This is a genomic window from Acinetobacter sp. YH01007 (genome assembly GCF_013420425.1).
Taxonomy (GTDB): Bacteria; Pseudomonadota; Gammaproteobacteria; order Pseudomonadales; family Moraxellaceae; genus Acinetobacter; species Acinetobacter towneri.
Map to the genome: position 1 here is coordinate 57,356 of NZ_VOYC01000011.1, position 57,671 is coordinate 115,026.

Below are 57,671 nucleotides of genomic sequence, written 5' to 3' on the forward strand. Positions count from 1 at the left end.
CGACTCGGCAATACGGTCTTTGTTGCGTGGAATAATTTCGGTGTGATCACGTAAGAATTTAGGAATTAGCATTTTGCCAAAAGGATTGCGAAACAGCACCGTAATCGCATACCAGTCTGCTAGCCCACCCACCACGCCTGCTTCGGCAGACAGCATTAGAATGTGAATCAACCACGTATATTCAGGCAGTAATTTTGCGGTCAGCATTAATGCCAGCCATGCCACCACGGCAATCACTAAAGCAATGGTGGCAAAGCGTTTACTGCGTTGCAGGCTCGGAGAGCTATGCTGCGAGCTGCTCGCTAAAGTGTGGTCAGACGCTGTATTCATGCAGGCATCCTTATCTCATTAGGGCGCGGCAGGGGCAGAGGTTGGTGGGGGTAATGGTTGTCCTGTGGGACTTAAACCATATTTTGCCCCCAGTGATTGTAAAATTAGGCTCGCATCAAAGGCATCTTCAGGTGCAGATTTTTGATCTTTAAAACACTGAATGGTGTAAGACACTTGAGTCGGATCGAGGGTCACCACTTGCGGCATATCATAGAATGGGTCAGGCCAGAATGGTGCGCGACGATGATAATATCCATACGGCGAATAGCTATACGGATAGTAACTTGGTGCAGGGTAAACCACGGCTTGTCTAGGTGGTTTCTGGCTACGGTTACTCGGATCATCTAAAACTTTAAAAAAGCGAAAACCGTGTTGCAGCGTGGTTTGTGCTGCTTTCACCAAAGTAATTTCTTCTGCAGTGCCAAAACTCATGTTATGACCCGCTAAAAAACTAATCCGATAGGTTTGCGCATTCAGTGGTGTGGTGCTGTATTGCCCCAACTGCTCAAAGCTGAGAGGTTTAGAGGATGTCGTGGCACAGCCTGTAAACAGCAAACTGCTGGCAAGGGCAAGACCGAGTAGGGAATATTTCATGTGAAAGCTCCTGTACACATCAACCAGCCAAGACAAGCTCGCCAGTTAGAAACTGCTATTGGGTTGGGTTAAAAACTCAAGTTCTTCTGTACTCGAAGGACGTCCCAACACCTGATTCCGATGTGGATAACGTCCAAAACGGTCAATAATCACTTTATGTTTCAGTTCATAGCCCAACACGGTGGGGTCATTCAAACTTTCAAACAACGTTAATGCGACTTCGTGAATACGTTTGGATTCACTGTGCATAAACGGCATATATAGAAAACGACGTTCGGTTGGGTTTAAGTCCTGATCCAATTTTAAGTGAATCATTTCTTGTGCCAACACCAAGGCCATTCCATCTTGGGCAAAGGCACGCGGGTCATTACGGTATAAATTACGTGATAATTGATCTAAAATAATGATTTCAGCCAAACGACCTGCAGGTGTTTCGCGCCATGTCCATAATTCTCCTTGTGCCGCTTGTTGCAGTACATCGGTAAATTTTTCTGCGAGCAGGGCATCAAATTCTGCGCTTTTGACAAACCAATTCGGTTCTGCAGCAGGAGAAAACCAAAAATCTAAAAAATCTTGATAATTCATACGCTTTATTATTTACCTCTGTTCTTTTGATTATAAAATCACAAATTTAGCATGTCTTATAGTGCAACTTTGTGATAAAAAATTGCCAAATTAAAATTTATTGACGTTGACCACTTTATAAAATGTCAGCATGCCCCAAAATCATCATTTTGTTAGAAAAAACAGCCCAAGCGCATGTGCTGATGCCAAATCAAGTTATACTTGAACGGTAGCAATTTCATCTCAGATCATCTGCATGATAGAGAAAATTGCCACCGACCCAAAATCAGCCTGTGGTTTATGTCGTATTTGTAGTGTATTGGATTAAGCGAGAGTGTAATGAGTCAACCCGAACCAAATGCGCAAGATGTTCTACCAACATGGGTAGACGCTGCGTTGCTTCAAGGGATGTTGCGCGGGATTGAACGCGAAAGTCTGCGTATGCAAAGCGATGGCTTCTTGTCGCAGCAAGCACATCCTCAAGCCTTGGGTTCGGCACTCACACATCCGCATATTACTACGGACTATTCCGAAGCGTTGATGGAGTTCATTACTCCACCGCAAAGCAGCATTCAACACGCGCTTGATTATTTGCGAGATATTCATAGCGTGGTGCATCAGCACTTAGGCGAAGGTGAAAAACTTTGGCCGCTGTCGATGCCATGTATGCTTGATGAAACCGATGACGGTATTCCACTGGCGCAATATGGCAGCTCCAATATTGGGCGCTTTAAAACTTTGTATCGCCGTGGTTTAGGTGTGCGCTATGGTCGCCGTATGCAGACCATTTCAGGGGTGCATTATAATTTATCCTTCCCTGAACATTTATTTGCCGCCTTGCAACAACATGAAAGTGATGAGCAGCTCAAAGCACTGAGTTTGCAAGATTATCGTAGTCATCGTTATTTAGGTTTAATTCGTAACTTTATTCGTTTAACACCATTGGTGATGTTTTTAGTCGGTGCAAGTCCATCGGTTTGTCAGTGTTCTATGACGGGGCGTGAACATCATTTGCTGCCGTTGTTAAGAGGCACGTTGTATTTACCGTATGCGACTGCATTGCGTATGGGTAACTTTGGCTATCAAAACTCGGCGCAGAAAAAACTTGGTATTCATTACAATGATTTAACGGGTTATTTGGATGGTTTGCAAAAAGCCGTAAAAACCCCGTACTTGCCATTTAGCCGCTTAGGTTTAGATGATGCCACGGGTGAGCCTATTCAAATTAATGACCATGTGCTGCAAATTGAAAATGAGTACTATAGTTTAGTGCGCCCAAAACAAGTGCCACAAGAGGGTGAAACCCCATCTCAAGCACTTGCCAATCGTGGTATTGGTTATGTCGAATTACGCGCGGTAGATGTTAATCCGTATAGCCCAATTGGGATAGATGAACATACCGCAGGCTTTTTGGAAGTCTTAGCATTGTATTGTTTGTTGCAAGACAGCCCAGCCTTGTTAGATGCGGAACAAAGCATCATCGAAAAAAATCAGGCCGAAGTGGTCAATCGTGGGCGTGCGCCAAATGCGCACATTCAAGAGAGCGATGTTAAAACCTCAATTGAAGCGTGGGGACAGCAGTATGTCACCGCCATGCAACCTTTGGCTGCTTTACTCGACCAAAGTTATGCGACGCAGCTGTATTCTCAAGCTTTAGAACGCATGATGGTGCGTTTGCATGAAGTCGATGAAACTCTGTCGGCACACATGATTGCCGATACTATTCGTCATGGTGGTACGTGGGGCTTTGGCAGTTATATGGCACAGCAACATGCACATGCGTATGAACAACATACGCTTCGTCCTGAAACACAAACATATTTTGATGAAATTGCAGTGCAATCTATTCAGCAACAACAACAACTTGAACAAGCACAAGGTCTGAGTTTTGCAGACTATGTCGCACAATATAGATAACAGTTCAGGGATTTAAACATGCAATTGAGTTATCGTCTGCTAAGTGGTGTTTTATTTTTAGCCAGTGTCATTGGGATGACATTTGCATTGTATTTGGAGCATGTGCAAGGTTTAGCGCCGTGTCCACTGTGCGTTTTTCAGCGGGTGGGCCTAATTGCATTGGGCTTGGTTTCACTGATTGCCTTTGTGCATAACCCTAAATCTAACGTGGTTAAGCGTATTTATACGCTGTTCGGCAGTATTGGAATTTTATGGTCGGTGGGTGTGGCAGCACGTCATGTTTGGCTGCAAAACTTACCGCCCGATCAAGTGCCAAGCTGCGGTCCAGGGCTAGATTATTTGGTAGATGCCTTACCCATGAAAGCCGTATTGCAACAAGTACTGTCGGGTTCAGGTGAATGTGCTGTGATTGACTGGACGTTCTTAGGGCAGTCTTTACCTGTGTGGTCATTGCTGTTCTTTAGCGTGTTGGCGATCATTAGTTTATGGCAATTGCTGCGTAACTATCCTTTTGTGGCATCGACTACATTTGGCAAAGTGAAGAAAAAATAAATTCCGGGAGCCTACCCACTGAATTGATAAAAATGCGTCATCCATAAAATTGCGATGGCGCATTTTTTTTGTGTATCTGTTGATAATCTATCTACCAATCATCGTGTTGTAGGGTATTTTGAACTGCTTGGACTGTGTTAGGTGAGCGCAATGCCTTCTAAACTTGACCAATCGCCAATAAATTCATGAATTTGCTGCTCTGGTACTTCTTCATGCGCAGGATAAAACCATTTCACCAATTGCTCTGCCACACTTGGATGATATTGTAACTGAAAGTGGTTCAGACCATAGAACACAGCTTTGTGCGATTCAGGCAGTTTTAATTGAAAACGTGGGTTAGGATGTTCCCCCAAAGCACTTTTTATACTGACTAAATAATCGCCAATGACTTTGCGGGTCAGGTTCTGCTTTTTCTCAAACTCAATGCTGCCTGCCACGAAATAAGCATTAATATGGGTCGGCAAAGGTGCGGGTTTGCGGTTGTCATCGACCTGTCCAATTCGTGCCTGATTATGTTCCCAGTCATCATCTCGCACACTGCCATAGCGCAAATCTAAAATGCCGTTGCTGCGAATATTGACCAGATGCCCGACAATTTTCACAATGGGAAAGCGACCTAATTTTTCCTGTAAATGGAAACCAAAACGCTCCAACACTGCTCCGTGATGTGGTGAGCCTAAACAGACCAGATTTTCGACCAAGTGAATCCAGTGCTGCAAATTTTGCTTGCCGTAAAACAGCGCACTGCGCGACACCAAGCCACCCATGCTGTGCCCAATTAAATCAATACTGGTAATTTTAGGATGACGCTGAATTAAATCATCTAAGGTATTGGCAAGACTGCGGCCATTGGCAGAAATGCGACGCCCTGTATTGTAATTCAGATATAACATGGTGTTATGGTCACGTTGTGCCAGTAATTTTTCACCAAAACCACCAAATTGGTGTGTAGTCCAATCGAGGTGATTGCGGCATAAACCGTGCACAAAAATTACCACACGTCCAGACAAATCGCCTTGTTGGACTTCGCCATAATGGTCATAGAGCACCATAGGTAAGGCGAGCGGATTTTGCTGTTCGAGTAGATAATCTCCCAGTACGCCATTCAGTACACCGACTAAAAAATGCAGGCTTGGCGTGAGTGCTTTGTCATGTAAGTTGGGAAATTGCGCAATGATTTGACGTAAACCTGGTGCAACAAAGTGATAGCCGTATTGTTGTAAGCTGTGGAAGGCAAACTTATACAACTTTTGAAAAGTTGCGGTTTTTTGAAACTTTTGCGAGCGTTGTTCGCTCATGCCAAATACGCTGAGCAAAACTTCACGCTGAATGGTTTGAATCACTTCGCTCATCACGGCATTCAGGCGCGTGCTGACCAACTGTGCCAAGCCTTCTAAGATATCGGCCTGACTTGGAGGTGTACGATCCCATCTACAATACGTTTCATGCAGCGGTGTTAAACTTGGCATACTGTGTTGCCCCTTGTGTTCCCATATACCGAACGCTTTATTTTTACTTGGGTTCGCGGTATAAACTCAAGGGTCTGCTGGCATTTCATGAATTTACAGAACTGCAAATTTTTAGATGAATTGTCACCAAACCCGATACTTTTATTTTATCGTGTTCATCTTGAACTACTTGTAAAATACCGATGACTGCCAAGATGTTCGCATCTTTTTGTCTAACAATTGCATTTTTCCATGAAAATTAAATTAAAAACGCAAAATAAGTGCTGTATCAGCCAAAAATTGAATGGTGTTACTAAGAAATGTCGCGCATGAATTTAATTTATTTACATGGTTTTCAAAGTAGTCCTTTGTCTATGAAAGGGCAGCTATTGTATGCCTATGTGCAGCAGCATCGCCCTGGTATTCAGATGCATTTGCCCGATTTAAATGCTCCACCTTTAGAGGTTTTGGCAAACGTATCGGCATTGATTCGACGTTTGCCCAATGTGGCATTGGTGGGCAGCAGTCTAGGCGGCTTTTATGCGACACAACTGGTCGCACAGCATCATGTGCCTGCTGTTGTGATTAACCCTGCTATGCGACCATGGCAATTGTTTCAGGACTTGTTTGGCGATGTGCTGCCCTATGTGGTACATCCGAACTGGAGCTTAACTGCAGCGCAATTGGATGACTTAGCAGACATTGCGTTGCCAGTTGCGCAAGATGCAGACAAAATATTGGTGTTATTGCAACAAGGCGATGAAGTTTTGGATTATCGTGAAGCGCAGCGTTATTATAGTGCTGCCTCACCTTCGGCCATGATCATGACTGAAGCGCACGGCAATCATGCCATGGATGATTTTGCAGACAAAATTCCGATGTTACTGCAATTTTTATCGGATTCCCTAGCTTAAGGAAACAGTACAACGTGTCTCAATATACCGCTCAATCTCTTGAAGTTTTATCTGGTTTAGATCCAGTACGTCGTCGCCCGGGCATGTATACCGACACCACACGTCCGAACCATTTGGCGCAAGAAGTTATTGATAATGCGGTGGATGAAGCACTTGCAGGGCATGCCAATAAAATTACCGTAAAAGTCTATAAAGATGGCTCTTTGTCGGTAGAAGACAATGGCCGTGGTATGCCTGTCGATATTCACCCAGAATACGGGCAAAGCGGGATTGAAATTATTCTGACCAAGCTGCATGCAGGCGGTAAGTTCAGCACCGACAACTACCAATTTTCGGGTGGTTTGCACGGGGTCGGTATTTCTGTAGTGAATGCCTTGTCCAGTCGGGTTGAAGTGACCGTACAGCGTCAGGGCAACCTGTATAAAATGGCTTTTGATCAGGGCGAAGCTGCTGCACCTTTAGAAGTCTTGGAAGGCAAAGCCCCAAAACGTGCTTCGGGTACGTTGGTACATTTCTGGCCTGAAGCTAAATATTTCGATTCACCTAAATTTGCGCTAAAAGCCTTAAAACACAATTTAAAAGCCAAAGCGGTACTAGCTGCAGGTTTAGAAATTCATTACATTGATGAAATTAACGATGAAAAAATTGTCTGGCAGTTTGAAAATGGTCTAGTCGACTATTTGATGGATGAGCTGGAAGATCGAGAGATTGTACCTGCCCCTGCTTTTGTGGCGACAGGTGAGGCAGAGCGTGCCAGTGCAGAGTTTGCAATTTGCTGGAATGTAGAAGGCGGCGAGCAAATTCAAGAAAGTTATGTCAACTTGATTCCGACTGCGCAAGGCGGTACGCATGTCAATGGACTACGTTCTGGTGTGACCGATGCGTTACGTGAATTCTGTGAATTACGCAATTTATTGCCGCGTAATTTAAAGCTATCTGCCGAAGATGTTTGGGATGGGGTCAACTACATTTTATCGTTAAAGTTCCAAGAACCGCAGTTTTCAGGGCAGACCAAAGAGCGTTTATCGAGCCGTGAAGCGGCAAGCATTATGCAGAATATTGCCAAAGATGCCTTTGCCTTGTGGTTAAACCAAAACTCTGACATTGCCATGCAGCTGGCAGAAATGGCAATTTCCAAAGCAGGTCGTCGTTTAAAAGCAGCGAAAAAAGTAGAACGTAAAAAAATTGTTTCAGGCCCAGCCTTGCCGGGTAAATTGGCAGATTGCGTGGGACAAACCCGTGAAGAATCGGAACTGTTTATTGTCGAAGGTGATTCCGCAGGTGGTTCTGCCAAACAAGCACGTGATAAAAACTTTCAGGCGATCATGCCAATTCGCGGAAAAATTTTAAATACGTGGGAAGTATCTTCGGACGAGGTTTTGGGTTCGCAGGAAGTACACGATATTGCAATTGCGATTGGGGTTGACCCGGGCAGTGATGATTTATCTGAATTGCGTTATGGTAAGGTTTGTATTTTGGCCGATGCCGACTCAGATGGTTTACACATTGCCACTTTGCTGTGTGCTTTATTCGTGAAACATTTCCCAAGTTTGGTGGAAGATGGGCATTTATACGTCGCCATGCCGCCGTTATTCCGTATTGATGACGGTAAAGATGTGCATTATGCGCTAGATGAAGATGAGCTAGAAAATACGCTGAAAAAAGCCAAAACCAAAAATCCGCAAATTACCCGATTTAAAGGTTTGGGTGAGATGAATGCCAGTCAGTTACGTGAAACCACGATGGATCCAAATACACGCCGTTTGGTGCAATTGGATTTGGATGATAGTCATTTTACCGCGGGTTTATTGGATAAATTGCTGGCTAAAAAACGCTCTGCAGACCGTAAAGTGTGGTTAGAGCAAAAAGGTAATTTAGCCGATTTGGCGGTTTAAGCTGATTTAATTTAGAAAAAGCATCCATTATTTCAAAAAAGTAATGGATGCTTTTTATTGTAATTTTGATTGGTGTTTATAATTCAATATTTTCAGGCCATAAAAAATATCCACCATATTGACTGGTTTTAAATTCTGCACCTACGTCTTTGCCTTGTTGAGTGAGTGACTTTCGCTGAACAGGCCTTAAAACTTTTTTAAAAGTGCATCTTGCAAGATGTCTGACTTTAGCCGCTCATCAGCATACATGCGTTTTAAACGGGCATTTTCAGCCTCAAGTTCTTTAAGCCGCGTCATCATTGAAAGATCCATGCCGCCATATTTGGACTTCCACTTGTAGAATGTAGCAGAGCTCATACCATGTTCGCGGCACAAGTTCGGTATGGGTGTTCCTGCTTCAGCTTGCTTCAAGATACTCATGATCAAGCTGTCTGAATACTTAGATGTTTTCATAGAAAATCTCCTTAAATCAAGGTTATTCGATTTTCTACTTTTAAACTCAATTATTTTTAGGGGGGATTACCATACATTCAGATTCATTGAGATAGCATTTAGCATGTAAGTTTTTACAAAAACTGAGCCGAACAAAATCAAGTTTTTGCATCCATTTTATTTCATCAGGATGTAAATCGCTTTTTCCATAAACGATTCGAATATCAATTTTGAGTCGATCTTTATCTTCAAGTAATTCTTTAATACGGTCATTTAAACGTAAATATGGGCTAATTAAAATTAACCTTTCTTTGGCATTTTTTATCAGTTCTTCTAAGAAAAAATTGGTCGCGCTCGTATTTAAAAACTTAGCCATTTAACCCTCCTCATCGTGTCTAAATTATTATGTTTCGAGTATAGCGAATTTATTTAGGTAATGATTTGATGATTAAAAATATTCTAAAATTGAGGCGAAAAAAAAGGAGCATCTTGTGCTCCATTTTTTATTGATCCTTAACTAAAGAACCAATATACAAATAATGAAATAATAAATACGCACATGACGTTCAACACCATGCCCACACTCATCATTTCACTTTGTTTAATTTGACCTGTACCAAATACAATCGCATTTGGTGGCGTTGCCACAGGTAACATAAAGGCACACGATGCACCAATACCAATAATCACCACTAAAATTTCTTTTGGAATACCCATTTGGTCTGCAATTGCAGCAAATACAGGAACCAATAACGCAGCAGACGCTGTATTACTGGTAAATTCAGTTAAGAAAATAATGAAGATGGTCACCGCAAAAATCACTACCAATGGCGAAGTATCACCAAAGGTATTGGCAAGGGTTTGACCCAATACCAAAGATGCGCCTGAATCTTTTAAGATCGCACTGAGGGTTAAACCACCACCGAACAGTAATAACACGCCCCAATCGGTATTTTCAGCCACTTGCTTCCAAGACGCAGTACCTAGCATAACCACTAAACATGCAGCAGTTAATGCAGTCCATGTATCGGGTTGGCTAATACCAAAGGTTTCGCTAAGTTTCTTGCCGAAAATCCACGCCACTGCAGTACATACGAATAAAATCATCGTTGCAACACGGGTTTTGGTCCAAGGAATTACTTCAGTTTCAAAATGAATTTTTTGATTTAAATTTGGACGCAATACCAAATATAAGCTGACCAACATTGCTGGTAGCAAAATCAGCATCATTGGTAAACCAATTTTCATCCAGTCAGCAAAGTCATAGTCTAACGCTTTGGCTGCAATAGCGTTTGGTGGCGAACCTACCAACGTACCCAAACCACCTAAACTGGCAGAGTAGGCAATCCCCAATAAAATGAAAACGAAGGTTTTACGCTCTTTAGTGGCATCGAGGTGTGATAACAAACCCAGCGCCAACGGTAACATCATCGCCGCCGTGGCTGTGTTGGAAATCCACATCGACAACGCAGCAGTGACAATAAAAATAGATAAAACCGAAATCCCCAAGTGACCGCCCGACATGGAAATAATCCACATCGCAATTTTACGATCCAGTTTCTGAATGTGCAGTGCAGTCGCTAAAGCAAAACCACCAAAGAACAGGAAAATAACAGGATCGGCAAAAGTCGCCAATGCCTTGCTGGTGCTAATTGGCTCAAGCACTTTGCTGGCATTTTCAACAGGCATGCCCAAAATTACGGCAAGCACCGGCACCAAAAGCGCGGTAATGGTAATGTGTACAGCTTCGGTGAGCCATAAAATACCAATAAAAAGCAACAGACTTAGACCCTTATTTGCATTTTCATCATAGGGCAAGACATTGTATAAACCGAAAGAGAGCAGGGCTGCAATTGCAACAATCACCCAGGTCTTGATCAGTTCTTTTCGCTTAATATTGGCTGGCACTTCTATATGGTTATTTTCCATAGAAGTTCACTCCGTCAAAAGGAATTAAAAGAAAAGAGGGAAGATTGGTCGATGCAAACGACCGAAGCAGTCTGAATAGACTGTTTTTTAAGCTGGTCTTAATTATAGGTGTAAATAATTATTTAAGCCAAAAAAAATCTAAATAATTTTCCATTTGTTATGTTTATTGGTCTGATTTATATCAATAAAGCAGGTGATTTTTGGATGATGAATGCTCCCTGAGCAATCGCATAAAGTGCCATAAAACCCAATAATGTAAATACAATCTGCTTAAATAATGTCTGGGAAATTTGTTTACGAATCAGACTGCCGATATACACCATCAGCACAGAGATGATGCAAATCAGGGCTAAAACTTGTAATTGAGTGTGGTTAAACTGTTGAATTACTGGATATAAAACTGCCAATTGAATGAGTTTGGAAATAATAAAGTTTAAGTTGCTAATCACCACAATATCGGTTTTGCTGTGTTGAGTGCTGAGTAAATACATCATTAGAAATGGTGCCATGGCATTGGTCGCACCACCAATCACACCTGCCAGCAAACCAAAAATCAGCATATTTTTGAGTGAGGCAGAAATTTGCAAAGGACGTTGTCGAAATTGATCGGCCACGTACAATAAAATCAGTACGCCCATTGCCAATTTTAAATAACCTTCGTTCAGAATGAGCAGCAAACTGACGCCCAAATAGCTGCCAATCAGCGCACTGAAGATTAAACCCCAATATTTTTTGCAGTAGCCATATAAACTGCTGAATATAGATTGTGTGGCATCGCCCCGCAGCATGTAGATATTGAGAAGCAAACAGGGAATCAGAACCAAAGCAACCGCAGTACTGAGTGGATATAACATCGCCACCGCAGCCGTACTGAGCATAGGAAAACCAAAACCGCTCATGCCATGCAAAATTGCAGCAATCGCACAAAACAGCAGAATAATGAAATCGGTTTTTTGCATGTGGGCTTCACAGTGCTTTTTATTTGAAATTTAACTCAATGTAGCGGAGTTTTGCGCTAAGTACAAATGGGTTGCATGGTTATGAGCAAAGCATATTTATTGGAAACTATTTTAATGACCAATAAAAAAGCAAGACCGAAGTCTTGCTTTTTTGAACAGAGAAAAATACAGCTTAGAAATGGTATTTGACCAATGCGCTGACATCGTTTTGATCTACGCCTTTAATACCAAACTTGTTGTTCCAAACAGAGTGTTCGATACCCACGTATAATTTGGTTTTAGGTGAAATGTGTTTGCCCACATTCCATTTATATTGAGAAGTCCAGTTTAATTCGCTGGCATGGTCATCTTCTGCAGTAGACCAGTCTAGGAAGGCATCAGCCAAGAACTCTTCTGAACCAATTTTAAATGGTACAGCATAAGTGATGGTCATTTGATAATCATCTTTAGTGAGATCGTTGTCTGCTTTGTAGAAATTTACATTTGCATATTGCGTATATGGAATGTCTAAAGCAAAACCAATACCGTATAAAAAGTTATTGAATTCAGGATTAGCACCGTGTCCAGCATTATGTTCCCAAGTAGTTGCAATGAGAACATCTTTCACTGGGCCAAAAGATAAGTTTTGACCTGTAGTTTCACCCAAGCTTAAACGTGGCGCTAATTCAAAATAGGTTGAGTCATCATCATTGCCATCCCATTGTTGGTCAACGAAGAAGAACACATCAGAATATTTGAGTTTAGCTGCATATTCAGCAGTAAGAGTCGTACGATCTTCTGTACCTAATTTATAGTTTTCACCATAAAGAGCAGTCAGGCTAGAATCTTGCCAAATCGGTGCAGCTTGCGTAAAAGTTGCAGCAGTGGAGATTGCGCACAGCGCAGCAATATGTGTAAGTTTCATAAAAATAGACCCCAATAAAAGCGTTTCAAGGATACAGATTCTTTAGCAAAAATAAAGCAAAATTCGATTATTGACGGGTCATTTCTTGGTATTTTTTGCCAATTCTAAAAGCGCTGCATTTTTTGCAGGATTTAAAACCAATGGTAAAAATAATGTCTAGCTTTTTGCATGCCATGCTAAGCCCCTTAAAAGCATCAAGTTTCTCATTGGCAATAGATTGAACAACGTAGTGCTATCCAAATTGATCGCTTATTGAACATCTAAGCTGAAATTGGTGATAAAAGGGTTATTCTTTTGCTGCTTTTCTATAAATATCGCTTGCATATTTTTCAGATAGGCCCGATATTCAAGGTATAGGGACACGGTTCTGCAGAATTAAAAGTGTTCATCATTCACGTAGGAGGAAGTGATTCCAAACTAAGTTGAAGATGTACTTTATGCTGTAAAAACAGCACATTATAAACACGCCAAAACGTATATATAAAATTATGTGTAAGATTTTGGCACAACAAGATTCAGAAATAACGAACGCAAGAGGATGAAATCATGAACATTGAAATCCGTACCGATAAAAACATTCAAAACAGTGATCGATTAATTAGTTACGTTCGTGAAGAACTGAATAATGAATTCCAACGCCACAGTGAGCGTATTACCCATTTTTCAGTGCATTTTAGTGATGAAAATGGTGAAAAAGGCGGTGATGACGATATTCGTTGTATGATTGAAGCACGTCCAGCAGGTTTAAAACCAGTGGTTGTGAATCATCGTGGTCATAATATTGATACAGCCATTCACGGTGCGATTGACCGTTTAAAACGCAGCCTAGAACATGCGTTTGAGAAAAATGAGAATCCTCGTGGTGCTCGCCCAGAATTTGTAGATACAGATGTTGGTGGCGACGACGAATAAGGATCAGACAGATTCCAAGAGCCTCGCAAATTTTGCGAGGCTTTTTTGTGTTTGCATGTAGCCAATGCACTAAATTCACGATTTGCTGACATTTATCTCATACAAATGTCGCTTTATTGGGCATAATAGTTCTAAATTAAACATTGAATAAGAGAGCTCTCTGCATGTTAACTGCGCAACAACAAGTCTTGGTGCAAGCAATAGAAGAATTAGACCTTGCCCAAGTGCAACGCCTATTGGCAGACGGTTTAGACCCTAACTTTATGGATGCCGAAAAAGGCCCTGTGATTTCAGTCTGGTCAGATGGTTTATTTCAATGGTGGGAAAAAGTCTGCGAAGCATATGAAGCAGGTCAGCCACTCACAGAGCAGCAAAAACAGCAAGATTTGCAAGTGCATTTAGATATTTTAGAGGCATTGATTCAAGCCAAAGTGAATTTGCATTTATGGGATGCCGAAGAAATTTACGGCCCATTGTGGGATGCGGCTTCTGCAGCATGTGTTCCTGCGGTACAGCGTTTATTAGATGAAAAAGTCGATCCGAACAGCAAAGATGAAGATGGTTTAACGATTTTATCTTCAATTAGTGATTTATTGTTTGATTGTGATTTTGATGAAATTCAGTGGTCGGATGCTTTGCCAGAAGAACAACAGACTTTAGAATTGTTGCGTCGTTATGGCGCAAAAATGAGCAAAGAATTGGCCTAAGAGCAGAGATAAAAATATGTCAGCATTAAAAACAGTTGGGTTAATCGTGGCGGCAGGCATCAGCATGCAGGTGAGCGCGGCAGATTTTGAGTTTGATCGTCCTGGTGCAGGAGTGAGTACGGGTATTACACCTGTAGGGAAACTGGCTTGGGAACAGGCTTTGCCAAGTGCAAGTTATCAAGAAAGTAACGATGCTTCGGGCGAAAAAGTTAAAACTACTCGCCTTAATGCTGACATGCTGTTACGTACAGGTTTGGCGCAAGATTTAGAGTTACAGCTGGGCTGGCAAGGGCCTGCATGGAGCAAAAGCAAAACTGCAGGTCAATCGGTTGAAGATGATGGTTTGGGTGATGTCAGCATTGGTTTAAAACAAGCCATTGACTTAAATGATGACAAACTTTCTATGGCCGTGTTGTTGCAAGCGCTAATTGCCACAGGCAATGATGGCTTTAGCGAAGAAGATGATATTTATAGCTTGGGTACGGCAGTCAGCTATCAATACAGTGAGCTGTTAAAAACAGGCATCAACATGCGTTACGATGTACAAAATAGCGATTGGGCGGTTACAGCAATTCCCAATATTCAGTACCGTTTAAGCGATCAATGGTCAGGTTTTTCAGAATTGGTCTATCGCAAAGCTGAAAGTCAGGACAATGAATATGGCTTAATTTCGGGAGTGATTTACGCACTGAATGAACGCACTCAACTGGATGCCAGTGTCGGTGTAGATTTAGACGGTGCAGATAAAAGTTACCGTGCAGGTTTAGGTATGGCGTTTTTGTTCTAAGCCATTTAAACCATTTAAAGCTTTAAAATACGTTGTATGCTGCAGCAGGCCAAAGTTATTAAGTATTAAGCTTGCTGCAGATTCGTTTTCATCCTAATAAAGTTCATGCCGAGGCGAGCAGAACATGAAGCAGTCCTTATTTCAGACCTTTTGGCAAGTTGCTGTTGATCTAATGGCTGATATTTTACGTTATGTGGCGCAGGGCTTATCTTGTCTGCTCGCAAGTCTACTTTTATTGTGTTCGCTAAGCCTACACGCAGAAGCACCTTTACTCCCACCCGAACAAGCCTTTCAGTTTAGCGTTGAATCGGTCAATCCCCAACAAGCCGAACTGCGCTGGAACATGCCTGAACAGTATTATTTGTATCAGCATCAATTTAAGGTTGAGCATGGACAGCAAATACTGGCTTTAGAGTTGCCTCCCGCAGAAGATGTTTATGATGAAAACTATGGACATACTCAGGTTTATTATCAACAAGTCAGTTTTAAAATTCCCACGCAGGCTGCACAGCGCTATCAAGTGAGCTGGCAAGGTTGTGCGCAAGATCGACTTTGTTATCCACCACAGCGCATTGAATTTCAGACAGACAGCACTGGTTTGGTGATTTTAGACAATCAAAGCGCAGCACAAAAAAATCTGTGGGGTGGACACAGTAACCCAACCCAGAATGTGTTTTCGACAACACCTGCCAACTCCACGCTAGCATCCTCAACAAGTGTTGCGACAGCGCAACCCATCACTGCACAAGATCAAATGTGGTCAGAAAAACTGGCACAGAGTTCATTTGCTTATGGCTTGCTACTGTTTTTTGGTTTAGGGGTTTTATTGGCCTTTACTCCATGTTCTTTGCCGATGTTGCCCATTTTGACCTCCTTGTTGGTGCGTGAACATAAAGGTGTCAAAGCGTGGACGATTATTCTGGTTTTTGTCTGTAGCATGGCAATTGTTTATGCCATATTGGGTTTAATTGCGTCATCCGCAGGTTTGAATTTTCAGCGTTGGTTACAACAACCTGCTACTTTAATTGCCTTTAGTTTACTGTTTGTGTTGTTTGCCTTAAATTTGTTTGGACTGTTTGAGATCAAGTTACCACGTGCTTGGGTCAATCGACTCGATCAGGCGCAATCTATGCAAAAAGGCGGCAATTTGGCAGGTGCTGCACTCATGGGCATGTTGTCGGCACTTTTGGTCGGCCCATGCATGACTGCGCCATTGGCAGGGGCGTTATTGTTTATTTCACAAACCCAAAGTCAGATGCAGGGGGCGTTGCTGCTATTTACGCTCGGGTTTGGCATGGGTACGCCGTTATTGTTGGCCAGTGTGCTTGGGGCAAAAGCTTTGCCACGCGCAGGTTTGTGGATGCATCAAGTCAAAGTGCTGTTTGCCTTTATTATGTTGGCATTGGCATTGTATTTTATTCGTCCGTTATTGGGTGAAGCATGGATGCAATGGCTTAGTTTGGCACTTGGAGTGGGTTTTGTCGGCTATGTGCTGCATCGTTTGAGTGGCTATCATGGTACGCTGCGGGCGATTTATCTGAGTGCGTTATTGGTGGTGGTGCCGTATCTGATTTATAACCAATATCAACACAGCCAGCGTTTTTGGCAGCAGGAAAACGATGCGGTTTTAGAATGGCACCGTGCAACGACTGCAACGGAATTACAACAGTTACTTGCCCAAGCTCCGAAAAATCAGCGCATAATTATAGATGTCTATGCCGATTGGTGTGTGGCGTGCCGTCCGATTGAACAGCAGGTATTGACATCCTCCACCGTGAAACAGGCACTTGCAGAATTTTATTTAATTAAACTCGATTTAAGCCATTACGATGCCAGTCATCAAGCCTTGTTGAATCAATGGGAAATTTTAGGGCCACCTACCTTTTTATTTTTGGATGCACAACAACAAGAAATTCGCAGTCTGCGTTTAACAGGTGCATTTAACGAGAGCACTTTGTTAAATCAACTGCAGCAACTTCAAACCACACAGGAGTCATCGTCATGATGCAGCTGTATATTGCCAATAAAAATTATTCGAGCTGGTCGATGCGCCCGTGGTTGGTACTGAAGGCGTTTGACTTGGCTTTTGAAGAAATACAACTGAACTTTCCCTGCGAGCGTGGCGAGGGCGATTTTAAACAACGTGTCCTAGAAATTAACCCCAATGGTAAAGTGCCTGCCTTATTAGATCAGGGCATGTTGATTTGGGATTCTCTCGCCATTTGCGAATACTTGGCAGAGCAATATCCTGAACAGGCACTTTGGCCACGTGATGCACAGCAACGCGCTTGGGCGCGTAGCATCAGCGCAGAAATGCACAGCGGTTTTACCGATTTACGCAGTTTATGCGGCATGAATATTCGCGCTAATTTAGCAGAGGTGGGTGCAAAGTTATGGCAAGAACATTCGGGTTTAAGACAGGATGTGGCACGCATTGAACACATTTGGGTGGAACGTCCTGCTGTAGATGGTTTCTTGTGTGGTGAATTTAGCATTGCCGATGCGTTTTATGCCCCTGTGGTGACGCGTTTTATGACTTATGCCTTGCCTGTAAGTGCCAACAGCCAACACTATATGCAGCGGGTGATGCAGCATCCTGCTATGCGCGCTTGGGTACACGCCGCATCACAAGAAGCAATGTGGGTCAATTATTTAGAGCCTTATCAAAAACCAGCAAAATGACTTGGAAAAAGCAGGATTAGGAAAAATACTGCGGAAGTTTTTGTGCGGTAAAGTGGTCTTTTTTGTTCCAAAAATAAAACATAGTGTCTTAGTTTTCCCAATTATTCTATTTACGCTGCACGATTAAAATAGCGTTATTAAATGAATACAAGATTGGAACATCCCCATGAAAATTTTACACATCGACTCGAGTATTTTAGGTGAAAACTCAGTTTCACGTCAGTTAAGCCAAGCGATTGTGCAACAATTGACTGCAAAAAATAGCAATGCACAGGTCGATTATTTAGATTTGGCACAACAGCCGATTCCGCACTTAACTGCCGAAATTTTAATGGGGCAGGATGCAGAACAAGCGGCTTTGGGTGAAAAAATCATCCAACAATATATTGATGCCGATGTCGTGGTGGTGGGTGCAGCCATGTATAACTTTGGTTTGACTTCAACTTTAAAAGCATGGATTGATCGCATCAGCGTGGCAGGTAAAACCTTTAAATATACCGAGCAAGGGCCTGTAGGCTTGGCGGGTGAGAAAAAAGCCTATATCGCCAGTAGCCGTGGCGGTGTGTATGGTGATAACAGCCCTGCTGATTTTCAGGAAGATTTCTTGAAAACCATCTTCAACTTTACAGGGGTGAATGATGTAGAAATTATTCGCGCTGAAGGGGTGAGTATGTCGGAATTTAAAGACCAAGCTGTTGCCAATGCGATGCAAAAAATTCAGGCGATTTAACCCACTATTTCAATAAAAAAAGCTCAGTGCCTTGAGGGTGCTGAGCTTTTTTTATATAGATGGATCGGCTAAAAGGGTTGGTTAGCAAAGCCTTGTTATGGTTGAACTTAGCTCTGATCTTGCCGATGTGCAAACTCTGCTAAATCTGCCAATGCACGTTTGGCTTCTTCAAACCACGGTGAAAACATTTGAAAATTGTGCCACATACCCGTGTAGAGTTTGTAATGTACTTCTACGCCTGCCTGTTCGGCTTTTTCTTTAAAACGTGTTGCATCATCCAGCAAAATTTCTTTAGAGCCAATTTGTACTAAAACTGGTGGTAATTCATGTAAATCATCAAACAATGGCGAAATTTGCGGGTCTGCCCGATCAAGTTCAGGCGGTACATAGTAATCAATGCCTGTTTCCAGCGTTTCAATTGACAGCAGGGCATCATGCTTGCTGTTATAACGCAAGGATTCACTGGTGAGGGTTAAATCTAAAAATGGTGACAGCAGCATTAAGCCACTCACTTGCGGCAATTGCTCATCACGTATTTTTAAAGCTAGCGCCAACGCTAAATTTGCACCGCAAGAATCTCCTGACAAAATAATATCTTTGGCGTGTATACCTTGCGCCAACAGACTTTGATAGACATCAAACACGGCTTCCAAAGCATGTGGAAAAGGATGCTCAGGTGCAAGCGGATAATCGACATGAATCACTTGCATTTGGGTGCGTGCCGCAACTTGACTCAAAAATGCTCGATGGGTATTTAACGAACCCAGAAAAAAAGCCCCGCCATGAATATGAAAAATGAGCTGTGTTGCAGCATTCTGTGGTTTTAATTCTTCGGCATGCAGACCTGCTAAACGCAGCGCGCGTACCTGCACCGACTTTTGCATGGGAAATAAACGGCACATTTGTTCTAGTGCAAAACGTACAGAATTGGGGGGTAAATTAAATTGGCTTGGTTTGCGAATGGTGGTTTTTAAAAACTGCTCTGTAATAATTTGTTTCCACATGGGGTTAATCTTCATGATTTTTCCATCTTGTTCTTTATTTGATCGGATATTTGTGTATTTACCAACATAATTTACAAGGGTACACTAAACGGTCACATTCAAAAATTGCAAATTTGTTGTGACTTTTTAATAATAAAGTTGTCTGATAGTAGACCAGGGAAACAAAACAATGAAAAAAATTGCACTTGCATTCGGGCTGTTAGGTTTAAGCGCTTTGGCCAATGCTGCAGATCCGCTTAACGGCACAGTTTGGAAAACAATTGACGACAAAACCAAACAACCCAAAGCCACGGTAAGATTTACTGAGCAAAAAAATGGAACTTTAACCGCAAGCATTCAGTCAATTTTAACGCCTGGTGAAGAAAATGCCTGTACAAAATGTGAAGGTCCGTATCACAACAAATCACTCAAAGGTTTGACCATTGTTCGCGGTCTGAAAAATACAGGCGGCACGAGCTACGATGGTGGTTCAATTCTTGACCCGCAAACAGGTAAAACCTACAAGCTAAAAGGTAAACTTGCCGATGGTGGTAAGAAACTGGAATTGCGTGGTTTCATTGGTGTAGCGGCATTGGGTCGTAACCAAACATGGATTCGTGCGAACTAAGCATGTATTCCACCTGTGCAGTTGAAATCATATTGCACAGGATATAAAAAAACCTGCTCCATGTGAGCAGGTTTTTTTATTGGTATTTTTTTAAACTTAACCTAAAGCACGATAAGCCGCTTCATCAAAACCCGCAATAAAGCCTGATTCAGTTTTTAAGACAGGACGTTTAATTAAACTGGTGTGAGTGCAAAGTGCTTCAATTAAGTTGGCTTCACTGGCCAAAGCAGCTTGCTGTTCTGCTTCGCTGAGTTTGCGCCAAGTGGTGCCTTTTTTATTCAGTACTACATCTTGCCCAAGCGCATCTAACCAACTTTTGACAGTGTCGGCATCGATCCCTTGTTTTTTATAATCGTGAAACTCATAACTTAGCCCCAATTCATTGAGTAAATCGAAGGCTTTTTTCATTGAATTGCAGTTCTTAATCCCATAAATTTTTAACATATTTTTTTCACGTTAATATCATCAAACTGGCTATAGCCTAGCCCAAAACAGCGCTAAGTGCTAGAAACTTGCAGTGAACAATGATTGGCTGTTTAAATGGTATGTGTCATCAATACGTCATACCGATGTCACCAAATTGACACTTGATCGCTCTAAAATGGGACGCATAAACAGAATAAAATGAAAAACTTGATAAAAATAGACTCAAGTGAAAATAAAAAATACAGTGAAGAACAACAGTAATAGCGCAAAACAGAAAATAAGATGATAAAAAGAGAAAACCCGCATTTAATCATCCTGATTATGCGGGTCTCATTTTAACGTCCATTGTTACATCCTTGAAACTAACCAAAACCAGTTAGTTTACTTTCCATCCTTCGGCTTCCAATCCTTTTGTGTCATCCTGACTGTCCCTTTGCCGTGATGCAATAATGCGCTGAATCGACTTGAAGATAAATACACAAAGTCGACAGATTATGTGCGAATTGAACCTCAGTTGAGTGAACAATTGTTCACTCGTGTAGGCTGTGAAATTTGTGTGAATAAGGGACTATTGACAATTCGTCTATGTTTGCGACGACGCATATTTTTAGCTGATATAAGGCATGGGACAGGAAATTTAGCCATTCTAAATGACTGGCACATAACGCAATAGCAGCAAAAAAATATGCTCGTCCTTCGCTGCGCCTTGCGCTGCAAACAAAGCAGTGCTTGTTTTTGCTCAGGCTGTGGCTAAAACTTTCTCAGATTGCGTTATGAAACTTGGCAATAGACCCACTATTCCCTGCGTTTCACGCCTGATCTGCTCAGTTTTAGCCTACAGCGCAAACCATTTATGAAATGTCAATAGACCCTAAATCTTATAATCAATAATCACGGGAGCATGGTCACTAAACCATTCGTCTTTATACACCCAAGCATTGACAGTGCGTGCTTTCCAGTCGGGTGAGCAAGCATGATAATCAATCCGCCAACCAACGTTCTTGGCACGGGCTTGCCCGCGATTTGACCACCAAGAATACAGCTCCGCTTCATGGCGCACTTCACGGAAGGTATCGACATAGCCCAAATCATTGTAAATATGATCTAACCATGCACGTTCATGCGGCAAACAACCTGAAGACTTTTGGTTGCCCGACCAGTTTTTAATATCAATGCGCTTATGCACGATGTTGTAATCGCCACAGACAATGATCGATTTATTGTCTTCACGCCACTGTTTTAGAATTTTTTGATACTCTTCTAAAAAGTGATCTTTCCGCATTTGGGCTTCTTCACCTGAAGAGCCAGAAGGCAAATACAGTGAACAGATGTAAATTGGGTGATCCAGTCCTACATCAAATTCAGCACTGATAAAGCGACCCTGAGAATCGGCCAATTCAAAGCCTAAACCATTTTGCACAGAAACAAACGGCAAACGGCTATAAATAGCTGTCCCTGCGTAGCCTGCGCGTTCTGCAGGGAAAAGATGCGTGTGCCAGCCTTCTGGCTTAAATTTATCGGTCCATTGGGCGTGTGTGATGCGGCTTTCCTGCATGCAAATCACGTCTGCTTCAGACTTTTCCAACCATTCGAGTAAGCCTTTGCTTACCGATGAACGCAACCCATTGACGTTAATTGAAACCACTCGAAGAATTTTTTGATCACTCGGATAGCTACTCTTTGGTATCATGCTCAGGTCTTACCTCAATGTATTAATTTGGAGCACCTCATGACATCGCCAGCTCAATTTAACCCGCAAGCTTTTATCGAACTCGCCTTATCACGTGGTGTGCTTAAATTTGGTGAGTTTACTTTAAAATCGGGTCGTGTGAGTCCTTATTTTTTTAACGCAGGTTTGTTGAATGATGGCGAAGCTTTATCGCTATTGGCTTCGGGCTATGCAGATCAACTCATGCAATGCAAAAATGTAGATGTTATTTTCGGGCCTGCCTATAAAGGTATTCCATTTGTGGCAGCTACAGCAGTGGCTTTATCACAAAATCATGGCGTAAGTGTGCCGTGGGGGTTTAACCGTAAAGAAGCCAAAGATCATGGCGAAGGCGGTGTGTTGGTGGGTGCTGCGGTTGAGGGCAAAAAAGTTTGGATTATTGATGATGTGATTACTGCGGGTACGGCTATTCGTGAAGTGGTGACTATTTTGAAAAATGCAGGCGCACAAATTGCGGGCGTATTGGTGGCTTTAGACCGTCAAGAAAAAGGTCAGGGCGATTTGTCTGCTATTCAGGAAGTGCAAAAAGAGTTGGAAATTCCTGTGCATGCTTTAATTACCATGAAAGATTTAATGAATTATTTGGATGCTAAAGGTGAAAAAGATGCCTTGGCGAAAATGGAAGCGTACCGTGTGAAGTATGGGATTTAAGTCTTATCAATTCTCTTTAATGATAATATTGAGCGTTGATTAATAATTTAGCGCGGAACGTAACAAGTTTATAAAAAGCCCAGATCTGTAGGTTTGGGCTTTTTTTGTATGCAGTGGACTGAATTATGTGGAATAATTTTCGTGATGTGTTAAAGGTGTATGATGTCGATTTTAGAATAGCTTATTCTTAAAAATATTATGAGCGATGTCTTTCAATGAAAAATAAAGAATATATTAATCAGTATTTAGATAATACTTGTGATCTTGTCATTCAACACCTTAAAAATATAATGGTATTTCAAGCTAATATTCAAAAGTCTTGGGGATATCACTCCAGATTTATAGAGAGATTAGTTCATCCAGAAGATGAATTAATTTTTAAGGGATACTCTAATCCTGTTTTTCAAAATTTACCTGTGGGCTCTATTCCTGCAAGAAAAGAACACATCGTACCTATGTCTTATCTTTTCAATGGTTTATGGGGTTTAATAAAAACCGATCAATTATCAAATCAAGAATTATCAACGATTCTCAAACGAAATTTAGGCATAGCTTATATTACTCATGACGAGCAAAAAAAATTAGATTCCAAGACATGTGGCTTAAAAAACAAAATGCCTGATGGATGGTGTTTAAAAACAGGGGATCCATTAGATCGTTTAAAAGCTGCTGATATTGAACTTGTAGATGAGTTTGGGGCGCCCATACTATCTTTAATTTGACGGTGTCAGCACAATTATCATCTAAGAAAATATACTTAAATTTTCGATTTAACATAATCGTGGTCGTTATACGAAAGCCCCGCTTCATGGGTCGTTTGATTATCTTTTTAACCTAAAATCTCTTATCCAAAACCCACTCCAATTCCTCCTCACACTTCTTACACTCCAGCATCACCCCCAACTTTTCCTTGCGCCCTTGCTCTGTGATTACCCACGGGCGGTTTTGCCACGGTGGATTATGCCGCACATGCTGCCCATGACCGCAGGCCAAATCTGCGACCCAATCATTTTCTTCATCTAAATGAAAACCAATAATCGCTTGTTGCATCGCATACTCCTAAGTGCATGATGATCGTGGATAAAGCGTTACGAAAATTGCAGCAAAACCAAAGCCAAACTCCGCTATACTTTTGCTTATTCAATTCTTCAAAAGAGCACCGAAATATGCGCGTACTTGTTGTGATGGATCCCATCGAAAGTGTCAATTTGAAAAAAGACTCAACCATGGCGATGTTATGGGCGGCAAGCCGTCGTGGGCATACCTTGGGCTATGCATTACAGCAAGACTTATATATTGATCAGGGCAAGGCATTTGGTCTGATTGCATCGCTCAAAGTCTTTGAAGATTATAACCATTATTACGAATTGGGCGAAAAACGCAAAGAATCCTTAGCTGATTATGATGTCATTCTCATGCGTAAAGACCCGCCTTTTGACATGAATTTCGTTTATACCACATATATTTTAGAGCAAGCTGAACGCGAAGGCGCATGGATCATCAACAAGCCGCAAAGCCTGCGTGACTGTAATGAAAAGCTGTTTGCGACTCAATTCCCAGAACTACAAGTTCCGACATTGGTCACGTCACAACAAAGCCTGATTCGTGAATTTATTCAGCAACATGGTGATGTGATCGTTAAACCGCTCGATGGCATGGGCGGCATGGGAATTTTCCGTTTGTACCAAGATGGGGTCAATATTGGCTCAACCATTGAAATTCTGACCAACAACGGCACTCAGCCAATCATGGCGCAGCGCTATATTCCAGAAATTGTAGATGGTGATAAACGCATCCTCATGGTTAATGGTGAGCCTGTGCCTTATTGTTTGGCACGAATTCCACAAAATGGCGAAGTGCGTGGCAACTTAGCTGCAGGTGGTTTAGGCGAAGCACGTCCATTGACTGAAAATGACAAAGCCATTGCCGCCAAAGTCGGGCCATTTTTACGTGAAAAAGGCTTGGTTTTTGTCGGATTAGATGTGATTGGCAACTATGTCACTGAAATCAACGTGACCAGTCCAACGTGTATTCGTGAAATTGATGCACAGTTTGGTACATCCATTGCCGATGATTTATTTACCGTACTTGAAGCAGGTCGTCCCAACTAAGTTTGGGCTTTATGCTCACTGTATCAATACAAAAGCCGTTTTCTATTTGAAAGCGGCCTTGTTTTTAGAGACGTGGATACAAAAAACAACTTAAACACTTTGCAAAATAGATCAATCAAAGCAGGTAAAATTGAATAAAACTTAACATTTTCCGTAGATTAATAATAAAACTAGTTTAAACTTGAAAATCTGTAGAAAAAAACAATCAAGCACTTGGTGAAAAAAAGTAAATAACCTTTCAAGCCCATGCGTTTGTGATTACAATTGATAGCTTATACAAGATTTTTATTTGCCTTATTTTGAGTTGAAGAATTAAACCGTGACTGACGCACAGCAACAACAGCCTAAACATGTCATGATGATGGCCGCAGGTACAGGTGGACATGTTTTTCCCGCTTTGGCCGTCGCAAAACAATTACAGCAACAAGGGATTCAAGTGTCATGGTTGGCGACCCCAACGGGCATGGAAAATCGTCTGCTTAAAAATCATAATATCCCAATTTACCAAATTAATATTCAAGGTGTACGTGGCAACGGTTTGATCCGTAAACTGGCTGCACCATTTAAAATTTTAGGCGCAACGCTCAGTGCTGTGCGTTACATGAAGCAATTAAAAGTTGATGCTGTTGCAGGTTTTGGTGGTTATGTGGCAGGGCCGGGTGGCTTGGCAGCACGTGCTTTGGGTATTCCTGTGCTGATTCACGAACAAAATGCAGTTGCGGGTTTTACCAACACTCAATTGTCACGTGTGGCAAAAACCGTGTGTCAGGCTTTCCCAAATACCTTTCCAAACAGTAACAAAATTGTCACCACAGGCAACCCTGTTCGTGAAGAAATCACTGCGACCTTAAGCCCTGCATGGCGCTATCAGGAACGTGAAAAAGCAGGCTTGCCAATTCGTATTTTAATTGTGGGTGGTTCACTAGGTGCACAAGCCTTAAATGAATGTGTACCTGAAGCGTTAAAGCAACTAAATGTCGCTTTAGATGTTTATCATCAATGTGGGCAAAACCATGCCGATGCGACGCAGGCACGTTATGCACACAAGCCTGACCATTTACAGGTTGAGGTACAGCCTTTTATTGAAGATATGGCCAAAGCCTATAGTGATGCCGATTTAATTATTTGTCGTGCGGGCGCACTCACGGTAACCGAGGTCGCGACTGCAGGTGTTGCAGCAGTATTTGTACCATTGCCTAGTGCGGTGGATGATCACCAAACTGCCAATGCCAAGTTTTTAGCCGATCTTGGTGCAGCAAAAATCTGTCCGCAAGCTAGCATGACACCTGAAAGTTTAACAACATTATTAACCCCGTTAATGAATCGTCAATTGTTGTCTGAAATGGCGGTCAAAGCCCGTCAGCAGGCGCAGCCTGATGCAACTCAACACGTGGTTCGTCTTATTCAAGCATTGTTCGAGTAAAATATGTCTCCATCTACACCCGCTGATCAAGCGAAAAAATTAATCAAAGTGCCTGAAATGCGCCGTATCAAACACATTCATTTTGTGGGTATTGGTGGCGCGGGGATGTGTGGTATTGCCGAAGTCTTGAAAAACCAAGGCTATAAAGTGTCGGGTTCAGACATCAAAGCTTCAAAAACCACAGCGCAATTAGAAGAAAACGGCATCAAGGTTTATATTGGGCATGCGGCAGAGAATATTAAAGGCGCCAATGTGTTGGTGGTGTCTACTGCAATTGACCCAGAAAACCCAGAAATTAAAACAGCAATTGACACCCGTATTCCTGTGGTGCGTCGTGCTGAAATGCTGGGCGAGTTGATGCGTTACCGTCATGGTATTGCAGTCGCGGGTACACATGGTAAAACCACCACTACCAGTTTAATCACCTGTATGTTGGCCGAAGAAAACATGGATCCAACTTACGTGATTGGTGGTTTGCTAAACCGTACTGGGGTCAATGCAGCATTGGGTGCTAGCCGTTATATCGTGGCAGAAGCCGATGAATCTGATGCATCGTTCTTATTCCTAGAGCCAATGGCGGCTGTGGTGACCAATATTGATGCCGACCACATGGACACCTATGGTGGTAGTTTCGATACCTTAAAAGATACCTTTATTCAATTTTTGCACAAACTGCCATTCTACGGTTTGGCTGTGGTGTGTGGTGATGATGCCAATATTCGTGAAATCATGCCGCGTATCGGGCGCCCTGTATTGACCTATGGTTTTAATGAAGACAACGATATTCGTGCCGTTGATGTTGATCAAGACGGTATGCGCACACACTTTACTGTACTGCGTAAAGACCGCGAACCGTTACGCGTGACGGTGAATCAACCGGGGCTGCATAACGTATTGAATGCCTTGGCTGCAATTGGAATTGCCACCGATGAAGGCGTTTCTGATGGTGCAATTTGCCGTGCTTTAGAAGGCTTTAGCGGTGTCGGTCGTCGTTTCCAAGTACAAGGTGAGTTTGCGGTAGCAGACGGCAATGTGAAATTGGTAGATGACTACGGACATCACCCGAAAGAAGTGGAAGCCACCATTAAAGCTGCGCGTCAAAGTCATCCTGATCGCCGTTTGGTGATGTTGTTCCAGCCACACCGTTTTAGTCGCACCCGTGACTGTTTTGATGACTTTGTGGAAGTGTTGTCACAAGTCGATCAATTGTTATTGCTCGATGTTTATCCTGCGGGTGAAAAACCAATTGTTGGCGCAGATAGCCGTACTTTGGCACGCAGTATTCGTTTGCGTGGTCAGGTTGAGCCAATTTTGGTCGATCCAAATGACGGCAACCTACCGAATATTGTGAAACAAGTGTTACAGGCCAATGACTTGTTATTGACCCAAGGTGCAGGTAATGTGGGGGCGATTTCAATCGAGCTTGCACAAAACCATTTATATTTAAAATAATCACAACCTGTGATGTTTGAATTTGATCGACCAGTTTAAAGTTTAAGGATATAAACGTGTCAAATGCTTCAAAGTTCGGCAAAGTTGCCGTGTTATTGGGTGGAAAATCTGCTGAGCGTGAGGTTTCTCTAGACAGCGGTCAAGCAGTACTCGAAGCACTGCTACGTTCTGGGGTCAATGCAGAAGCATTTGATCCACAAACACGTATCGTGACCGAATTGGTCAATTATGATCGTGCCTTTATTGTGTTACACGGGCGCGGTGGTGAAGATGGTCAAATTCAAGGTGTTTTGGAATGGTTGAATATTCCATACACGGGTACGGGCGTGCAAGGTTCAGCCATTGGCATGGACAAAGTGAAGACCAAGCAAATTTGGCAAGGTTCTGACTTGCCAACTGCGCCATATCGTATTGTTAGCAAAGATTCCAATATTGAAGACGTGGTTGCCGAATTGGGTTTACCACTCATCATCAAGCCTGTACATGAAGGTTCAAGTATTGGCATGAGCAAAGTCGAAAAAGTAGAAGACTTTGCCGATGCTGTAGCGAAAGCAACTGCACATGACGCTATTGTTATGGCTGAAAAATGGATTACAGGACGTGAATTTACCATCGTGCTGTTAAATGGTCAGGCTTTACCGATTATTCGTTTAGAACCACCGAAAGATGTGGCGTTCTATGATTATGAAGCCAAATATCAACGTAATGATGTGCAATACGGTATTCCGTGTGGTTTAAGCACTGCCGAAGAGCAACAGTTACAAGCTTTGGCATTACGTGCCTTCCAAGCCGTGGGTGCAAGTGGCTGGGGTCGTATTGATGCCATGCAAGATGAGAACGGCAATTTCTGGCTATTGGAAGTGAATACCGTGCCGGGAATGACCAGCCACTCTTTAGTTCCGAAAGCGGCAAATGCAGTCGGCTATAGTTTTGATGAGCTGTGTGTGGCAATTTTGGCACAAACCCTTACAGGTGAAGCACACTAAATATGGCTCAACTTCCTGCATCCTTGCGCCGTAAACGGGCAGCGATTACCTCGATTCATGACAAACCGCCAACAGCCAAAGAAAAGCTGATTCATTTTGGCGGTTGGGTAATGCTGTGCGTTGCGGTGCTCGTGTTGGCAGTGGGTGCGTACGGGCTATACAAAGTCATGACCGATGCACAAATTGCCAAGCTAGATGTAGTGGGTACACGTTCAGATGCGGAACACCGCCAAGTGATGACGCATGTGAACCCTGTAATGACCAAGAACTATTTCACCTCTGACCTAGAGCAAATCCGCGATACCGCTTTGGAGTTGTCTTGGGTAGATCGAGTGGTGGTTTCACGTGCGTGGCCGAATGCTATTCGTGTGCGGGTTATGCCGCGTCATCCAATTGCACGTTGGGGGACAGGTCGTTTGCTCAGTGACAGCGGTGAAGTCTTTACCGAGGTCACGCCACAAAATAATCAACATTTACCGTTATTACACGGGCCAACGCATCAATCTAAAATGATGATGCGTCGTTATAATGAAATTAACCAATTATTCTTACCCGTCAACGATCGTTTAAAAGAACTATATTTAACAGAACGTATGACGTGGTTTATGCAGTTTGATTCAGGTCTACGTGTTATTGTAGATAAAGATCAAACCATGAGTAAGCTGCAGCGCTTGGGGCATCTTGCACAAAGTGATTTGAAACCTGTATGGTCTAAAATATCCGCCATCGATTTGCGTTATCGCAATGGTTTAGCCATTCAATGGAAAAACTCAATTCCGCCAAAAATTGCAAATGGTCACTTTGTTGTAACGATTGATGACACAAGCATTGCAGAGGGAATAAGAGCAAAGCCATAATATTGGGCTTTAAAAAAATAGAGGCATTAAGCCATAAATTAAACATACTGGTAATGGTAGTGAATAAATGAGTGAAGCTGTTCCCTCGGTTGTTGCGATTGACATTGGGACGCACAAAGTTTCAGTTTTGATTGCTAAGGTCCATGCGCCAGACAATATCCAAGTCATTGGTATGGCCACCGCACGTAATCGAGGCATGAGTAAGGGAAAAATTGTCAGTCTCGATAAAGTGATTACTGCAATTAAAAATGCCGTGCAAGAAGCGGAAGATATGGCGGAATGCCGTGTGCATTCGGCATGGATTTCTATTCCTAGTGCAGAGCTAAAAAGCTTTTATGCTTCAGGTCGCACACCTATTGAAAGTAGTGATCACACCATTACCACCAGTGAAGTGGTACGCGCCTTGGACTTGGCCAAAGCCAGTCACCTCACCTCAGACCATTATTTGGTGAGTGCAGTACCACTCGGTTTCGATTTAGATGATTCGGGTGAATGGGTACAAAACCCAATTCGTATGTCAGCACATAGCATGACGGGGCATTATCAATTGATGATGTTGCCTATTAGCACCATGCAGAATTTAGACCGTGCTTTAAAAGGTGCCAATATTGGTGTCGAAAAAATGGTGGTGTCAAATTTAGCCACTGCAGAAGCCAGTCTGCTTAAAGATGAAAAAGAATACGGTGTGTGTCTGGTAGATATTGGCGCAGGTACGACCAGTATTGCAGTTTATTTAGATGGACGTTTGGCCTTGGCACACACTTTGCAGCGTGGTGGTGAGCATGTCACCCGCGATATTGCAGCGGTGTTACAAACCACAACTGAAGAAGCTGAACGGATTAAGCTATTGTATGGCTGTGTAGATATGAAAGTGGTCAAACCTGATCACATGATTCAGATTCAGGGCATTGATGGGCCGCAAACCATTAGCCGTATTGAACTGGCGGAAATTATTATTGCGCGTTATGAAGAAATTTTTGCACAAATTCGTCAGGAACTCGAAAAGAGCGGTGCCATTCATGGTTTATATCATGGTGTGGTTTTGGCGGGTGATGCCTCACAAATTGAAGGCATGATCAGCTTGGTACGTCGTATGTTGGGTGTTTCGGCACACTTGGGGAATCATCCTTCACAAGTTTATGCCGATGAACCGCATCAGGCCGCCTTACGCCGTTCACAATATGCAACAGCTTCAGGCTTATTGCTTTATAGTCAAAACTATACTCAAGACACGATTGTAGAACATGAAGACCCTGAAACCTTATCGGTTTGGGGGCGTGTCGGACGGGCATGGTCTGGCTTGAACGAAAAGTTAAAATCTATTTTTTAGTTGAGTTTTTTGGGAATATTGTTAGGAAGTTGTACGGATCATCACTGGTACTTGACAAGCCAGAAGTTGAACAGCATTCTTAAAAATAATTTTTATGAAGATCAAGGCAGTATACGGGCTTAAGTGACTGCCAATAACGTATTAGGAAATCTAAAGGTCATGGCCTCATTTGAATTTATAGATGATCAAACCGATAGCAACGGTCAAGCCCGTTTCACTGTGTTTGGTGTGGGTGGTGCAGGTGGTAACGCTGTGCAGCACATGCTTGAGTCGGATATTCAGGGTGTAAAATTTGTTTGTGCCAATACGGACAAACAAGCATTGGATCGCATGAATTCGCAATTCAAAATCCAGCTAGGTGAGCAAAGCACACGTGGTTTAGGCGCGGGCGGTGATCCTCAAGTGGGTCAAACTGCAGCGGAAGAAAGCCGCGAGCTGATCTGTCAGCAACTTGAAGGCACAGACATGGTGTTCGTGACTGCAGGGATGGGCGGTGGTACAGGTACAGGTGCTGCGCCAGTTGTGGCTGAAATTGCCAAAGAAATGGGCATTTTGACTGTTGGTGTGGTGACTACGCCATTTAACTTTGAGGGTAAGCGTCGCTTACTTTCTGCGGAAAAAGGGATTGCGGCATTAGAACAGCATGTAGACTCTTTAATCATTATTCCAAACCAGCGTTTAATGAAAGTTTACCGCGACATTTCAATGAAAGATGCGTATAAAAAAGCCGATGACGTTTTGTTGAACGGTGTACGCAGTATTTTTGATTTGGTGGTACGTCCAGGTCACATCAACCTAGACTTTGCTGACTTGAAAACTGCGATGAGTACGCGCGGTTATGCGATGATGGGTGTTGGTTCAGGTCGTGGTGAAAACCGTGCGCGTCAAGCGGCTGAACAAGCGATTCGTAGCCCATTGCTCGATAGCGTAACCATTGCCAATGCCAAAGGCTTGTTGATTAACGTAACGGGTGGTGATGATGTGACCTTCGGTGAAATCGAAGAGATCATGGACGTGATTCATCAACTTTCAGATACCGAACAAACCCAAGTATTCTACGGTACGGTATTTGATCCTGAAGCGCGTGACGAAATTAGCGTGACTGTGATTGCTACAGGTTTGGCTCGTAATACAGGCGATACGCCAGAGCCAGCGAAACGCACTGTGACTCAAACTGCGGCTGCAGCTCCTGCCGCAGCAGTAGAAGAAGATGATGTGCCTGCCATTCAGCGCCAACAAGCAGATGCTGCGCCGATCAGCGCAACCAGTACTTCGGGTGCTGCACGCCCAACGCCAATGAGTATTCAAGACTATTTGAAAAATCAGCAGCGTAAATAAGCCAAGATCATCAATTTAATTGTATGATCGGGAAAAGGCAGTTTTAAACTGCCTTTTTTGTTTTTTATCAATGGCTAAATATGCTAACGTATAGCGGTTTTAAAATTTAGATGAATTGAGAACATGCTGAAACAACGTACCCTACAACGTGTCGTCAAGGCGAGCGGTATTGGTCTGCACAGTGGTCAAAAAGTTTTGATCAACTTTGTGCCGCATCATGCCGATGGGGGAATTGTGTTTCGTCGTATCGATTTAAACCCACCTGTGGATATTCCAGCCAATGCCATGCTGATTCAGGAAGCATTTATGTGCTCGAATTTGGTTCAGGATAATGCCAAAGTTGGCACTATTGAGCATGTTATGAGTGCAATTGCAGGGTTGGGCATTGATAACTTGATTATTGAAGTGTCTGCCTCTGAAGTGCCCATTATGGACGGCAGTGCAGGGCCTTTTATTTATTTGTTGATGCAGGGTGGTTTAAAAGAACAGGATGCTGCGAAAAAGTTCATCAAAATTTTAAAACCTGTAGAAGCTTTAATTGACGATAAACGTGCGGTGTTCAGTCCGCATGAAGGTTTTCAGCTCAATTTCACCATCGACTTTGATCATCCTGCCTTTAAAAAAGAATATCAGTCTGCCACCATCGATTTTTCTACAGAAACCTTTGTCTATGAAGTCAGTGGCGCACGTACTTTTGGCTTTATGAAAGATTTGGACTATTTAAAAGCCAATAATTTGGCTTTGGGTGCGAGTTTAGATAATGCCATTGGGGTAGATGATACAGGCGTGGTCAATGAAGAAGGTTTGCGCTTCTCGGACGAGTTTGTACGGCATAAAATTTTAGATGCTGTGGGGGATTTGTACTTGCTTGGACATCAAATTATTGCCAAGTTTGATGGTTATAAATCAGGACATGCCTTAAATAATCAGTTATTACGCAATGTTCAGAGCGATCCAAGCAGTTATGAAATTGTAACATTTGATGACATAAATTCTTGCCCGATCACTTTTGTGCATGTGACATAAGTCATTGTCTTTTCTTACTACGTTATAATGTAACAACAATAATATGTGAATTTCATCACAAATTTGAGCACGAGTTTTTGGTGTTTTCTGCAAACAATTATTTTTTATTGCTTGCCAAACGTAACAAAGCTTGGCTAAGCTTAGGGTCGCTCACAAAGTCAGCAGCACCTCGTAACATATCTTGAGTTTCTGGACTAAGTGTTCTTAAAGGCTTTTCGCTTTTTGGGGGCGTTTGAGATTCAACTCTTAAACGAACTTGAATTTTTTGTATGTCTTTCAGTTCATGCAGTTGTGACAGTTGAGTAATGTATTGCTTTTGCAAATAAGCAAGTTGACTGACCATCGCTTGATTCGTTCCAGTAATGGTTAAGACACCTTGTTGATAACAAACCACCTGCCATTGCTCTGGTTGCGGCAGTAAAGGTTGAATAAGTTTGCCAAGTTTCTGCCATGCAGCAACTTGGGTTGAGAGAAACGTTAGGTTTCCTGTTTTTATGTGTTTTCTTGTTTGTTGAAAGAGATTCACAGGTTCGGACATACATCATTCCTTCATGTTTATGCCCTAATCTTATGCGCTCCTTTCAGTAGATATCAAGGAAGAGATCACAAGGAACTTCAAGTAAGAACAGTTAAGAGGTTTTTTTATGCATTCGCGCCGTATTTTATTAGCGTTTTCACTGGCAGCTTCGGCAGCATCTGTCGCATTTGCTGATTTAGTTGAGTTAGATTCTCAAAATTCATCGACTGATCGTATTGAGCAATTAACCCGCACCTTGTCACAAGGTTCTTATACAGAAACACAAGACATTGATGTTCCTGCACAAACGCAGATGACCGTTAAGCTTCGTGAAAAGACTACAGAATTAAACAATGCGTCTTTAGCAAAAAAATACGGTACCAATACCAGCACCCGTTTTGCTTCTTCAAATCCTTATGCTTGGTTAGTGTCACATCCATTACCAAATGCACGTATTAGCTCGAACTATGGCGGTCGTGTCATGAGTGGTCGTGCTGAAAACCATTCAGGCTTAGACCTTGCTGCACCAAGCGGTACTCCAATTTATGCGACTGGCCCAGGTATTGTGACCAAGTCAGGCTGGGGCACAGGTTATGGTCAATATGTAGAAATTAACCACGGTAATGGTTATATCACGCGCTACGCACACGCTTCACGTTTAATTGCACGTGTGGGTGACCGTGTAGATGCAGGCGAACATATTGCCAACGTGGGTTGTACAGGTCGTTGTACAGGTCCTCACTTACATTATGAAGTAGTGAAAGATGGTCAACGTAAGAACCCTTCTACCTATTTAGCAATGTTGCCGTAATGTTTTGGCTAGAAATTCATGCTCTAGCCACACTCACTGTAAACTACACGTGAACTACAAATTAAAACATGAAATTAAAGCGGCAAAGGTCGCTTTTCTTTGTACTCACGTTTTAGCTTTTAGCAAAATCTAGTGAGACATTTCAGACATCAACTTATCACCTAAAAAAATAATAACACGCAGTATCTGCTTTATTGTATAAAAAACCGCCTAAATTGGCGGTTTTTTGTTATTTGCTGTAAGAGTATGTCAATCACTATTTATTTTCTAAATAGTATGCAGGATATGCATTTAAGATTAGCCATATCTACTAAAGTCTAAATTATGATACATATAAAGCATACGATTAGGCTTAGGAATAGTGAATTATGGCGTTTTACGGTGATACGGACTCACAAGAAACCCAAGAATGGCAAGACGCCTTTGATGCTGTGTTACAACATATGGGTACTGAACGGGCAGCATTTTTACTCGAAAAACTGTACCAACGTGCAATTGCAAAGCATGTACCCATTCAGCGATTAAATACTCCTTACCTCAATACCATTTCAGTGGAAGAACAACCTGCCATGCCGGGCGATCAGGATATGGAGCGTCGTATTCGCGCCCTGATTCGCTGGAATGCGTTGGCAATGGTATTGCGTGCCAATAAAACAGGTGATGATTTAGGTGGTCACCTTGCAAGTTTCGCATCTTCAGCCACATTATATGATGTTGGTTTTAACCATTTCTTCCGTGCCAATAGTGATCATTTTGGCGGTGATATGATCTACTACCAAGGTCACTGTGCACCCGGTATTTATGCCCGTTCATTTTTAGAAGGGCGTTTAACCGAAGATCAATTGAATAATTTCCGCCGTGAAGTGGGCGGTAACGGTTTACCTAGCTATCCACATCCTTATTTAATGCCTGACTATTGGCAGTTCCCAACGGTATCGATGGGTCTGGGTCCAATCATGTCAATTTATCAGGCACATATTCAAAAATATTTAATGAACCGCGGTTTAATTAAAGAAGAAGACCGTAAAGTCTGGGCATATCTAGGCGATGGTGAAATGGATGAGCCAGAAAGTTTGGGTGCAATTTCACTGGCAGGTCGTGAAAAGCTAGATAACCTGATTTGGGTGGTGAACTGTAACTTACAGCGTTTAGATGGCCCTGTACGCGGTAACGGTAAAATCATTCAAGAACTTGAGTCGTTATTCCGTGGCGCAGGTTGGCGCGTGATTAAAGTGGTCTGGGGGCGTCATTGGGATGCTTTATTGGACAAAGACGACACAGGTGCATTAAGAGCCATCATGGAAGAAGCGGTGGATGGTGATTATCAGCGCTTGCAAGTGAAAGGTGGTGCATACGCTCGTGAGAAATTCTTTGGTAAATATCCTGAAGCCAAAGAATTGGTCAAAGATTTAAGCGATGAAGATATTGATAACCTGAACCGTGGTGGTCACGATCCGTACAAAGTATTTGCGGCGTATGCTGAAGCATGTAAGGCCAAAGGTCAGCCAACGGTCATTTTAGCCAAAACTGTCAAAGGTTATGGTTTGTCTGATGAAATTGAAGCGGTGAACAAAACCCACCAAATCAAAAAAATGCAGTTGGATTCTTTAAAATATGTACGTGACCGCTTCAACTTGCCATTTAGCGATGAGCAACTTGAAGAAGTGCCGTTCTATCGTCCAAGTGAAAATTCGCCTGAATTGAAATATATGAAAGCGCGTCGCGAAGCGTTGGGTGGTTATTTGCCTGCGCGTCGTAAAGACAGCGAAGCTTTACAAATTCCTGAATTATCAGTTTTCGATTCAGTCTTGGCAGGTTCAGGTGGCAAAGAACAATCGACCACTATGGTGATGGTGCGTTTGATTTCTGCCCTGCTCAAAGAAAAAGCCATTAAAGACCGTGTGGTACCCATTGTACCCGATGAAGCACGTACTTTCGGTTTAGAAGGCATGTTCCGTCAACTGGGTATTTATGCCGCACATGGGCAAAAATACACCCCTGAAGACCAAGAACAATTGATGCATTATCGTGAAGCCAAAGACGGTCACATGCTGCAAGAAGGCATTAACGAAGCAGGTGCAATGAGTGCTTGGGCAGCTTTGGGTACCAGTTATTCGACCAATAACTTACCAATGATCCCAATGTATATGTATTACTCCATGTTTGGTTTCCAACGTATTGGGGATATTGCATGGGCGGCAGGTGATGCACAGGCGCAAGGTTTCTTGTTGGGTGCCACTGCAGGACGTACCACACTCAATGGTGAAGGCTTGCAACACCAAGATGGTCACTCGCATATTTTAGCCAATACTATTCCAAACTGTGTGTCCTATGACCCATGCTTTGGTTATGAGCTTGCCGTGATTGTGCATGATGGTTTGCAACGCATGTATGTCAATCAGGAGCGCGTGTTCTATTACCTCACCGTAATGAATGAAAACTACGAGCATCCTGAAATGCCACAAGGTGTGGAAGAAGGCATTAAGCGCGGCATGTATTTACTGCAGGAAGATGAAAAAGCCACGGTTCAATTGCTAGGTTCAGGTGTGATTTTGCGTGAAGTCATCAAAGCGGCGAAAATCTTGCGTGAAGAGTATCAAATCCACTCGAATGTCTACAGTGTGACCAGTTTTAATGAATTGGCGCGTGATGGTATGGCGTGTGAAGAATACAACCGTTTGCATCCATTGGCTGAAGAAAGCAAAGAGCCGTGGATCTCACAACAGTTACGTGGCAAAGATGGCATTGTCGTGTCTGCTACCGATCACATGCGCGCCTATAGCGAGCAAATTCGCGGTTACTTGCCAGACAATCGTCCATTTGTTGCCTTAGGTACCGATGGTTATGGTCGTTCCGATACCCGCGGTAACTTGCGTAGCTACTTTGGGGTCGATGCTGCACACATTGTGGTAGCCACCTTGAAAAAACTGGCTGATGAAGGCGAAGTCGATGCGCGTTTGGTCAAAGATGCAATCTCGACATTTGAGTTAGATACAGATCGTCCTGTCGCGTGGGCACCGCAAGCGGTTCCTGAAGTACAAGCGGTTGCTGACTACAAAGAGGAGCACTGATCATGCAAATTCAAACGCCTGATATTGGTGTCGATAAAGCCACTGTTGCAGATATTCTTGTCAAAGTTGGCGACACGATTGCAGTTGATGACAGCATTGTCCTATTGGAATCAGACAAAGCCTCTGTTGAAGTACCCAGCACCGTTGCAGGGGTGGTGAAAAGTATTTTGGTACAACAAGGCGATGAAGTGACTGAAGGTGCGGTGCTGATTGAGTTGGAAACTGAAGCTCAAACGGCAGCTGCTACAGAAGTTGCTGCACCGCAAGCCCAAGTAGATGCTGCACCGAAGCAAGATGCTGAACCAGTGATCGCTGCAGAACCAAGCTCAGCGACATCAAACACTGCGCAAGAAGTAGATGTACAAGTACCTGACATTGGCGTGGAAAAAGCCGTTGTTGGGGAAATTTTAGTACAAGTCGGCGATGCGATTGATGTTGATCAAAGCATTATTGTGGTGGAGTCGGACAAAGCCACAGTAGAAGTGCCGAGTACGGTGTCGGGTACAGTTACCGCTATCCAAATCAATACGGGTGATACCGTAAAAGAAGGTGTGGTGATTCTGAAAGTGAAAACCGCCGCTGCTGCAGTCACACAGGTGGAAACACCTCAAGTGGCATCAGCAGAAGCGGCTGCTGCAACAGCGAGCGCAGCAACTGCATCGGCACCACAAACAACAGCATCAGCACAGGTTGAAGTCGCAGTGCCTGATTTAGGGGTCGATAAAGCCACAGTGGCAGAAATTTTGGTACAAGTGGGCGATACGGTTGCTGCTGACCAAAGTTTGATTGTGGTGGAATCAGACAAGGCTACGGTAGAAGTGCCAAGTACTACTGCAGGCGTGATTCAAGCGATTCATGTAGAATTAGGACAAAGTGTTGCGCAGGGCAATGCATTAGTGACGATAGTAACTGCAAGCGCAGCTGCACCAACAGCAGTTGCAGCAGCTCAAGTTGCCTCTGCACCAAGTACATCGCCAGCAGTCAGTGCTGCATCTACAGCACAAAGCACGACAGTTGCAGCAAGCGCGCATACGAATGTAGACAAATTGAGTAAGGCGCAACATGAAGCCAATGCAAAAGTGTATGCAGGCCCTGCTGTGCGTAAACTGGCACGTGAGTTGGGTGTTGTTTTAGCAGATGTAAACGCCACTGGCCCACATGCGCGTGTACTCAAAGAAGACTTGAAGGCTTATGTCAAAGCGCGTCTTACTGCGCCGCAGACTGTTCCTGTCGCTGCTACAACACAGCAAGTTACAGGTTTGCCAAAGCTACCTGACTTTAGTGCATTTGGTGGTGTGGAAGAAAAAGATTTGACGCGCTTACAACAAGTGTCAATTCCGCAATTGTCCCTGAACAATTACATCCCACAAGTCACGCAATTTGATTTGGCCGATATTACCGAGCTAGAAGCGTGGCGCGGTGAATTGAAAGCCAACTTCAAAAAAGAAGGTGTCAGCCTGACCATTTTGGCGTTCATTGCCAAAGCAGTAGCGCATTTGCTGAAAGATGAGCCATATTTCGCTGCGCATCTGGCAGATGATCAAAAGTCTGTGCTGCTGCGTAAAGAAATCCACATGGGCATTGCGGTGGCAACCCCTGATGGTTTAACCGTGCCTGTGCTACGCAATCCAGATCAGAAATCGATTAAACAAATTGCGATCGAACTGGGCGAGTTGAGCCAAAAAGCGCGTGATAAAAAGTTGTCGCCTAAAGATTTACAAGGTGCAAACTTTACCATCACCAGTTTAGGTTCGATTGGCGGTACGGCATTTACGCCGTTGGTGAACTGGCCGCAGGTTGCGATTTTGGGTATTTCACCAGCGACCATGCAGCCTGTCTGGAATGGTGAAGGCTTTGATCCGCGCTTGATGTTGCCATTGTCATTGTCGTATGACCATCGGGTAATTAATGGCGCAGATGCAGCACGTTTTACCCATAAACTGACCCAGTTGTTGGCAGATATTCGTAGCTTGCTGCTCTAAACTCAGAAAAGCTTTATAAAACCCTGCTGCGGCAGGGTTTTTTGTCACTGCCGTTATTCGGCTAAATTTGCTTAACCGCAGTATTCCGTTTAGAATAGCTGTACTTCATTGGGGAGTAGCCGCTTTTTACTAATTTCTGTTTCAACTGAATGCAGTAAAAAGGTGATGGTCAACATATTTGTTCCACAGAACATGGTCATCATAGCAAAGAACCAAGTCTGCTTTTTCAAGCTTTCTTTTGTTGGCAAGACCTTTGATTTATCACTCTGCAGATTTTGGCTAGCAGGAGGGATAGGTCATTGGTATGTGTGCTAGCCAGAGAAAAACATCATGTATGAATTCCTCATCTCGACTGCCATTGTCGCCTTAGCCGAAATGGGTGATAAAACCCAACTATTGGCTTTATTACTCGCGGCACGTTTTCGTAAACCTGCTCCAATCTTGGTTGCTATTTTACTGGCAACACTCATTAACCACGGACTTTCTGCAGTTTTAGGGCAGTGGATTACCACGGTACTTAGCCCAGAAATTTTATTGTGGATTTTGTCTTTAGGTTTTATTGGCATGGCGATTTGGATGCTTATTCCAGACCAGCTAGATGATGAAACTGAAAGCATCAACAAGTGGCAAAAATACGGTGTATTTGGCGCGACCTTTGTATTGTTCTTTTTGGCAGAAATTGGCGATAAAACTCAAATTGCCACAGTGGCTTTAGCCGCACGTTATGACAGCGTGTTTTGGGTCATGCTTGGAACCACTTTGGGGATGATGCTGGCCAATGCACCTGCGGTATTTATTGGCAATAAATTAGCGACCCGATTGCCAATTGCTTTAATTCATAAAATTGGTGCACTGATTTTCCTAATTATTGGTGTGTCGACTTTGGCGCAACATTATTTATTCTAAATTATTCATTAAAATGCATAAATCCTGAGCAAACTGCTCGGGATTTATTTATGTGAATGGTACTGCAATTCACTGATATTTCAGATAATCTGAGCCATTTTATTTATTGTAACTTTCCATAAATAGCTATATGTTATTCAATGATAGAAAATCTATTTTTAAAATGAAAAAATTGGGGATTGGTTATGGCATTTGACCGTACAACATCGCAGGTCTTATTTGATAATGGGACACATAAATGTATTAGTTTTACCAGTTTGGTCAAAGGTGAAGGTGTTCAGGCCAACCAATTTCTGATCATTGATAATAACCGTGCCGCAGTGCTAGACCCAGGTGGCGACCTGACCTATGTACCACTGACCATGGAATTAAACAAATATACCCGTTTGACCAATCTTGACTATGTCATGGCATCGCACCAAGACCCAGACATCATCACTTCAATGCCGCGTTGGTTGGTCTATACCGAAGCAAAAATCGTAGCATCAAAATTGTGGGCGCGTTTCTTGCCGCACTTAAGCTCATCTTTTATGAGCGACCGTATGAAAGGCAACTGGTTAGATCGTTTGGTGGAACTGCCAGATGAAGGTCAGGCAATTCCTTTGGGCGAGTCTAAAATTATTGCTGTGCCTGCGCATTTCTTACACTCTGTTGGTAATTTCCAGTTTTATGATCCTATCGCCAAAATTTTATTTTCTGGTGATATGGGTGCGTCAATGGTGGAAGATGCTTCAATTCCATTGACTGATTTTGCTGCGCATATTCCTGCGATGAAAGGTTTCCATCAGCGCTATATGTGTTCCAATAAAGTGATTCGCCTATGGGTGAATATGGTACGCACCATGGACGTTGAAATGATTGTGCCGCAACACGGTACGCCATTTGTGGGCAAAGAACAGGTGAACCAATTCCTAGACTGGATTGAAACATTGGAATGTGGCGTCGATTTGATGGATGAACACGTTTTTAGCTGCCCTGAATAAGCGACAAAAAAGCTGAAAAAACTGTAAAAAAAACTTGAGTGCAAAAACAACTTTTTTTAAGATTTTCGCCCAAAAACGATTTTTTTGATGACGAGAACTTAACGAATGTTGTCTCAAGTACCTACAGCCGATGCCTGCTTAAGCTGCGGCGCGTGTTGCGCTTATTTCCGTGTTTCATTTTATTGGGCTGAAGGCATGAATATGCCTGAGCACTACACGGAACCAGTAACAGCAGTCTATTCATGCATGTGTGGTACCAATCAGAGTCAGCCGCGTTGTGTCGCTTTAGAAGGTGAAGTTGGACAGCAAGTGAGCTGCGGGATTTATGAATTACGCAGCAGCTCTTGTAAAGAAGTGCAAATTGCCGATGATCAATGCAATAAAGCACGTCGTGCGCATAACATGATTCCATTTGTGCAAGTCGATCCAGCCATTTCTGTGAATGATGATGACTTCGATCAAGTGGTTTAATGGTGCTTTAAGTTGTTGATCGCAATCCAGATTGGAAAAGCAAAGCTGCGGCTTTGCTTTTTTTGTGGCTCAATTTTGGGTAGATAGCCAAATCATGATTCAGATTGAAGCGGCTTTATCTGCCTGAAAAATGAAACCTCGCAAGTTTTAAACTTGCGTGGCTAAAAAGCAAACTAGGAGTGAAAACCTCAATTTTTAGATGAAAATTACCGATTTTTTCATGCTGCATCCCCCAGAAGGGCAGAATAAAAAATATTTCTTAGAGAACAAATGAAATTTGTGCCCAGATTTGTTTATAATGGCTCACGGAAATTACCAGTGAGACTGTTATGCTGACCATCGTTCAAGAAGCGTTAACCTTCGATGATGTCTTATTACTCCCTGCCTATTCTACTGTTCTCCCAAAAGATGTCTCCTTAAAGACACGTTTTACGCGCGGCATTGACCTGAATATTCCTTTGGTTTCAGCAGCAATGGATACGGTGACTGAATCTCGTATGGCAATTGCGATGGCGCAAAACGGTGGTATTGGTATTTTGCATAAAAACATGGACATCGTTGCGCAAGCAGCCGAAGTGCGCCGTGTGAAAAAATTTGAAGCGGGTATGGTGAAAGACCCGATTACCGTAACGCCAGAAACTACAGTACGTGAATTGATTGCGCTGACTCAAGCCAATAATATTAGCGGTGTACCTGTAGTAAAAGATGGCAAAGTTGTCGGTATTGTGACAGGACGTGATACACGTTTTGAAACCAACCTTGAACAACCTGTCAGCAATATCATGACAGGTCAAGATCGTTTAGTGACAGTACGCGAAGACGAATCTAAAGAAAACATTCAAGCTTTATTGCAACAGCATCGTATTGAAAAAGTCTTGGTGGTGAATGACCAGCAGGAATTAAAAGGCTTAATTACGGTCACTGATTTCCGTAAAGCAGAATTGTATCCAAACAGCTGTAAAGATGACTTAGGTCGTTTACGCGTGGGTGCTGCAGTGGGTACAGGCGCAGAAACACCAAGCCGTGTAGAAGCATTGGTTGAAGCAGGTGTCGATGCGATTGTGGTTGATACTGCACACGGTCACTCTGCAGGCGTAATTGAGCGTGTACGTTGGGTAAAAGCTAACTATCCACAAGTTCAAGTAATTGGCGGTAACATTGCAACTGGCGATGCTGCTTTGGCATTGTTAGATGCAGGCGCAGACGCAGTGAAAGTGGGGATTGGCCCAGGTTCAATCTGTACCACACGTATTGTGGCAGGTATTGGTATGCCGCAAATCTCTGCAATTGACGCTGTTGCCAATGCATTGAAAGAACAGATTCCATTAATTGCCGATGGTGGTATTCGCTTCTCTGGTGATATGGCCAAAGCGATTGGTGCAGGTGCAAGTACCATTATGGTGGGTTCATTGCTTGCTGGTACTGAAGAAGCACCGGGCGAAGTTGAATTCTTCCAAGGTCGTTACTACAAAGCATACCGTGGTATGGGTTCATTGGGTGCAATGGCGGGTGCAACAGGTTCTGCAGACCGTTATTTCCAAGACTCGAAAGCAGGTGCAGAAAAACTTGTACCAGAAGGTATTGAAGGTCGTGTACCGTACAAAGGCCCAATGGGCAACATCGTGCATCAGATGATGGGTGGTTTACGTTCATCTATGGGTTATACAGGTTCTTCAACCATTGAAGATCTACGCCAAAATGCTAAATTCGTGAAAATTACTGCAGCAGGTATGCAGGAATCTCACGTGCATGATGTGACGATTACTAAAGAAGCGCCGAACTATCGCGTTGGTTAATATGAACTATCGCGTTGGTTGATATTTAGTAGCATTTTCAAATAAAAGCCGTCATCAATGTGACGGCTTTTTCATTTTTGGTGTAAAGTAACTCGCAGTAAAAAAGTGATGATAAAGATCACCCCTAAGAAGTGAGAACAATATGAGTTATTTTGGTACAGACGGCATTCGAGGGAAGTTTGGAGAGTTACCAATTACACCTGATTTTGCATTAAAACTAGGTTTTGCAGCAGGTAAAGTTTTAAAAAAACACACCAAAAAAAATAAACCTATTGTGGTATTAGGTAAAGATACACGTCTTTCAGGCTATATTTTAGAAGCAGCATTACAAGCGGGTTTAAATGCCGCAGGTGTCTATGTGCATTTGCTCGGCCCATTGCCGACGCCCGCTATTGCGCACTTAACCCGCGCTTTGCATGCCAGTTTAGGCATTGTGATTTCAGCATCGCATAATCCGTATTTTGATAACGGGATTAAATTTTTCTCGGGCGAAGGGAAAAAGCTGCCAGATGCCTTGCAAGAAGAAATTAACCAAGAATTGCAGCAAGAATTAAAAATTGATGATACGGCCAACTTGGGTAAAAGCGTTCGTGTTAAAGATGCCAATGGGCGTTACATCGAGTTTTGTAAATCGACCTTTCCATATCATTTAGATTTAAATGACCTCACCATTGTGGTCGATTGCGCCAATGGTGCTGCCTACAATGTTGGCCCTGCGGTATTCCGTGAATTAGGTGGGAAAGTGATTGCCATTCACAATGAGCCAAATGGTTTAAACATCAACGAAAATTGCGGCTCAACCCATCCTGAAAGTTTGCAAAAAGCAGTGCTTGAGCATCAGGCGGACTTGGGTGTTGCATTTGATGGTGATGCAGACCGTGTGATTTTGGTGGATAGTCAAGGCAAGCAAATTGATGGTGACCACATTTTATATATTCTTGCCACACAAGGCTCGAAAAAACCTGCAGGTATTGTTGGGACGTTAATGAGCAATATGGCGCTGGAATTGGCGTTAGAAAAAGCCCAAGTACCATTACTCCGTGCCAATGTCGGTGACCGTTACGTGCTACAAGGTCTGGAAGAAAATGGCTGGGTTATTGGTGGTGAGCCATCGGGGCATATTTTGACTTTGGACAAGAGCACCACAGGTGATGCAATTATTGCTGCCTTGCAAGTGTTAACGGTGATGGTCGAACAAAATAAAGCCCTACATGAATTGGTGGCAGATTTTAAACTGTTGCCAAATGTGCTGGAAAACGTGCGCTTAGCAAATATGTTTGATCCGTATACCGTTCCTGCCTTGGTGGAAGAGTTTGACCGTGCTACGGAACAGCTGAAAGGTCGTGGACGCTTATTGATTCGTAAATCGGGCACTGAACCTGTGATTCGTGTCATGGTGGAAGGTGATGATTTGGCTGAAGTGAAGGCAATGGCGAAAGATTTAGCAGATGCTGTACGTCGTCATGCCGTCTAAAAGGGGGGTAAATCGTGAGTGATTTAATTAAAGATTTAAGTGAGCTGCGTTTAAGTTACCAAAAAGGTGAATTGCTAGAAGCACAGGTCAGTGCCAATCCGCATATTCAGTTTTTGAATTGGTTTAACCATGCCTTAGAAGCCAAGCTGCATGAACCGTATGCGATGTCATTGGCGACTGCCAATGCGCAAGGTCGTCCGCATGTGCGTACTGTGTTGCTGCGTGGAGCCACCGAAGCAGGCTATGACTTTTATACCAATTATGACAGTCAAAAAGGGTTGGATTTAGCGGCCAATCCTTATGCTGAATTGTTATTTTACTGGCCTGAACTGGAACGTCAGATTCGTGTCAGTGGCTATGTCGAAAAAATTGATGAGCAAGAATCGACTGCGTATTATCACAAACGCCCGCGTGATAATCAGATCGCTGCGCATATTAGCACTCCGCAAAGTGGTGTGATTGCCAGTCGTGAAGAACTACAGGCGCGTTTCCAAGACTTGCATGCCCAAGTGGGTGATCAATCTGAATTGCAAAAACCCGTATTTTGGGGTGGCTACCGCTTGCAGTCTGATTATTACGAATTTTGGCAAGGCCGTCCGAACCGTTTGCATGACCGCTTAGCTTATGAAAAAATTGAAGGTGACTGGAAACTACAACGCTTGATGCCTTAAATGACTGGAAATTATGTCAAAAATTCTAATAAAGCAAAGACCTTTACTTACACGCCCTGAAAACTTTCAGGGCGTCTCTACATTTGTTGCCCAAATTTTAGCGCGCCGTGGCGTTGCGTCTGAGCAGGAGCTGGAACTTAAACTGAAGCACTTGCTTGCTCCAAGCATGAAAGGTCTACCAGAAGCAATTCAGCTGATGGATCAGGCGATTGATCAGCAGAAAAAAATTGTAATTGTGGGCGATTACGATGCCGATGGCGCGACCAGTACCACACTTATGATTTTGGCATTGCGCGAAATGGGCGCACACGTGCAGTATTTAGTACCTGACCGTTTTAAATATGGTTATGGCTTAACCCCCGCCATTGCCGATTTGGCTTTTGAGCGTTATGCACCTGATTTATTAATTACGGTAGATAACGGAATTTCCAGTCATGAAGGTGTGGAGCGTGCGCAAGCTTTGGGGATGCAGGTCATCATTACCGATCACCACCTCACCACAAAAGCCACTCCAAATGCAGAGGCTGTGGTGAATCCGAATCAATTGGGTTGTGATTTCCCAAGTAAAGCCTTGGCAGGTGTGGGCGTGGCATTTTATGTGTTGGCCAACTTATCCAGTCAGCGTAAAAAACAGGGTAAATCTGCTGCAAATTTAACGCAATATTTAGATTTGGTGGCTTTGGGCACCTATGCCGATGTCGCTAGTCTGGATTATAACAACCGTATTTTGGTGGATGCAGGCTTAAAACGGATACAGCAGAATTTATGTCGTCCTGGGATTAGCGCATTGCTGGATTTGGCAGGACGTGAACCCGCACAGCTCAAAGCGCAGGATTTGGGTTTTGTCTTGGGGCCACGTATCAATGCTGCAGGGCGCATGGAAACCATGGACATTGGAATCGAGTGTTTACTGGCAGCGGATATGCAAAGTGCTTATGCTTTGGCGCGTCAGTTAAATGCTTTGAATCAGGAACGCCGTCAGGTTGAAGGGCAAATTAAACAGGATGCGCTGGCAGAGTTGGAAAAGCTGCAGTTAGATCAAAGCGATTTACCGCATGCCTTGATCATGTTTGAAGAACATTGGCACCAAGGTGTAATTGGAATTGTTGCAGGACGCTTAAAGGAACAGTTTCATCGCCCTGCGATTGTATTTGCTGCCGATGAAGATGGTGAGCATATTAAAGGCTCTGCCCGTTCAATTGAGGGGATTCACATACGTGACACCATTGAATTGGTTGCAGAGCAATATCCACATTTGGTGAGTCATTTTGGTGGACATGCGGCTGCGGCAGGTTTGACCATAAAAAAGGTGCACTTTGCAGAATTTAAACAGGTCTTTGAACAGATCATTGCGCAAATGGATGCGGATTTATTTCATGCTGTGCTATGGACAGATGGTGAATTGCCGCAAGAAGCTTTTGATTTACACACGGTAGATTTATTACAGCATTTGGCGCCGTGGGGACAAAAGTTTCCGCAGCCTGTGTTTGAGGGACGGTTTAAAGTGGTTGATTTTAGATGGTTGAAGGACGCTCATTTAAAATTGCGTTTGGCATTGGACAATGGACAAGTGGTTGATGCGATTGCGTTTGGTGCTAAAGATAAATTTGAATTTAACCCGATGCGGGATGATGTGCGTTTGGTTTATGAGTTAGAGCGCAATGTGTTTAATGGCAATGTGAGTTTGCAGTTGCAGATTGTGCATTTGGAGCAGTAATCCAAATAAAAAAATCCGCTCAAATTTGAGCGGATTTTTTTGCTTTTAATGTAAGGGATTAGAAGCGGAATGTACCATTGATGCCGTAAGAGTCCGCACCATCAGTTGTCGTGTAATTCACACCTACAGCAAATGCTGGGGTAAAGAATTTTTGTGCACGTACATTAAAGATAGTATCAAAATCTTCTTCTGTTGAATCTGCAAAAGAAACACCAACGCTTAAAGTTGGGTCGATATAAAGGTCTGCACCTAGACGATATACTGTTTCATCTGCAAAATAGGTTGCACCTTCAAAATTAGTATAATAGTTACCAATTTGAGTGACATATTTTGCGCGAAGTGTTGCAATAGTATCATCTTCAGCAGTCCAAATATTTGTAAAGCTGTTGATAAAACCGATTTGGCTTGCTTGGATTGGGTCAATATTTTCTTTTGCAACACCAGCTGCTAATAACAAACTATTGATTGGTAAATAACCCACTTCCAGTGCATAACCTGTGTTGTCTGCCGAGATCGAATCTTCATCATCTTCGATTGTAATTTCAGAACGGTTTAATTTGGCGGATTCAAGCGGCAAGTGCAACAGTATAAAAACCAGACATAACTTCACTCGGTGTATACCAACCTAGGGTTTTTCTAGGACGATGGTTGAGTGCAAATTCTATCTGCTCTATTTGTTCGTTTGACACGTCATCAAACGATGATGATTTTGGCAGATATTGCCGGATTAAACCATTCGTATTTTCATTTCTAGCTCGCTGAATAGACTTGTAAGGATCAGCAAAATACGTCTCTATGCCAGCATCAGTAATTCTTTTGTGTTCGGAAAATTCTTTGCCATTATCAAATGTCACACTATAAGCATGGCTCATTTGTAAACGATCTAATGCACAAGTAATCGTTTTAGAGGATTCTCTCGTTGACCCTAAATGAACAATATGTACATACAGGCTCTTTCGATCAACGAGAGTCAATAAAGCACCTTTATGATGTTTACCAATCACCGTGTCACCTTCGAAATCTCCTAAACGTTGTCGTTGATCAATGACCTGGTCTCGGTAGTGAATACTTGTTTTATCAATGATTTGCCCCCTACGATCCGTGTTTTTGTAACCGCGTTTTCGATATTTCTTCTGATGCCTTAAGTGTAGATGAAGTTTACCACCTTTTGATTTATCTTGATAAATGTACTGGTAAATCCACTCATGTGAAGGTACATCCAGCCAACCGCGTTGTGTTAAAGCACCTGAAATTTGTTCTGGTGACCAGTCCAAACCAATCAAATAATCAATATAAGCGAAGGCAAATGCTGTCATTGATGATGAAGGACGGTACCGTCTTTGACTTGCAAATTTAGCTGCCTGTTGAGCTCTATATCCACGTTGCCCAGTATTTCTTTTTAATTCACGGTAGATGGTTGATCGTGAACGTCCTAACTCCCGAGCAAGGGTAGCGATTGAACTTTTACTTTTCAAAGTAGCATAAATTTCGTATCTTTCATCTTGAGAAAGTTGGGTGTATTTCTTCATTGTGTGCTTTCCAATTGCGGGTTGAAAAAGTCTAATGATTCTATGAATACACCTAACTTTTTCAACTAACTACAAATGTGTTGCACTTGAGATTTGAATCTGCGGGGCGTAAAAAAGCACCCTTCCGAAGAAGGGTGCTATTTGAGTAAGGAATTAGACTTAAGCTTAGAAGCGATATTTCGCAGCGACACCAAAGCGGTTGTAGTCAGCATTACCAACTTCACCAAAGCCTACACGACCTTCCAAACTGACTTGTGGTGTAAAGAATTTACGTGCACTCACACCAAACTCATCATTATCGTTGATATCGTTGCTGTAATAATCGACACCTACACTTAGCGTTTTATCAATGAAGTAATCCGCAGCAAGATTGTATTCATCGAGATCACCAAAAGCAGCACCTGCTTCAAGGTTGATGTCTTTACCATTCGAAAGTGTAGTTACGTATTTAGCACGTAAAGTCGGGTCTACACCATCATCACGGTCATTATCCCAACCTTTAAGACCTGCTGCGATTAACAAGCCTGGTGCTGGTAAATAACCAACTTCTGCACCATAGGTGGTTAAATCATTGTTTAGGTCATCATTGTCTTTCAAGTCATGACCGCTCACATTACCACTTAAGTAAAAGTCTGAATTCGGTACAAAGTACTCTGCACCTACGCCGTAAGTATGCGCTTCATTGTCGCCAACTTCGTCATATTGGTATTTGGCATTTACGTTGCTAGCACGATCAAGGAACGCTGCTTCTGCCAAAGGTGCATTACGGGTTTGTACAGGGTTAAAGTAATAAGTACCATCTACACCGAATGAACCGCTTGAACTGCCGTTGTCTGGATCAATCAGTCCTGCTGATGCACCAATTTCAGCTTGGTATGCGTTCGCAGTACCAGTGATAGCCAAAGCTGAAAGTAGGGCTGATGCGATTGCTAATTTTTTCATGGAAATTACCCCTCTGAAATTATGGTTAACAGTTAAACTTTTTGTTACAACTTTCAGTCTAGGCTAAAAATGATCAGCGTCAATCACAGGAAGGTTACAGCTTTGTTACAAGCGTAAATTTGTGTAATATTTTTGGTTTAAGTGATTGAAATAAAAATGAAATAATTAAATGTTTTGTTTTATTAAAACTATGTAGATTTTGTGAATTTTACTAAAATTGATCACTAAATCATCAAACTTGTTTCATCCTTGCTTTATTTTGGCGGGTTGAAGCAATTGTGATACACAACTTTTAAGCTTGTATTCAGTTGAATGTGTCAGGCAAAAAATCAGGGAGATAGATCAGCCATTTAGATAAACATCAGTGTTAATCGAGCATGCTGTTTTTTTAGATTGGATATCATCAGGCTTTCGTTTTAAAAAGTTTAAAGCGATCTTTATTTTTAACCACATTTAGCATTCAACCGATAAAAGCTGAAAAGTTATGCTGGAATTTACAGCAGGGTAGAAATGCCAGAACAGGTCTGTGCTACAATTATTGGCTATTGAGCTTCATTGTTAATTGAGAGAATTTACGTGGAAATTAATCCTTATCTAAACCAATTAAAAGACTTGAGCGAACGTGGTCAAACACTACGGGGGTATCTTTGACTACGATCTGAAAAAAGAGCGTTTAGAAGAGGTTCTCCGCGAGTTGGAAGACCCTGCCATTTGGAATGATCAAAGTCGTGCTCAAGCGATGGCCAAAGAAAAAGGCGAACTTGAGAATGTGATTAATGTTCTGGAAGGTTTGGCAACCCAGTTGGAAGATGCGCAAGCCATGCTGGATTTGGCGGTTGAAGCAGATGATGAAGACTTATTGGTTGATGTGCAGTCAGAGTTGACCTCTGCTGAAGAAGAACTGGCGAAGCTTGAATTCCGTCGTATGTTCAGCAACCCAATGGATCCAAATCCGTGTTATGTCGAAATTCAGGCGGGTTCAGGCGGTACAGAAGCGCAGGACTGGGCATCTATGTTGCTGCGTATGTATATGCGCTGGATTGAACGTCATGGCTTTAAAGCAGAATTGATGGAAGAATCGGATGGTGATGTGGCAGGGATTAAATCTGCGACCATTCGCGTTGAAGGCGAATATGCCTATGGTTGGTTGCGTACCGAATCGGGTGTGCATCGTTTAGTGCGTAAATCGCCATTTGACTCAGGTAACCGTCGTCATACGTCATTTTCTGCAGTGTTCGTTTCACCAGAAGTGGATGACAATATTGAAATTGATATTAACCCTGCCGATGTCCGTACCGATACTTATCGTGCGTCAGGTGCAGGTGGTCAGCACATTAACAAAACTGACTCTGCGGTACGTTTAACCCACGCACCTACAGGTATTGTGGTGGCTTGTCAGAACCAACGTTCGCAACACGCCAACCGTGACCATGCGTGGAAACAGTTACGTGCTAAGTTGTATGAACTGGAAATGAGTAAACGTAATGAGGCGGCTCAAGCTTTAGAAGACTCGAAGTCTGATATTGGTTGGGGCAGCCAAATTCGTTCTTATGTATTGGATGATTCACGTATTAAAGACTTGCGTACAGGCGTGGAAACTTCAAATACAGGTGCAGTTTTAGATGGTGATTTAGATAAGTTTATTGAAGCCAGTTTAAAACAGGGTCTATAAGTTAGGGTCTGTAAGATCATAATGAGCCTGCCCAATTCAGTTGAGTTGCTTAAAAATTTATATAAATCGTAAAAAAACGATATTAATATCGAAAAAATACGATATATTAAAAGCAGCTGCTGAATTGGGCTTATATTTACGAATATGTGTCTGAATGATGGATGTCGATTTAATCTTTAAAGCCTTAGCCAATCCTACCCGTCGGCAAATTTTAGAATGGTTAAAAGCACCAGAACAATTTTTGTCGGTAGATGAGTGTGGCGACTTTAAGCGTGGCGTATGTGCAGGACACATTGAGCGTTTGGGCAACGTGTCGCAATCGACCATGTCAAATCATTTATCGGTACTGCAACAGGCAGGTCTTATTCGTGCAGAAAAATATGGACAATGGTCGTATTTTTCTCGTAATGAAGCACTCATTCAGCAATATGTCGAATATTTAAAACACTCACTTTAACTGTGAGATTAGAGGCAAAAATGGCTGAATTAGACTCTCCTTTAGTTTTGGGTGATCTGCATCTAAAAAACCGTGTGGTGATGGCACCTTTAACCCGTAGCCGCGCCAGTGATGACCGTGTTCCAACGCCAATGATGGCGGAATATTATGCACAGCGTGCTAGCGCAGGTTTGATTCTTTCAGAAGCAACGGTAATTTCTGAAGAAGCCAATGGTTATTTAAATACCCCAGGATTGTTTACCGATGCTCAAGTGCAGGGTTGGAAACTCGTTACCGATGCCGTGCATGCCAAAGGTGGTTTGATTGTGGCGCAACTGTGGCATGTAGGTCGTGTTTCACATCCAGATTTACTCAATGGTGCAACACCAGTATCGGCAAGTGCGGTACAACAAGCAGGTTATGTCAGTTTGTTGCGTCCTAAACGTGAATATGTGTTGCCACGTGCCTTAGAAATTGCAGAAATCCACACCATTACCGAGCAATATAAACAAGCCGCCATCCGTGCCAAAGAAGCAGGATTTGATGGGGTAGAGTTGCATGCAGCCAATGGTTATTTGATTGATCAATTCCTGCAAAGCAAAACCAACCAACGTGACGATGAATACGGTGGTTCGGTTGAAAATCGTGCGCGTTTCTTGTTAGAAGTGATGGACGCCTTAATTGAAGTCTGGGGCGCAGGTCGAGTCGGTGTGCATTTAGCACCACGTGGCGATGAGCACGACATGGGAGATGATGATCCACGTGAAACCTTTGGCTATGTCATGCAGCAATTGGGGCAGCGTAAAATCGCCTTTTTCTTTACCCGCGAATATTTAGCCGAAGACAGCATTTCCCAAGAAATGAAAGTATGTTCAGGCGGTGTGCCATATATCGCGAACATGCGTTTAAGTCGTGCTGATGCCGTGGAATTATTGGCTTCGGGCAAGGCCGATGCGGTGTCATTTGGTAAGGCGTATATTGCCAATCCAGACTTGTATGAGCGTTTATTGGCAGATGTACCTTTAAACGAACTCAAGCTGGAAAACATGATTGGTACAGCCGTTGCAGAAGGCTATATCGATTATCCAACTTTGGCGGAAACACAACACGCTGTAGAATAAAAGCCAGTATAGCGCCACATGCAATTAACATGCGCGTGTGGCTCTGTTATATTTTGCCGATAATCTTTCTTTGGGGCGCATCTTTTGGCTACTCCATTTTGGTATAACGCAGCCTTGGCGCTGTTAAAACCGATTTATCAGTCACGTATTCGTAAACGTGCCGAACATCCTGAGCAATTACAACAAGAACTGCTTGAGCGTTTTGGCCCATTTCAGCCCGCTAAAAATTTACATGCCATTTGGTTTCATGTGGTGTCGGTGGGAGAAACCAATGCCGCGCAACCTCTAATTGAACATTATTTAAAAGCGGGGCATCCTGTTTTAGTCACCAATACCACCAAAACAGGGCAGGCACGCGCCAAATCATTATTTTTAAAAGCACCGTATTTAGATTTATTTCAAGCTGTGTATTTACCTGCCGATCAGGTACATTTAATTCGTGAGTTTTATCAGAAATATCAGCCTAAATTATTGGCACTGGTCGAAACAGAATTGTGGCCTAATTTGATTGATCAGGCGCAGCATTTTCAAGTCCCGTGTTTGTTGATTAATGCGCGGCTTTCGGAAAAATCGGCCAAAGGCTATGCCAAAGTTAAAGGATTGACTCGTGGCATGTTGCAAAATTTGCAGCAACTTTTGGCGCAAGACTCTGCCACACAGCAGCGTTTTATCGCATTGGGGATGCCTGCCGAGCGTACAAACGTGGTGGGTAATATTAAATTTGATATTACTGCGCCAGAAGATTTTGTAGAGCAAGCCGCGCAGTTGCAACAGACATGGCAATTGGTACATCGCAAAATTATTACCCTTGCCAGTACCCATGCGCCTGAAGAACAGCAATTATTGACTGCACTGAAACCTTATTTCGCACAGCATCCTGAACTGTTATGTATTGTTGTGCCGCGCCATCCAGAGCGTTTTGATGAAGTGGCTATGCAGGTACAAAAACTGCAACTTAATATGCAGCGCCGTAGCTTGGCTGAAGCGATTCAACCTGAAACACAAGTGTATTTAGCCGATAGCATGGGTGAAATGTGGTTGTGGTACGCCTTAAGTCAGGCCTGTTATGTCGGTGGTTCGCTGAATGAACCTGGCGGTGGGCATAATATTTTAGAGCCTTTGGCCTTAAATGTCGCCACGGTATTGGGCAAAAATTATTTTAACTTTCAAAGTATTGTGGATGAGTTTGTTGCAGCAGAAGCCGTGTATGTGGTCGAAGATGCTGAACAAGCTGTAAATACGTTAACGCAATTGTTGTTTGAACCTGCGTTGCGTGCTCAGCTGAATCAAAATGCTCAAGTGATTATGTATAAAAATCGTGGCTCTTTGACTGAGCATATTCACGTGATTAATCAGTATCTTTAAATATGAATATCGTTTTGCTTGACCCTCGGCAGACCACAAATGAAGTGTGGTCTATTAGCGCCCAGCGCCAAGTGCAGCATTTACACACGCATGTCGGTGTACAAGTCGGTGACACCTTGAAAGTCGGGATTCGCGGTGGCAAGCGTTATTTGACCGAAGTGGTGGACGTTAGTGAGCAGCGGATTCAAGTCAAAGCCCTGTATGAAGAAGCTGTACCGAAAAAACTGCCTGTGACCCTGATTGTGGCTTTACCACGCCCTAAAGTATTACGTCGTTTAATTATGGATAGCGTGACGCTAGGTGTGGAAAAAATTATTTTACTGCACAGCTATCGAGTCGATAAAAGCTATTGGCAAACGCCTTTTTTACAGCAGTTGGATCAATATGTGACGTTGGGTTTGGAGCAAGCAGGCGATACCATTGCACCTGAGATCCAACTTTATAAACGCTTTAAACCCTTTGTGGAAGATGTTTTGCCCGGTTTGATTTCTGCCGATTGTTCTGCTTATGTGGCGCATCCTTATACCGATCAAGCTATGCCACATGCCATCCAACATCCATGCAGTATTGTGATTGGCCCAGAAGGTGGATTTATTCCCTACGAAATTGATTTGCTCGAAAAAAACGGCTGCCAAGCGCGGCACTTGGGCAACCGTATTATTCGTACTGAAACTGTGATTGCTTATGTTTTAGGGCGTTTGTTTAGTGCGGGCTGAATCATCTTCATTGACTGCTGCATCACCACGATAAACTTTCACTTCCTGCACAGGATAAGGAATTGAAATGTGATGTTCGGCAAACGCGGCAATTACCCGTTCCTGCACTTCACTGATGGATGCTGAAGTGGTGGTTTCCGTCGTATTTACCCACCAACGCACATTTAAATTAATCGAAAAATCGGCCAAGGCAGTGACATTGACGCTAAATGCAGGTTGGCTCAAGATTTTTATGTCACGGTCTAAAATGGCCAAAATAATATCTTTGGCTTTTTGTACGTCATCTTCATAACCAATACCGACCACAAACTCGCAACGACGACGGGTATAAGCCGTATTGACCGTTACGGCACTGGTATACACCGTAGCATTTGGAATCACGATTCGACGCCCATCGGGAGAGCGCAGGAAGGTGGCACGAATCTGAATATCTTCTACCGTACCTTCCATATTATTCACGATGATGTCATCACCAATTTTAAATGGTTCTCCAATCAAAATGAGCACACCCGATAATAAATTCTGGAAAATATCTTTAAAAGCAAAACCAATTGCCACGGAGCCTAGACCTAAAGCACTCATCAGTTGGCTTGGGGTAAAACCTGGAATTGCAATCACCATCGCAATTAGAAAACCAAAGAAAATAATTGCAGAGCTACCGACCCGATTCAGCACCAAAACCAAATTTTGTCGGGTATAGGAACGATTGTTCAGGGTCTTGCGAATAAACCATTTAAACAGTCGGGCAAGCAGCCAAAACAGAATCAGCACCACGGCTGCAATCATCAAATACGGCACACGTTCCCAAAATCCTTCCATAATTTTGTCGATGGTGGAGTAGGCGTCATTGTACTTGGCCGTATGATTGATCACGGTTTGCGTGGTTTTTTCAGTGGCTTCCTGCAACAGCTGACTGGTGTTTTCAGAAACTTCACTGAGTGAGGGTTTGGATTCTGCCACGATAATTCCGAATTCAAAATGAAGCGACTATTTTGCCTGAAAAACTCAATTTGGTTAATGAGCAATGCTTACTTGCCAGTATTTTAGACAACTTGGATAGAAGTGATGAGCGTACTATTTTGTAGCATTTAAACTGCGAGTTGTATGTGGTTTTATCTGTAAGACAGGGTCGCAGGTATGAATGATTGGCTGCGTAAAAAAATGTTAATACTCACGGTTATTAGACGATATTTTCTTTAAAAATAATGCAATGCGCAGTACAGTGGAATGTAAACCTGAAAGTATGAATGCAAGAATATGGCATTCGATCAACGCTTTGGCATGCTATTGTTTGTATAAAATTTATGCGACTAAAGCCGAATGGTGAGCCATAAAAAAGAAAGTTCATACTGTGAATATACAGAAATAATAATCAATAACGTGGCATACATCTCGTGATGAGATGCAAGAACATCAAGGAAGTAGCAGATGAAAGACGTATATCCTGTTCCAGATGAATTTAAAAAGACTGCCCGCACCACTGAGGCAGAATATTTTCAACGCTATCAACAATCTATAGATGACCCTGATACTTATTGGGCAGAGCAGGCCCAACGCTTAGATTGGATTAAACCTTTTACCCAAGTCAAAAATACCAACTTTGACCCCGAGCATTTTAAAATTGAATGGTTTGCCGATGGGCAACTGAATGTCAGTGCCAATTGCTTAGACCGTCATTTAAAAGAACATCCGCATAAACCTGCAATTATTTGGGAAGGAGATCATCCATCTCGGCATAAAGTGGTTTCTTTTGCTTCTTTGCATGATGAAACCTGTCGTTTTGCCAACGTGCTGAAAAAGAACGGGGTGCAAAAAGGTGATCGGGTGGTGCTGTACATGCCAATGGTTTCCGAAGCTGCGATTGCCATGCTAGCCTGCGCGCGGATTGGTGCAGTGCATTGTGTGGTTTTTGGTGGTTTTTCTCCCGATGCTTTGGCTAGCCGAATTGAAGACTGTCAGGCCAAGTTAATTGTCACTGCAGACTCGGCCATGCGTGGTGGCAAGCCAATTTATTTAAAAGCCAATGTTGATGCTGCTCTAAAAGTAGCAGGTACCGACTGTGTGCAAAATGTGATTGTGGTGCACCGTACAGGAAATCCTATTGAGATGTTACCTGAACGCGACGTGTGGTATCACATGGAAATTATGTCGGTCAATGACATCTGCCCACCCGAGCCGATGAATGCCGAAGACCCATTATTCATTTTATATACTTCGGGTTCGACTGGAAAACCCAAAGGTGTTTTGCATACCACAGGCGGTTATTTGACCTATGTGAATAGCACGTTCCGAGAA

The 57,671-nt window shown here is 42.9% G+C and carries 52 protein-coding genes, 3 pseudogenes and 1 riboswitch (2 of these 56 running past the window's edge); of the genes and pseudogenes, 37 read left to right on the forward strand and 18 right to left on the reverse strand.

Annotated elements, in window-relative coordinates; translation table 11 throughout:
- The 3 genes in view from FTT74_RS06825 to FTT74_RS06835 are tightly spaced (at most 45 nt apart) and all read right to left on the reverse strand, a layout consistent with a single transcriptional unit that may run on beyond the window.
- Positions 1–330, reverse strand: partial view of a DUF445 domain-containing protein gene (locus FTT74_RS06825; RefSeq protein WP_179988764.1) — the start only. It extends 999 nt beyond the left edge of the window; the window shows 330 of its 1,329 coding nt (coding positions 1–330); the start codon lies at positions 328–330; its stop codon lies beyond the left edge, outside the window.
- Between the two features lie 18 nt (positions 331–348).
- Positions 349–924 carry a hypothetical protein gene (locus FTT74_RS06830; protein ID WP_104852739.1) on the reverse strand — a complete coding sequence of 192 codons (576 nt, stop codon included), beginning with the start codon at positions 922–924 and terminating at the stop codon, positions 349–351.
- Between the two features lie 45 nt (positions 925–969).
- Positions 970–1,509 carry a DUF924 family protein gene (locus FTT74_RS06835; protein WP_179988763.1) on the reverse strand — a complete coding sequence of 180 codons (540 nt, stop codon included), beginning with the start codon at positions 1,507–1,509 and terminating at the stop codon, positions 970–972.
- 318 nt (positions 1,510–1,827) lie between these two features.
- On the opposite strand from FTT74_RS06835, the gene gshA reads away from it, so the two are divergent.
- Positions 1,828–3,405, forward strand: a complete 1,578-nt coding sequence (gene gshA / locus FTT74_RS06840; protein WP_179988762.1) for a glutamate--cysteine ligase — start codon at positions 1,828–1,830, stop codon at positions 3,403–3,405.
- A gap of 18 nt (positions 3,406–3,423) precedes the next feature.
- Positions 3,424–3,957: a disulfide bond formation protein B gene (locus FTT74_RS06845; RefSeq protein ID WP_179988761.1), complete on the forward strand. Its 534-nt coding sequence runs from the start codon at positions 3,424–3,426 to the stop codon at positions 3,955–3,957.
- Between the two features lie 137 nt (positions 3,958–4,094).
- Here the strand turns inward: FTT74_RS06845 and FTT74_RS06850 are convergent, their stop codons facing one another.
- The gene (locus tag FTT74_RS06850) at positions 4,095–5,426 is read right to left on the reverse strand and encodes an alpha/beta fold hydrolase (RefSeq protein ID WP_178318907.1); all 1,332 of its coding nucleotides are present in this window, start codon (positions 5,424–5,426) and stop codon (positions 4,095–4,097) included.
- 308 nt (positions 5,427–5,734) lie between these two features.
- Between FTT74_RS06850 and FTT74_RS06855 the strand changes: the two genes are divergently transcribed.
- Together FTT74_RS06855 and parE are read left to right on the forward strand one after the other, a co-directional pair.
- The gene (locus tag FTT74_RS06855; protein WP_179988760.1) at positions 5,735–6,319 is read left to right on the forward strand and encodes a YqiA/YcfP family alpha/beta fold hydrolase; all 585 of its coding nucleotides are present in this window, start codon (positions 5,735–5,737) and stop codon (positions 6,317–6,319) included.
- 14 nt (positions 6,320–6,333) lie between these two features.
- Positions 6,334–8,214, forward strand: coding sequence for a DNA topoisomerase IV subunit B (parE, locus tag FTT74_RS06860; protein ID WP_004974183.1), 1,881 nt, complete (start codon positions 6,334–6,336; stop codon positions 8,212–8,214).
- Positions 8,215–8,335: 121 nt separating this feature from the next.
- Here parE and FTT74_RS06865 read toward each other — a convergent pair.
- The 5 genes and pseudogenes from FTT74_RS06865 to FTT74_RS06885 form a co-directional block, all read right to left on the reverse strand.
- A pseudogene (locus tag FTT74_RS06865) lies at positions 8,336–8,667 on the reverse strand (transposase); the annotation flags it as partial.
- Between the two features lie 62 nt (positions 8,668–8,729).
- A pseudogene (locus FTT74_RS06870) lies at positions 8,730–9,022 on the reverse strand (phospholipase D family protein); the annotation flags it as partial.
- A 137-nt stretch (positions 9,023–9,159) separates the two neighbouring features.
- A complete protein-coding gene (locus FTT74_RS06875) occupies positions 9,160–10,575 on the reverse strand; it encodes a DASS family sodium-coupled anion symporter (protein WP_004974185.1) in 1,416 nt (471 codons plus the stop codon).
- Positions 10,576–10,751: 176 nt separating this feature from the next.
- The gene (locus tag FTT74_RS06880; RefSeq protein ID WP_179988759.1) at positions 10,752–11,534 is read right to left on the reverse strand and encodes a sulfite exporter TauE/SafE family protein; all 783 of its coding nucleotides are present in this window, start codon (positions 11,532–11,534) and stop codon (positions 10,752–10,754) included.
- 172 nt (positions 11,535–11,706) lie between these two features.
- Positions 11,707–12,438 carry an outer membrane protein OmpK gene (locus FTT74_RS06885; RefSeq protein ID WP_179988758.1) on the reverse strand — a complete coding sequence of 244 codons (732 nt, stop codon included), beginning with the start codon at positions 12,436–12,438 and terminating at the stop codon, positions 11,707–11,709.
- A 546-nt stretch (positions 12,439–12,984) separates the two neighbouring features.
- On the opposite strand from FTT74_RS06885, the gene FTT74_RS06890 reads away from it, so the two are divergent.
- The 6 genes from FTT74_RS06890 (at position 12,985) to FTT74_RS06915 (ending at position 18,256) form a co-directional block, all read left to right on the forward strand.
- On the forward strand, positions 12,985–13,350 hold the full coding sequence (locus FTT74_RS06890) for an HPF/RaiA family ribosome-associated protein (RefSeq protein WP_004974190.1): 366 nt from the start codon (positions 12,985–12,987) through the stop codon (positions 13,348–13,350).
- Positions 13,351–13,514: 164 nt separating this feature from the next.
- Positions 13,515–14,057: an ankyrin repeat domain-containing protein gene (locus FTT74_RS06895; RefSeq protein WP_136144366.1), complete on the forward strand. Its 543-nt coding sequence runs from the start codon at positions 13,515–13,517 to the stop codon at positions 14,055–14,057.
- Between the two features lie 16 nt (positions 14,058–14,073).
- On the forward strand, positions 14,074–14,844 hold the full coding sequence (locus tag FTT74_RS06900; protein ID WP_179988757.1) for a transporter: 771 nt from the start codon (positions 14,074–14,076) through the stop codon (positions 14,842–14,844).
- Positions 14,845–15,016: 172 nt separating this feature from the next.
- Positions 15,017–16,849, forward strand: coding sequence for a protein-disulfide reductase DsbD (dsbD, locus tag FTT74_RS06905; protein ID WP_179988778.1), 1,833 nt, complete (start codon positions 15,017–15,019; stop codon positions 16,847–16,849).
- Positions 16,846–17,526, forward strand: a complete 681-nt coding sequence (locus FTT74_RS06910) for a glutathione S-transferase family protein (protein ID WP_179988756.1) — start codon at positions 16,846–16,848, stop codon at positions 17,524–17,526. The genes dsbD and FTT74_RS06910 overlap by 4 nt, the downstream gene beginning before the upstream one ends.
- Positions 17,527–17,692: 166 nt before the next feature.
- Positions 17,693–18,256, forward strand: coding sequence for an FMN-dependent NADH-azoreductase (locus FTT74_RS06915; protein ID WP_004974205.1), 564 nt, complete (start codon positions 17,693–17,695; stop codon positions 18,254–18,256).
- Positions 18,257–18,363: 107 nt separating this feature from the next.
- Here the strand turns inward: FTT74_RS06915 and FTT74_RS06920 are convergent, their stop codons facing one another.
- Positions 18,364–19,275, reverse strand: a complete 912-nt coding sequence (locus FTT74_RS06920) for an alpha/beta hydrolase (protein ID WP_004974206.1) — start codon at positions 19,273–19,275, stop codon at positions 18,364–18,366.
- A gap of 154 nt (positions 19,276–19,429) precedes the next feature.
- On the opposite strand from FTT74_RS06920, the gene FTT74_RS06925 reads away from it, so the two are divergent.
- On the forward strand, positions 19,430–19,867 hold the full coding sequence (locus FTT74_RS06925; protein ID WP_004974208.1) for a DUF2147 domain-containing protein: 438 nt from the start codon (positions 19,430–19,432) through the stop codon (positions 19,865–19,867).
- Between the two features lie 96 nt (positions 19,868–19,963).
- On the opposite strand, the gene FTT74_RS06930 is transcribed toward FTT74_RS06925, so the two are convergent.
- Both FTT74_RS06930 and FTT74_RS06935 read right to left on the reverse strand, forming a co-directional pair.
- Positions 19,964–20,311: a Spx/MgsR family RNA polymerase-binding regulatory protein gene (locus FTT74_RS06930; protein ID WP_026438350.1), complete on the reverse strand. Its 348-nt coding sequence runs from the start codon at positions 20,309–20,311 to the stop codon at positions 19,964–19,966.
- Between the two features lie 853 nt (positions 20,312–21,164).
- Positions 21,165–21,983: an exodeoxyribonuclease III gene (locus FTT74_RS06935; protein ID WP_179988755.1), complete on the reverse strand. Its 819-nt coding sequence runs from the start codon at positions 21,981–21,983 to the stop codon at positions 21,165–21,167.
- A gap of 39 nt (positions 21,984–22,022) precedes the next feature.
- Between FTT74_RS06935 and pyrE the strand changes: the two genes are divergently transcribed.
- Positions 22,023–22,673 (forward strand): orotate phosphoribosyltransferase, encoded by a 651-nt coding sequence (gene pyrE / locus FTT74_RS06940; RefSeq protein WP_096901637.1) that lies wholly within the window; start codon positions 22,023–22,025, stop codon positions 22,671–22,673.
- Positions 22,674–22,888: 215 nt separating this feature from the next.
- A complete protein-coding gene (locus FTT74_RS06945; protein ID WP_096901639.1) occupies positions 22,889–23,395 on the forward strand; it encodes a hypothetical protein in 507 nt (168 codons plus the stop codon).
- Between the two features lie 112 nt (positions 23,396–23,507).
- Here FTT74_RS06945 and FTT74_RS06950 read toward each other — a convergent pair whose 3' ends face one another.
- Entirely contained in the window at positions 23,508–23,723 is a 216-nt protein-coding gene (locus FTT74_RS06950; protein ID WP_096901642.1) for a DUF3565 domain-containing protein, read from the reverse strand.
- 116 nt (positions 23,724–23,839) lie between these two features.
- On the opposite strand from FTT74_RS06950, the gene gshB reads away from it, so the two are divergent.
- From gshB to lpxC, 8 genes are all read left to right on the forward strand, one after another.
- Positions 23,840–24,784, forward strand: a complete 945-nt coding sequence (gshB, locus tag FTT74_RS06955; RefSeq protein WP_004974228.1) for a glutathione synthase — start codon at positions 23,840–23,842, stop codon at positions 24,782–24,784.
- 319 nt (positions 24,785–25,103) lie between these two features.
- Positions 25,104–26,207 carry an undecaprenyldiphospho-muramoylpentapeptide beta-N-acetylglucosaminyltransferase gene (gene murG / locus FTT74_RS06960; RefSeq protein WP_104852726.1) on the forward strand — a complete coding sequence of 368 codons (1,104 nt, stop codon included), beginning with the start codon at positions 25,104–25,106 and terminating at the stop codon, positions 26,205–26,207.
- 3 nt (positions 26,208–26,210) lie between these two features.
- Positions 26,211–27,659, forward strand: a complete 1,449-nt coding sequence (gene murC, locus FTT74_RS06965; RefSeq protein ID WP_096901645.1) for a UDP-N-acetylmuramate--L-alanine ligase — start codon at positions 26,211–26,213, stop codon at positions 27,657–27,659.
- 56 nt (positions 27,660–27,715) lie between these two features.
- A complete protein-coding gene (locus FTT74_RS06970) occupies positions 27,716–28,645 on the forward strand; it encodes a D-alanine--D-alanine ligase (RefSeq protein ID WP_179988754.1) in 930 nt (309 codons plus the stop codon).
- A 2-nt stretch (positions 28,646–28,647) separates the two neighbouring features.
- Complete coding sequence (locus FTT74_RS06975) at positions 28,648–29,502, forward strand: cell division protein FtsQ/DivIB (protein WP_004974235.1); 855 nt, start codon at positions 28,648–28,650, stop codon at positions 29,500–29,502.
- A gap of 67 nt (positions 29,503–29,569) precedes the next feature.
- Positions 29,570–30,832, forward strand: a complete 1,263-nt coding sequence (gene ftsA / locus FTT74_RS06980; RefSeq protein WP_004974236.1) for a cell division protein FtsA — start codon at positions 29,570–29,572, stop codon at positions 30,830–30,832.
- 159 nt (positions 30,833–30,991) lie between these two features.
- A complete protein-coding gene (gene ftsZ / locus FTT74_RS06985; RefSeq protein ID WP_179988753.1) occupies positions 30,992–32,170 on the forward strand; it encodes a cell division protein FtsZ in 1,179 nt (392 codons plus the stop codon).
- Positions 32,171–32,293: 123 nt separating this feature from the next.
- Positions 32,294–33,196 (forward strand): UDP-3-O-acyl-N-acetylglucosamine deacetylase, encoded by a 903-nt coding sequence (gene lpxC, locus FTT74_RS06990; protein WP_179988752.1) that lies wholly within the window; start codon positions 32,294–32,296, stop codon positions 33,194–33,196.
- Positions 33,197–33,293: 97 nt separating this feature from the next.
- On the opposite strand, the gene FTT74_RS06995 is transcribed toward lpxC, so the two are convergent.
- A complete protein-coding gene (locus tag FTT74_RS06995) occupies positions 33,294–33,734 on the reverse strand; it encodes a DciA family protein (RefSeq protein ID WP_004974242.1) in 441 nt (146 codons plus the stop codon).
- A 106-nt stretch (positions 33,735–33,840) separates the two neighbouring features.
- On the opposite strand from FTT74_RS06995, the gene FTT74_RS07000 reads away from it, so the two are divergent.
- The 10 genes from FTT74_RS07000 to recJ all read left to right on the forward strand — a co-directional run bounded on the left by FTT74_RS07000 (position 33,841) and on the right by recJ (position 47,595).
- On the forward strand, positions 33,841–34,524 hold the full coding sequence (locus tag FTT74_RS07000) for a M23 family metallopeptidase (protein WP_004974246.1): 684 nt from the start codon (positions 33,841–33,843) through the stop codon (positions 34,522–34,524).
- A gap of 368 nt (positions 34,525–34,892) precedes the next feature.
- Positions 34,893–37,595, forward strand: a complete 2,703-nt coding sequence (gene aceE / locus FTT74_RS07005) for a pyruvate dehydrogenase (acetyl-transferring), homodimeric type (RefSeq protein ID WP_096901655.1) — start codon at positions 34,893–34,895, stop codon at positions 37,593–37,595.
- A gap of 2 nt (positions 37,596–37,597) precedes the next feature.
- Positions 37,598–39,577, forward strand: coding sequence for a 2-oxo acid dehydrogenase subunit E2 (locus FTT74_RS07010; protein WP_179988751.1), 1,980 nt, complete (start codon positions 37,598–37,600; stop codon positions 39,575–39,577).
- Between the two features lie 98 nt (positions 39,578–39,675).
- A riboswitch (yybP-ykoY riboswitch) is annotated at positions 39,676–39,835 on the forward strand.
- 72 nt (positions 39,836–39,907) lie between these two features.
- Positions 39,908–40,483, forward strand: a complete 576-nt coding sequence (locus tag FTT74_RS07015; protein ID WP_004974251.1) for a TMEM165/GDT1 family protein — start codon at positions 39,908–39,910, stop codon at positions 40,481–40,483.
- 185 nt (positions 40,484–40,668) lie between these two features.
- Entirely contained in the window at positions 40,669–41,466 is a 798-nt protein-coding gene (locus tag FTT74_RS07020) for an MBL fold metallo-hydrolase (RefSeq protein WP_004974253.1), read from the forward strand.
- Between the two features lie 105 nt (positions 41,467–41,571).
- A complete protein-coding gene (locus tag FTT74_RS07025; RefSeq protein WP_004974255.1) occupies positions 41,572–41,937 on the forward strand; it encodes a YkgJ family cysteine cluster protein in 366 nt (121 codons plus the stop codon).
- Positions 41,938–42,266: 329 nt separating this feature from the next.
- The gene (gene guaB, locus FTT74_RS07030; protein WP_004974257.1) at positions 42,267–43,733 is read left to right on the forward strand and encodes an IMP dehydrogenase; all 1,467 of its coding nucleotides are present in this window, start codon (positions 42,267–42,269) and stop codon (positions 43,731–43,733) included.
- A gap of 142 nt (positions 43,734–43,875) precedes the next feature.
- Positions 43,876–45,207 carry a phosphoglucosamine mutase gene (gene glmM / locus FTT74_RS07035; protein WP_179988750.1) on the forward strand — a complete coding sequence of 444 codons (1,332 nt, stop codon included), beginning with the start codon at positions 43,876–43,878 and terminating at the stop codon, positions 45,205–45,207.
- Positions 45,208–45,221: 14 nt separating this feature from the next.
- Positions 45,222–45,878 carry a pyridoxamine 5'-phosphate oxidase gene (gene pdxH / locus FTT74_RS07040; protein WP_179988749.1) on the forward strand — a complete coding sequence of 219 codons (657 nt, stop codon included), beginning with the start codon at positions 45,222–45,224 and terminating at the stop codon, positions 45,876–45,878.
- Between the two features lie 13 nt (positions 45,879–45,891).
- Positions 45,892–47,595: a single-stranded-DNA-specific exonuclease RecJ gene (gene recJ, locus FTT74_RS07045; protein WP_131261205.1), complete on the forward strand. Its 1,704-nt coding sequence runs from the start codon at positions 45,892–45,894 to the stop codon at positions 47,593–47,595.
- A gap of 58 nt (positions 47,596–47,653) precedes the next feature.
- Here recJ and FTT74_RS07050 read toward each other — a convergent pair.
- The 3 genes and pseudogenes from FTT74_RS07050 to FTT74_RS07060 all read right to left on the reverse strand — a co-directional run.
- Positions 47,654–48,160, reverse strand: a pseudogene (locus FTT74_RS07050) (putative porin); the annotation flags it as partial.
- Position 48,161: 1 nt separating this feature from the next.
- Positions 48,162–49,124 (reverse strand): IS30 family transposase, encoded by a 963-nt coding sequence (locus tag FTT74_RS07055; protein WP_131261203.1) that lies wholly within the window; start codon positions 49,122–49,124, stop codon positions 48,162–48,164.
- A gap of 165 nt (positions 49,125–49,289) precedes the next feature.
- On the reverse strand, positions 49,290–50,066 hold the full coding sequence (locus FTT74_RS07060) for a putative porin (RefSeq protein ID WP_004974263.1): 777 nt from the start codon (positions 50,064–50,066) through the stop codon (positions 49,290–49,292).
- A gap of 576 nt (positions 50,067–50,642) precedes the next feature.
- On the opposite strand from FTT74_RS07060, the gene prfB reads away from it, so the two are divergent.
- From prfB to FTT74_RS07085, 5 genes are all read left to right on the forward strand, one after another.
- Positions 50,643–51,738, forward strand: a protein-coding gene (gene prfB / locus FTT74_RS07065; protein WP_179988748.1) for a peptide chain release factor 2 whose coding sequence is annotated in 2 segments (ribosomal slippage) — positions 50,643–50,714 and positions 50,716–51,738 — 1,095 coding nt in all. Because the reading frame shifts where the segments join, the coding sequence is not laid out codon by codon here.
- A gap of 157 nt (positions 51,739–51,895) precedes the next feature.
- Positions 51,896–52,195 carry a helix-turn-helix transcriptional regulator gene (locus FTT74_RS07070; RefSeq protein ID WP_019837093.1) on the forward strand — a complete coding sequence of 100 codons (300 nt, stop codon included), beginning with the start codon at positions 51,896–51,898 and terminating at the stop codon, positions 52,193–52,195.
- Positions 52,196–52,215: 20 nt separating this feature from the next.
- Positions 52,216–53,295: an alkene reductase gene (locus FTT74_RS07075; RefSeq protein WP_179988747.1), complete on the forward strand. Its 1,080-nt coding sequence runs from the start codon at positions 52,216–52,218 to the stop codon at positions 53,293–53,295.
- An 84-nt stretch (positions 53,296–53,379) separates the two neighbouring features.
- Positions 53,380–54,660, forward strand: coding sequence for a 3-deoxy-D-manno-octulosonic acid transferase (locus FTT74_RS07080; RefSeq protein WP_179988746.1), 1,281 nt, complete (start codon positions 53,380–53,382; stop codon positions 54,658–54,660).
- A gap of 2 nt (positions 54,661–54,662) precedes the next feature.
- A complete protein-coding gene (locus tag FTT74_RS07085) occupies positions 54,663–55,376 on the forward strand; it encodes a 16S rRNA (uracil(1498)-N(3))-methyltransferase (protein ID WP_154320190.1) in 714 nt (237 codons plus the stop codon).
- Here the strand turns inward: FTT74_RS07085 and FTT74_RS07090 are convergent.
- A complete protein-coding gene (locus tag FTT74_RS07090; RefSeq protein WP_131261199.1) occupies positions 55,350–56,336 on the reverse strand; it encodes a mechanosensitive ion channel family protein in 987 nt (328 codons plus the stop codon). The two genes, FTT74_RS07085 and FTT74_RS07090, sit on opposite strands and share 27 nt — an antisense overlap.
- Positions 56,337–56,804: 468 nt before the next feature.
- Between FTT74_RS07090 and acs the strand changes: the two genes are divergently transcribed.
- Positions 56,805–57,671, forward strand: partial view of an acetate--CoA ligase gene (acs, locus tag FTT74_RS07095; RefSeq protein WP_179988745.1) — the 5' portion only. It continues 1,077 nt past the right edge of the window; only the first 867 of its 1,944 coding nucleotides appear in the window; the start codon lies at positions 56,805–56,807; the stop codon falls past the right edge of the window.

What these genes read in the sequence shown, in the direction of transcription:
- FTT74_RS06895 (WP_136144366.1), top strand. Translation starts at nt 13,515, where the DNA reads ATGTTAACTGCGCAACAACAAGTCTTGGTGCAAGCAATAGAAGAATTA.
- murC (WP_096901645.1), top strand. Translation starts at nt 26,211, where the DNA reads ATGTCTCCATCTACACCCGCTGATCAAGCGAAAAAATTAATCAAAGTG.
- FTT74_RS07070 (WP_019837093.1), top strand. Translation starts at nt 51,896, where the DNA reads ATGGATGTCGATTTAATCTTTAAAGCCTTAGCCAATCCTACCCGTCGG.
- gshA (WP_179988762.1), top strand. Translation starts at nt 1,828, where the DNA reads ATGAGTCAACCCGAACCAAATGCGCAAGATGTTCTACCAACATGGGTA.
- FTT74_RS06930 (WP_026438350.1), bottom strand. Translation starts at nt 20,311, where the DNA reads ATGTTAAAAATTTATGGGATTAAGAACTGCAATTCAATGAAAAAAGCC.
- FTT74_RS07060 (WP_004974263.1), bottom strand. Translation starts at nt 50,066, where the DNA reads ATGAAAAAATTAGCAATCGCATCAGCCCTACTTTCAGCTTTGGCTATC.
- aceE (WP_096901655.1), top strand. Translation starts at nt 34,893, where the DNA reads ATGGCGTTTTACGGTGATACGGACTCACAAGAAACCCAAGAATGGCAA.
- FTT74_RS06920 (WP_004974206.1), bottom strand. Translation starts at nt 19,275, where the DNA reads ATGAAGATTAACCCCATGTGGAAACAAATTATTACAGAGCAGTTTTTA.
- ftsZ (WP_179988753.1), top strand. Translation starts at nt 30,992, where the DNA reads ATGGCCTCATTTGAATTTATAGATGATCAAACCGATAGCAACGGTCAA.
- recJ (WP_131261205.1), top strand. Translation starts at nt 45,892, where the DNA reads ATGTCAAAAATTCTAATAAAGCAAAGACCTTTACTTACACGCCCTGAA.
- FTT74_RS06945 (WP_096901639.1), top strand. Translation starts at nt 22,889, where the DNA reads ATGAAAAATAAAGAATATATTAATCAGTATTTAGATAATACTTGTGAT.
- FTT74_RS06995 (WP_004974242.1), bottom strand. Translation starts at nt 33,734, where the DNA reads ATGTCCGAACCTGTGAATCTCTTTCAACAAACAAGAAAACACATAAAA.
- FTT74_RS06975 (WP_004974235.1), top strand. Translation starts at nt 28,648, where the DNA reads ATGGCTCAACTTCCTGCATCCTTGCGCCGTAAACGGGCAGCGATTACC.
- FTT74_RS06925 (WP_004974208.1), top strand. Translation starts at nt 19,430, where the DNA reads ATGAAAAAAATTGCACTTGCATTCGGGCTGTTAGGTTTAAGCGCTTTG.
- FTT74_RS07000 (WP_004974246.1), top strand. Translation starts at nt 33,841, where the DNA reads ATGCATTCGCGCCGTATTTTATTAGCGTTTTCACTGGCAGCTTCGGCA.
- FTT74_RS06875 (WP_004974185.1), bottom strand. Translation starts at nt 10,575, where the DNA reads ATGGAAAATAACCATATAGAAGTGCCAGCCAATATTAAGCGAAAAGAA.
- FTT74_RS06835 (WP_179988763.1), bottom strand. Translation starts at nt 1,509, where the DNA reads ATGAATTATCAAGATTTTTTAGATTTTTGGTTTTCTCCTGCTGCAGAA.
- ftsA (WP_004974236.1), top strand. Translation starts at nt 29,570, where the DNA reads ATGAGTGAAGCTGTTCCCTCGGTTGTTGCGATTGACATTGGGACGCAC.
- FTT74_RS06935 (WP_179988755.1), bottom strand. Translation starts at nt 21,983, where the DNA reads ATGATACCAAAGAGTAGCTATCCGAGTGATCAAAAAATTCTTCGAGTG.
- FTT74_RS06950 (WP_096901642.1), bottom strand. Translation starts at nt 23,723, where the DNA reads ATGCAACAAGCGATTATTGGTTTTCATTTAGATGAAGAAAATGATTGG.
- FTT74_RS06880 (WP_179988759.1), bottom strand. Translation starts at nt 11,534, where the DNA reads ATGCAAAAAACCGATTTCATTATTCTGCTGTTTTGTGCGATTGCTGCA.
- FTT74_RS07010 (WP_179988751.1), top strand. Translation starts at nt 37,598, where the DNA reads ATGCAAATTCAAACGCCTGATATTGGTGTCGATAAAGCCACTGTTGCA.
- FTT74_RS06855 (WP_179988760.1), top strand. Translation starts at nt 5,735, where the DNA reads ATGAATTTAATTTATTTACATGGTTTTCAAAGTAGTCCTTTGTCTATG.
- FTT74_RS06830 (WP_104852739.1), bottom strand. Translation starts at nt 924, where the DNA reads ATGAAATATTCCCTACTCGGTCTTGCCCTTGCCAGCAGTTTGCTGTTT.
- FTT74_RS06915 (WP_004974205.1), top strand. Translation starts at nt 17,693, where the DNA reads ATGAAAATTTTACACATCGACTCGAGTATTTTAGGTGAAAACTCAGTT.
- guaB (WP_004974257.1), top strand. Translation starts at nt 42,267, where the DNA reads ATGCTGACCATCGTTCAAGAAGCGTTAACCTTCGATGATGTCTTATTA.
- lpxC (WP_179988752.1), top strand. Translation starts at nt 32,294, where the DNA reads ATGCTGAAACAACGTACCCTACAACGTGTCGTCAAGGCGAGCGGTATT.
- FTT74_RS06885 (WP_179988758.1), bottom strand. Translation starts at nt 12,438, where the DNA reads ATGAAACTTACACATATTGCTGCGCTGTGCGCAATCTCCACTGCTGCA.
- pyrE (WP_096901637.1), top strand. Translation starts at nt 22,023, where the DNA reads ATGACATCGCCAGCTCAATTTAACCCGCAAGCTTTTATCGAACTCGCC.
- FTT74_RS06900 (WP_179988757.1), top strand. Translation starts at nt 14,074, where the DNA reads ATGTCAGCATTAAAAACAGTTGGGTTAATCGTGGCGGCAGGCATCAGC.
- FTT74_RS06890 (WP_004974190.1), top strand. Translation starts at nt 12,985, where the DNA reads ATGAACATTGAAATCCGTACCGATAAAAACATTCAAAACAGTGATCGA.
- FTT74_RS06845 (WP_179988761.1), top strand. Translation starts at nt 3,424, where the DNA reads ATGCAATTGAGTTATCGTCTGCTAAGTGGTGTTTTATTTTTAGCCAGT.
- dsbD (WP_179988778.1), top strand. Translation starts at nt 15,017, where the DNA reads ATGGCTGATATTTTACGTTATGTGGCGCAGGGCTTATCTTGTCTGCTC.
- FTT74_RS07015 (WP_004974251.1), top strand. Translation starts at nt 39,908, where the DNA reads ATGTATGAATTCCTCATCTCGACTGCCATTGTCGCCTTAGCCGAAATG.
- FTT74_RS06910 (WP_179988756.1), top strand. Translation starts at nt 16,846, where the DNA reads ATGATGCAGCTGTATATTGCCAATAAAAATTATTCGAGCTGGTCGATG.
- gshB (WP_004974228.1), top strand. Translation starts at nt 23,840, where the DNA reads ATGCGCGTACTTGTTGTGATGGATCCCATCGAAAGTGTCAATTTGAAA.
- FTT74_RS07075 (WP_179988747.1), top strand. Translation starts at nt 52,216, where the DNA reads ATGGCTGAATTAGACTCTCCTTTAGTTTTGGGTGATCTGCATCTAAAA.
- FTT74_RS07085 (WP_154320190.1), top strand. Translation starts at nt 54,663, where the DNA reads ATGAATATCGTTTTGCTTGACCCTCGGCAGACCACAAATGAAGTGTGG.
- FTT74_RS06850 (WP_178318907.1), bottom strand. Translation starts at nt 5,426, where the DNA reads ATGCCAAGTTTAACACCGCTGCATGAAACGTATTGTAGATGGGATCGT.
- FTT74_RS07055 (WP_131261203.1), bottom strand. Translation starts at nt 49,124, where the DNA reads ATGAAGAAATACACCCAACTTTCTCAAGATGAAAGATACGAAATTTAT.
- glmM (WP_179988750.1), top strand. Translation starts at nt 43,876, where the DNA reads ATGAGTTATTTTGGTACAGACGGCATTCGAGGGAAGTTTGGAGAGTTA.
- FTT74_RS07025 (WP_004974255.1), top strand. Translation starts at nt 41,572, where the DNA reads ATGTTGTCTCAAGTACCTACAGCCGATGCCTGCTTAAGCTGCGGCGCG.
- FTT74_RS07020 (WP_004974253.1), top strand. Translation starts at nt 40,669, where the DNA reads ATGGCATTTGACCGTACAACATCGCAGGTCTTATTTGATAATGGGACA.